Genomic DNA, 57,671 nt, shown 5'->3' on the forward strand with positions numbered 1-57,671 from the left:
GCCCCGCGCCTGGTACGCCGCCTCCGACGCGAAGGCGCTGTCGCTCAACGGCAGTTGGCGCCTGCGTGTCTCGGCGACCGTCGACGCCGAGGACGACTCGTTCGCCGAGGAGGGCTACGACGCCGGGGACTGGGCCGAGGTCCAGGTCCCCGGGCACTGGGTCCTCCAGGGGCACGGTTCGCCCATCTACACGAACCATCTGTACCCGTTCCCGGTGGACCCGCCGCACGTCCCGACCGAGAACCCGACCGGCGACCATCTGCGCGTCTTCGACCTTCCCGAGGGCTGGCCCGCGGACGGCGGCGCGGTGGTCCGCTTCGACGGCGTCGAGTCCTGCGCGCGGGTCTGGCTGAACGGCACGGACATCGGTGAGTTCAAGGGGTCGCGGCTGCCCCATGAGTTCGCGGTGGGGCATCTGCTGAAGCCGAAGGGCAACGTCCTCGCGGTCCGGGTCCACCAGTGGTCGGCCGGCTCCTACTTGGAGGACCAGGACCAGTGGTGGCTGCCCGGCATCTTCCGTGACGTCACGCTGCTGCACCGCCCGGCGGGCGGCGTCCTGGACTTCTTCGTGCACGCCGACTACGACCACGTCACAGGCGAGGGCACCCTGCGCGTCGACTCCGACGTCGACGGGCGGGTGACCGTGCCCGCCCTGGACATCGATGTCGCGACCGGCGAGTCGGTGACGGTCGCCGTGGAGCCGTGGAACGCCGAGACACCCCGGCTGTACGACGGCGAGCTGGTCACCGAGGGCGAGCGGGTCCCGCTGCGCATCGGCTTCCGCACGATCGTCCTGGAGGACGGTCTGCTCAAGGTCAACGGCGTGGCGATCCTCTTCAAGGGCGTCAACCGGCACGAGTGGCACCCCGCGAAGGGGCGCGCGCTCGACCTGGAGACCATGCGCGAGGACGTGCTGCTGATGAAGCGGCACAACCTCAACGCGGTGCGCACCTCCCACTACCCGCCGCACCCGGCCTTCCTGGACCTGTGCGACGAGTACGGCCTGTGGGTCATCGACGAGTGCGACCTGGAGACCCACGGCTTCACCGAGCAGGACTGGCGGGACAACCCGGTCGACGACGACCGCTGGACCCCGGCCCTTCTCGACCGCGCGGCCCGCATGGTCGAGCGCGACAAGAACCACCCCTCGATCGTCTTCTGGTCGCTGGGCAACGAGGCCGGCACCGGACGCGGCCTCACCGCGATGGCCGAGTGGATCCACGGCCGGGACTCCTCACGCCTCGTGCACTACGAGGGCGACTGGAACTGCCGCGACACGGACGTCTATTCGCGGATGTACGCCAACCACGCCGAGGTCGAGAGAATCGGCAAGGAGCTCGACGGCGGCACCCACAGGCGCCGTGAACTCCCCTTCATCCAGTGCGAGTACGCACACGCCATGGGTAACGGCCCCGGCGGACTCGCCGACTACCAGGAGCTGTTCGAGAAGCACGACCGGCTCCAGGGCGGCTTCATCTGGGAGTGGATCGACCACGGCATCGAGCACCCCGCGCTGGGCTACGCCTACGGCGGCGACTTCGGCGAGGAGCTGCACGACGGCAACTTCGTCTGCGACGGCCTGATCTTCCCCGACCGCACGCCCTCCCCCGGCCTGGTCGAGTACAAGAAGGTCATCGAGCCGGTCCGGATCGAGGGCGACGGCGCCGACGGCACCGTGCGGGTGACCAACAAGTACGACTTCGCCGACCTGTCGGCGCTGGCCTTCGAGTGGTCGTACCAGGTCGAGGGCGAGACGGTGGAGTCCGGCTCGCTGTCGGTGCCCGCGCTGAAGCCCGGTGAGACGGCCGACGTGAAGCTGCCGGAGCCGCCCGCGGACCACCGGGGCGCGGAGACGCGGTGGACCGTGCGGGCGCTGCTGGCGCAGGACACGTCCTGGGGGCCGGCGGGCCATGTGGTGGCGTGGGGCCAGTTCCCGGTCGCCGCCCGCCCGTCGCCGTCCGTCGCGCCCACCGAAGCGCCCGTGCGCGACGAGCGGCGGATCACGCTCGGCCCGGCCGTCTTCGACGCCCGTACCGGTGCGCTGCGGTCGGTCGGCGGGGTGCCGGTCGAGGGACTGCGCCTGGACGTGTGGCGGGCGACGACGGACAACGACGACGGCGCCGAGTGGGAGACGGACACCCGGTACGGGGTGCTGTGGCGGGGGCTCGGCCTGCACCGGATGCAGCACCGGCTGGACGCGGTGGAGCTGTCCGACGACGCGCTGACCGTGCGGACCCGGGTGTCCCCGGCCGCCCGCGAGGTGGGTCTGGCCACGGTGTACCGCTGGACCTCCGACGGCGACCGGCTGAAGCTGACGGTGTCCGTGGCGCCCGAGGGCGACTGGACGGTGCCGCTGCCCCGCCTGGGCATCCGGCTCGGGCTCGCCGAGGCGGACGCGGTGCGGTGGTTCGGCGGCGGTCCCGGAGAGGCGTATCCGGACAGCCGTCTGGCGTCGACCGTCGGCCGTTGGCAGTCGACGGTGGACGGTCTTCAGACGCCGTACGTGCGCCCGCAGGAGAACGGCGCCCGTGCCGACGTCCGCTGGGCGGAGATCGGCGGGCTGCGGATCGAGGGCGACCCGGAGTTCTGGTTCACCGCCCGCCGCTGGACGACCGAGCAGCTGGACGCGGCCACCCACCTCACCGACCTCACCCCCGGCAAGACGGTCTGGGTCAACCTCGACCACGGCCTGCACGGCCTCGGCTCGCAGTCCTGCGGACCGGGCCCGCTGCCGCGGTACCACCTGAAGGCGGAGCCGGCGCAGTTCTCGTTCGTGTTCTCGACCGCCAAGTAAGAGATCCGTTAATCGATTGACTGATTGATCGACATTCCGACACTGTCGGAACGTCGCCAGCGGCCGGTCGGCATCCTTGCCGACCGGCCGCGCTTCTGTTTGCGCACAGAGGAGTTGATGCCACTTGGTCGGCAGCATCGAGGTCCGCGGACTGTCCCGCACCTTCCACACCACCGTCCGCCGACCGGGCTTCACCGGCGCGGTCCGTTCCCTGGTCAACCCGGAGCGGGTCGCCAAACACGCCGTCACCGACATCACCTTCGACGTGTCCCCGGGCGAACTCCTCGCCCTGCTGGGTCCGAACGGTGCCGGCAAGTCCACCACCATCAAGATGCTCACCGGCATCCTCACCCCCACCGCCGGCCATGCCCGGGTCGCGGGTGTGGTGCCCTACGAGGAACGCGAGCGCAACGCCCGCAACATCGGCGCGGTGTTCGGGCAGCGCACCCAGCTGTGGTGGGACCTTCCCGTGCGGGAGTCGTTCGCGATCCTGCGGGACATCTACGAGGTGCCGAAGGCCGAACACGCCGCCCGCCTCAAGGAGTTCGACGACCTCCTGGACCTGTCGTCGTTCTGGGACACCCGGGTGCGCCACCTCTCGCTCGGCCAGCGCGTCCGCAGCGACCTCGCCGCCGCCCTGCTCCACGATCCGCCGGTCGTCTTCCTCGACGAGCCCACCATCGGCATGGACGTGGTCGTCAAGGAGCAGGTCCGGGAGTTCCTCAGGCACCAGGTCGAGGAGCGCGGCCGCACGGTCCTGCTCACCACCCACGACATGACGGAGGTCGAGCGGCTCGCCGAGCGGGTCGTCCTCGTCAACCACGGCCGGCTGGTCCTCGACGGCTCCCTCGACGAGATCCGCCGCAAGTTCGGCTCGACCTGGCAGGTGCGGGCCACCCTCGCCGACCCGCACGCCGAGATCGTCCCGCTGCCGGGCATCACGCTGCTCCAGCAGACGGGCCCGCGCCTGGTGTTCGGCCCGGACGGCGTCGACGCGCCGACCGTGCACCAGGCACTGAAGGCCGTCATCGAGCGGTACGAGGTGACGGACATCGCGCTCGACGAGGCGGACCTCGAGGACGTGATGCGGGCCGCCTACGTCCATGCGGAAGGGGTCTGACATGGCGGCGATCCACGCCTGGCGGGCCGCCCGCGTCACTCCCCTCGGCGAACTGCACACCCCGCCCCGTATGACGGCCGCCCTGCTCCGTCTGACCGTGCAGATCGTGCTGGTGGCGTCCCTGTGGCACGGCCTGTACCAGAACACCGGCACCACGGCCGGACTCGACCGCGACCAGGCGGTGACCTACGCGGTCCTGGCCGTACTGGCCTCCCGGCTGCGGGAGCTGGACCAGTACGCGGGCCGCGACACCGTCCTGCAGCACATGCACTTCGGCACGATCATCTACTGGTACCTGCGCCCGCTGAAGCCCCAGCGGTACTACGCCCTGCGCGCGTTCGGCGAGCAGCTCTACGGCCTTGCCTGGGCGCTGGGCGGATACGCGGTCTGTCTGGCGCTCGGGGTCGTCGAGCCGCCCGGATCCGTGGCCGTGGCGGGGGTGTTCGCGCTCAGCCTGCTGCTGGGCCAGTGGGTCCTGTACTACGTCATGCTCGTCATCGACCAGCTGTGCTTCTGGACCCTGCGCAACGGCGCCGCGATGCTCATCCTGATCTTCGCGCAGAACCTCCTGGCGGGTGTGTACGCGCCGCTGTGGTTCTTCCCCGACTGGTTCATCACGTTGAGCACGTTCCTGCCGTTCCAGGCGACGCTGAGCGTGCCCCTGTCGATCTACATCGGCCGGATCGAACTGTCCGACGCCGCGCTCCAGTTGGCGATCCAGGCCGCCTGGGTCCTCGCGCTGGCCCTGTTCACCCGTCTGCTGTGGCGGCGGGCCGCCCGCCGTGTCGTCTCCCAGGGAGGCTGATGCCTGTGAACGCCGTCCGGATCGCGTGGCGCATCACGCGTCTCAACTTCCGTGCCCAGCTGGAGTACCGCTCCGAGTTCCTGATGATGATCGCGATCGGCGCGGTCTGGCAGGTGTCGGTGATCGTGTTCGCGACGGTGCTGCTGACCCGGTTCACCGGGATGGGCGGCTGGGACAGCTCGGACGTGCTGCTGATCCCGGCGACCCGGATGCTGGCGCACGGCCTGTTCGTGCTGTTCCTCGGCCGGGTGCACGGTCTGGGCCGGCACATCCAGGAGGGAGTCATCGACACCTATCTGGTCCGCCCGATGCCGGTCTACCGCCAGCTCCAGCTCTCCTACTTCCCGACCAACGCGATCGGCGACCTGACGGTGGCCGCGGGCCTGATGGCGGGCGCGCTCAGCCGCAGCGACCTGGACTGGACGGCGGGCCGGATCTCGTACCTGGTCGTGGCCGTGCTCGGCGGACTGCTCCTGGAGGCGGCCCTGTTCACGGTGGTGGCCTGCGCGTCGCTGCGTTTCCCGGCCGCCGACTACTGGGGGCGCTGGCTGGAGGAGCTCCTCGGCACCTTCGGCAGCTACCCGCTCAACGTGCTGCCGAGGGCGGTGGGCGGACTCCTGACGTACGGCCTCCCGCTCGCGTTCGTCGCCTACTTCCCGACCGCCGTGCTCACCGGCCACGACACCGGCGTCCCGTACTGGCTGGCCGCGGCCTCGCCGCTGCTGGGGGCGCTGGCCTACCTCGGGTCGCGCCGGCTGTGGCACGTCAGCCTCAAGCACTACACCGGGGTCAACGGATGACGGGGCCGCAGGTGGTCCTGGCCGGAAGCTAGGCTCGGGCGCGATGGACGAGCGAGAGGAACGGGTGCGGGCGTACGCCGCCGAGGGGGTCGTCTGGTCCCGGCTCGCCGGGCTGCTGCCGGGCGCCGAGGACGTGGATCTGATCCAGGGGTGCTGGGACATCGGCGAGCAGGAGGGGGGCCTCTTCCAGCTGGTGGACCGGCTGTTCGAGCTCGAGCTGTCCGTGGACGACTCGGCACGGGCCGAGCTCGCGGCGATGGCCTCGCAGTGGGCGGTGTGGGACCAGCTCGCCACGGACATCGTCGACCTGCCCGGTTCTCGGGGGCAGTTGCGGGTGCTCGAGGGCTTGGAGCCGGTCGACAAGGACGGCATGGCGCTGGTGCCGTGGATGCGGTGCGAGGGCTGCGGCCGCGTCCTCGCCATGGAGCATCGGTACGAGTCGTGGGGCGCCCTGTCGTTCCAGCCCGTGTCGTACGTCGTGTCCGTGCCCGACGGCACGCTCCTGGGGTTCGACAACGAGAAGGAGGGTGCCGTGTGGCGCGCGTTGGACGCGTTGACGGCACCCTGCCGGGTGGCGGCCGCGGGCGGGTGACTTCCCGGTGGCGGCGGGGACACGGCGAGGCCGGCCTACACGGGCTCGTCCAGGGGGCTCAACCCGCCGCTCCGAACGGGCTGTTCGGCCGGGAGGTCCGCCAGGGAGCGGATCCCTGGTATCGGCGACGGCAGCAGCCACAGCACCGACAGCACCCCGCCGACGGCGACCGTGACGAGGGTCGCGCGCAGCCCGAAGGTCGTGGCGAGCGCCCCTCCGGTCAGTGCGCCGAGGGGACGTACTCCGTAGTTGACGGTGCCGAACGCCCCGGTCACGCGACTGCGCAGAGCGTCCGGAGTCACCGCGGTCTGCAGGGAGTTGAGGTTGACGTCGAACCACATCACCCCGAGGCCCACCAGGAAGTAGGCGCCGCCCAGGCACCCCGCGGCGGCCCACGCCGGTCCGCCGGCGACCGCGGCGAGGGCGTAGGGCGCCGGGAACAGTACGGCCCCCACGGCGACCGCGCGCCCGACTCCGATACGGCGGGACAGCCGGGGCGCGGTCAGGGCGCCGACGAGAGAGCCGGTCGCCCCGACGCCGAGGGTCAGTCCGATGGCTCCCGGCGAGAGGTGGAGGACCCGGTCCGCGAACAGCACCACGAGGCCGGTGCCCGCCAGGAACGTGAAGAAGTTGACGGTCGTGCAGCAGCCGAGGCTCGCCCGCAGCACCGGGTGCCGGACGACGAACGCCAGACCCTCGCGGGCGTCGCGCAGCAGCGCGGGCACGGCGGCGCCGGTGCGGGTCGCGGGCGCCGGTTCGTCGACCCTGATCCGGCCGAGCAGCAGGGCGGAGGCGAGGAAGGACAGGGCGTCCACGACGACGGTGACCGGTGCGCCGATCGCCTGCACGAGACCGCCGCCGACCGCGCGGCCGGCGACGAACGAGGCGGAACGGGCGGCGCTGAACTTGCTGTTGGCGTCGACGTACGAGGAAGGCGGCACCAGCCGCGCGAACAGCGGCTGCCACGCACAGCCGGCCACCACGCCCGCGAGGCCGGTCAACAACGCCACCGCGTACAACTGGCCGAGCGTGACCGTGCCCCACAGGTAGGCGGCGGGCAGCGACAGCAGCACGCCCGCCCGCACGAGGTCGGTGACGATCAGCAGCCGCCGTTTGCGCCTGCGGCCGTCGACCCAGGCGCCCAGCACGATCCCGAGCAGGTTGGGCGCCCAGGCGAGTGCGGTCAGCAAGGCGACCTGCGCGGCCGAGGCGTCCAGAAGGCTGACGGCGATCAGCGGGACCGCCACCTCGGAGACCCGGTCGCCGAACTGGGAGACGGCCCCGCTGGTCCACGTGAGCCGGAAGCGACGGTCGCGCCACAGGGAGGTCTCGGAGACCGATATCCGCGGGCGCCTCACTCCGGCGCCCCGGACTCCTCGTCCGCCGCCTCCGGCAGGGCGTACAGAAGCATCCGCACGGCCCGGCCGTCCGGCGGCTGCTGTGCGGGCTCGCGGGTGACGTAGGGGGCGAGGAGCTCCTCCATCGCGTCCTTGAGCGCGGCCAGTTCCCCGGCGGTGACGACGATGCCGGTGTTGTTGGACATCGCGGCGCCCATCCACTCCGGCTCCAGGCGCGGCGCGGTCTCGGTCAGCCAGCGCATCGGCAGCTCCGCGCGGCTCGCGAACATCTCGCCGGCGAGCACCTGGGCGGCCGCCCGGCCCTCCTCGTCCGGCGGCACCTCGAACCGGTACCCGCGCGCCACGGCCTCCCAGCGCCGCTCGCGCCGGTCCGCTCCAGACTCAGCGTCCCGGACCAGTCCGAAGCCCGCGAGATGGCGCAGATGCCAGCTGGTGACGGACGGGGTGGCCCCCACGTGCGGGGACAGCTGGGTGGCCGTGGCGGGCCCGTACCGCTGCAACCGCTCCAGGGCCGCGAGCCGTACGGGGTGGGCCAGCGCGCGCATGGCCTTCGGGTCGGTGATCTCCAAGTCGCCGAAGCGATTGCCGGAATCCATGACGTGAGAGTGTCCTCTCACAAAGTATGAGAGTCAACTCTCATGACTCTCACTGTTTCCCCAACTGCCCTTGCCCGCCACACTGGTTGCCGTCGAACCTGAGCACCGTTCACCTTCTGCCCCACCTTTCGACCGGAGCCCCCCATGAGAAGACTCCTCGGCACCCTCGCGGCCGCCGCGCTGGCCGTCACCGGCCTCGCGGGCACCGGCGCCACGCCCGCGGCCGCGGCGACCAGCGGCTCGTTCAACGTGCTGACGTACAACGTCGCCGGCCTCCCGGAGGGCCTGAGTTCCGGCAACCCGGAGACCAACACCCCGCTGATCTCAACTCGGTTGGGGGCGTACGACATCGTCAACGTCCAGGAGGACTTCAATTACCACGCGGCCCTGTACGCAGGCGACAACCACCCGTACCGCACCGCGACCAGCGGCGGCGTGCCGTTCGGTGACGGTCTCAACACCCTCTCGGACCATGCATTCGAGGACTTCGAGCGGGTGAAGTGGAACAACTGCACCGGCACCAACTGCCTGACGCCGAAGGGCTTCTCGCTCGCCCGGGTCCGGCTCGCCGAGGGGGTCTTCGTCGACCTCTACAACGTCCACACCAACGCGGACGACACCGCCGACGCGCTCGCCGCCCGGCGTGCCAACATCACGCAGCTGTCGGACTTCATCCGGGCGAACTCCTCGGGCAACGCGGTGATCGTCATGGGCGACACGAACACGCGTTACACCCGCAGCGGTGACAACATCCGCACCCTCGCCGACGAGAACGGCCTCACGGACGCGTGGGTGCAGCTGGCGAAGGGCGGCGTCCGGCCCACCCAGGGAGCGGACGCGCTGGTCTGCCCCACGACGGCGCCGCCGAACGGCTGCGAGGTGGTGGACAAGGTGCTCTACCGCGGCAGTGACCTGCTGTCCCTGAACGCCACCCGCTACCAGAACGCGTGGGCCTCGTTCCTCGACCCGGCGGGCGCCAACCTCTCCGACCACTTCCCGCACACGGTCGACTTCTCGTACACCCTCGACTCCTCCCTGCGGGCGAGCGACTTCTTCGGCGGCCCGCACGGCACGGCGTACAACGACGCCGACGACCTGCCCTCCACGGTGTCCCCCCGCACGCTGACCCTCCGCGGCGGCACCCGCCTCGACGCGGTGTCCCTGACCCACGACGGCGGTACGACGCTGAGCCACGGCGGCACGGGCGGCACCGCGTCGTCACTGACCCTGGCGTCCGGTGAGCATCTCAGGTCCGTGAAGCTGACACAAGGTCAGAAGGACGGCCGTACCCGGATCTTCTCGGCCGCCTTCACCACCGACAAGGGCCGCACCCTCTCCTCCGGTACGGCGACGTCCGACACGAAGACCTTCACGGCACCCTCCGGCTGGCAGATCGCCGGGTTCACCGGACGGTCGGGCACCGAGATCGACAAGCTGGGCGTGCTGTACGCACCGATCAGCTAGGCGCGGCCGTTCCGCAGGGTGCGCCCGGCCGTCGGGATCCACGCCGACCGGGCGCACCGGCGTCGGGCCGTACTACCGGCGCGTCAGCACGCAGAACTCGTTGCCGTCGGGGTCGAGCATCTCGACCCGGCCCGTCTCGCCCGGGTCGGTGTCGGCGAGTTCGGCGCCGAGGGCGAGGAGCCGCTCGACCTCTGTCCGCTGGTCACCGCCGACGGGTGGCGCGAGGTCGAAGTGCAGTCGGTTGCGGCCCGCCTTCGGGGCGACCGGCGGGCCGCCCCAGGTGATCTTCGTACCGCCGTGCGGCGACTGGATCGCGGTCTCCTCGTCCTGGTCCCAGACCAGCGGCCAGCCCAGCGCCTCGCTCCAGAAGTACCCGACGGCCTGCGAACCGTCGCAGGCCAGCGCTCCGATGAACCCGGTGTCGGCGAGGAACTTGTTGCCCGCCGGGATCACACAGAACTCGTTGCCCTCGGGGTCGGCGAGCACCACGTGCCCCTCCTCCGGGAGTTGGCCGACATCGATGTGCCGCGCGCCGAGACGCAGCGCCCGGTCCACCGTCTCCCGCTGTTGCTCCGGGAAGGCGCTCGTCAGGTCGAAGTGCATCTGGTTCTGGCCGACCTTCTTCTCCTGGGCCGGAAGGAAGCGGAGCCGGAACCCGTACCCCTCGGAGGGCAGCAGCGCGATTCCGTCGCGCGGGTCGTCGATCAGCTCCCGCCCCAGGACACCGGACCAGAATCCCGCGAGACTCCGTGGCTCACTCGCACCGAAACACATCGCGAACAGTTGACAAGTCATAGCCCCGCGCATCCCCGATCCGCTGCCCGGCCACTGCCGACAGGACGCCTCGCCGACTCCCCGGGGCGGAAGCCTAGGGGCGAGCCGGCATCACGCGCAGCCCAATATTCGACGGACCTTGATGTACTAGCATGAGACCTAGACACCCTAGGTTTTGACATAGCCCAGGTTTCCCTTCGGCACCCCGGAGCCCCATGGCCCGCGCAGGAATCACCCCCGACCGTCTCACCGCGGCCGCCGCCGACCTCGCCGACGAGGTCGGGTTCGAGAGCGTCACCCTCTCCGCGCTGGCGCGGCGCTTCGGGGTGAAGGACGCGAGTCTGTACTCGCACGTCAGGAATCTTCAGGAGCTGCGGACCCGTGTCGCGCTGCTCGCCGGGGGCGAGATGATCGACCGGATCGCCGTCGCCGTGGCGGGGCGGGCCGGGAAGGACGCGCTGGCCGCGTTCGCCGGGGCCTACCGGGAGTACGCGCTGGAGTGCCCGGGGCGGTACGCCGCCACCCAGATCCGTATCGACCAGGCCCTCGTCGCCGACTCCCCCGGCCTCCGCCGCACCGCCGAGATCACCTACGGCATGCTCCGCGCCTACGGCCTCGAGGAACCCGACCTCACCGACGCCGTACGCCTGCTGCGCAGCACCTTCCACGGCTACTGCGCGCTGGAGGCGAGCGGCAGTTTCGGCGCCCCCCGAGACGTACAGAAGTCCTGGAAACGCACCATCGACGCCCTGCACGTCCTGCTGCAGAACTGGCCCCGCGAGGAGAGCGAAGAAGAGTGACCGACCTCTACTACGACGTCCACGGCACCGGTCCCGTGCTGCTGATCATCCCCGGCGGAGCGGGCCATCCCATGGGGCTCGGTCCGCTGACCGAGGCACTCGCCGACCGGTTCACCGTCGTCGTCCTCGACCCGCTCGGCCTGGCCCACGGCCGGCTCGGCTCGCCCGTCGACGACCAGCGCGTCGAGGACTGGAGCGACAGCGCCCGGCGGGTCCTCGACAGCGTCCTTCCCGACGGCGACACCGCCTACGCCCTCGGCACCAGCGCCGGCGCCGTCGTCGCCCTCGACCTGCTCGCCCGCCACCCTGAGCGGTTGCGGCACGTCGTCGCGCACGAGCCGCCGTGTGTGGGCGTACTCCCGGACGGGCACCGGCACCGGGCCATGTTCCGGGAGGTGGTCGACACCTACCGCACGGCCGGGCTGCGAGCTGCCGCCGCGCGGATGACCGCCGGGCTCACCGACCAGCCCACCCCGGCTACAGAGACGCCCCTGGTGGGTCAACCCCTCACCCGTGAGGAGGAGTTGGGCAACCCCATGGCACTTTCCCTCGCACACGTCCTCGCCCCGTTCACCTCCTACGACCCCGATCTCACCGCCCTGGCCTCCGCCCCCCTCACCCTCGCCGCCGGCACCGACTCGCGCGGCCAACTCCTGTACCGCACCGCTGAGTTCACCGCCCGGCAGACCGGGGCCGCCTTCGCCGAATTTCCCGGCGGACACCTCGGCGTCGCCCAGCATCCCGACGCCTTCGCCGAACATCTCGTCGGAGTGGTGGGGTTCGGCGAACGCGGTCACGACAGGTCGCCCACCGCGTCCGCGTAGTACGTCGATTCCTTGAGGTGGAGGGCGAGTTCACGGAAGTTCCAGCCCTCGCCCGGGGAGTCGTCGAGTTCGGCCTCGGTGAGCGCGTCGAGGCGGGCGGACCAGATCCGGGCCAGTCGGTCCAGGCGGCTTCGGGCCTCGTCCAGGTCCTCCTGGGTGAAGGGCGCCAGGTCCGCCCCGGTCGTGATCGCCGAGGCGTGCCAGTGGTCCGGCCGGGGGTCCGTGCCCGCCAGCCGGGCCTCCATTTCCGCGAGATGGTCGACGAGGTGATCGGCGACCCGGCGGATCACCTTGTGCGGGGTGTAGACACGGCCGTCGGTCTCGTACAGCCTGCCGTCCCAGGTGGTCCAGGTCGCGGCCAGGGCGAGGACGTGGTCGACCATCCCGGTGACGGCCCGGGCGGGGGTTTCCCGCGGGTTCTCGGTCATACCGGCACGCTAGAAGCGTGTCGGTTCGGTGCCCGCCGAAGTGTCCCCGAGGGGCCCGCTACGCTCCGCGCTCCCCCGCACTGCGCTCCACACAGAACTCGTTCCCCTCCGGATCGGCCAGCACCGCCCATCCCGTACCGTCCGGCTTGCGCTGGTCGTCGAAGAGCTTGGCGCCCAGCCCGAGCAGCCGCTCGACCTCCTCGTCGCGCGTACGGTCCTGCGGCTGGATGTCGAAGTGGATCCGGTTCTTGGCCGTCTTGGGCTCCGGCACGGTCACGAAGAGCAGACCCGCGGCCTCGATCAGCGCCTCCTCGTCGCCGGGGTGGTCGTCCTCGTGCAGCGGCAGGCCGAGGACCTGGGACCAGAAGCCGCCGAGGGCGTAGGCGTCGGCGCAGTCGATCGTCGTATGACGGATGGCGGAAGTCATACGGCGGATTCTTGTCCAGTGCCTTCGCGGAGATCAATGCGCTTTTCGAAGAGATCGACGCGCGCGGCAACCAATCCTTCACCCGCGGCCACCTCAGGGCATGACTTCAGCACCACGCACCACGCGCCACCGCCGCATCCGGGGCGCCCGCAAGCCACTGATCGCGGGGCTCGCCGCCACGGCCGCGCTCGTCGGCGCCTGGTACGCGACCGCCGGGGCGAGCACGGCCACCGGGCTCACCGTGTCCACGACCACGGTGTCCCTGTCCGCCAAGTTCCCCTATCTGTCGGCGGGTTACAACAACAGCCGCGAGTGGACTCGCACGGCGACGGCGGCCGCCCCGAACGGCACCCTGCGGGTGGCCTGGCCCGCCTCCGACGGCATCCACGTCACACCGCTGACGGCGACCGGCAAGCGTTCGGGTGCGGACACGATCGTCAAGGGCGCCAAGGAGGTCGGCGGGCTGGTCGCGCACAACAACGGGTTCGCGCTGCTCACCCGGGTCGCCGACACCAACAAGTGGAAGGAGACGGCGGCCGCGATCGTCCGCTACACGAACGGCACGAAGACCTTCCAGACCAAGCTCACCGGCACCGCCACCCACGACACGTCCCCCACCCTTGACGGACAACTCACCTGGAACGGCACCAAGTACGGTGCCTACTTCGTGGTCCACGGCGCGGGCGGCTTCGCCGACGGGCACTTCGGCGACAAACTGTCGTACCTCAGCAGCAAGGGCAAGAAGCTGAGCGGCGGCTGGAGTTGGGGCTGCAGCCACAACGAGGGCATCGCCCTGCACCCCGAGACGTCCGGCGCCTTCACCTCCCTCTGCTTCGACGACTGGCGCTCGGGCCTGTTCGTGTCCACCGGTATCGGCGCCCCCGATGTCGCCCCGGTCGTACAGCGCGAGCAGTGCTGGGCGGGTTACTGCGGCGGTACGTTCGCCGGCCGTACGGGCGACCTGGTGAAGTCCGCCACCGGCCGCTACGCCACCGCGTTCGCCTCCCGCGGTGCCGCGTCGGCCAAGAAGAACCCCGACGACTCCAGCGGGCGCGGCTGGAGCGTCACGCCGAAGACCGGCACCCACCAGGTCGCCGTCGCGTTCATGAAGAACCGCGACTCCGGTCCCGGCAAGGCGGTCTACCTCTCCACCACCAAGGGCACGGACCACGTCAACGTCCGCCTCGCCCCGTACGGCAAGGACCGGCTCCTGCTCTCCTGGGAGTCCGTCAAGAACGCCAAGTGCACGGCCGGCACCTGCACCGGCACCTTCGCGGGCACCCATCTGCGTCTCATCGACTGGAACGGCAAGTTCCAGGGCGCGGACAAGATCGTGAACACGCGGATCACCGGTGACATCGCGGTCCAGAAGGACTCCACGCTGGCCTGGGCGTCCGTTCCCGTCACCCCGTCGTACGCGTCCGCCCTCACCGGGGCGTCCCCGACGACCAAGACGCTGAAGATCAGCCGCCTGACTCCCTGAACGCGTACAACCACCTCCCCGTCCGGCGTGTCTCCCAGGTGCGATGCACGCGGACGGGGGAGGTCGGTGCGATGTCCGACGAACAGTTCAAGCGGGATGTGCAGCGTTTCTTCTGGCTTCCACCGGATGTGCCGCGCCCGCCCGCCCGGGTGTGGGCCACCCTGCGGGTCTGGCTGCTCTGCCTGGCCTTCGGGGCGCTGGGTACGGCTGTCGGCTGGGACGAGGAGGGTCTCTTCGCGATGATGATGGTGGCGCTGCTGAACCTGCTGGACGACGTGTCCGAGGGGGTACGCCACCGCTGGCCCGCCTTCGTGGCCGCCCTGGCGTCCGGCTGGGGCGTGAACCGGTTCGCCCACGCCTCGGTGCCTTCCTCCGACTCGCTGTGGGACGAGTACGGCATCTATGCCCTGTGGACGCTGGCGGCCATGGCGACCTTCGTCGCGGTCAGTCGGCTGCCCCGGCGGTGAGTACGCCGACCATCCGGCGTACGACCTCGGCGGGCAGCGCCGGATTCCGGGCCGCCGTCTCCGCGTTGCCGGTGCCCGTCCGCAGCAGCATGACCAGGAGCCGGACCGGCAGCCGAGGGTGGAGCGCGGCGGCATGCCGGATGTGCTCGTGCGGATCCTCCAGCAGCCGCGCGGCGCCCGCCGCCGACAGCCGGGGGTCGGTGGCGGCGCGGTAGCGCACCTCCTCGTCGGGGTCCCTGCTGAGCCGTTCCACCAGCTCGGGCGTGGACCGCGGGTCGTCCAGGGCCAGTTGGCGCATGCGGGGGCTGGGATCGTCCGCGTACCGCAGGAGTCCGTGACGGGGGAAATTGGGGTGGCCGCGCGGCCGGTCGGGGCTGGTGAGGCTGCCGGTCCACCACTGCCACACCTCCAGGAGCATGTCGGCGGGCGCGTCGTCGCAGGACTCGGCCAGAAAGAGCTGGACCACACGGTCCTCGTCCCGGGCCAGACGTGCGACGACGTCCGGCGGCAGCCGGCGGGCGCGGGCGACGCTTCTGCGGATGAGCGGGTGGCAGGAGGCGGCCAGGCGGCGCATGGTGTCCTCGTCCTCGTGGAGGGCGACGACCCAGTCGAGAGCCCACGAGTGCTGGCTCGGGTCGAACTCGAAGTCGATGCGCGCGCGTTGCTCCTCGGTGAGGTCGGCCCGCTGCGCCACGACGTAGCGGACGCCGGGGTCGGGGTCCTCGGCGAGGAGGGCCACGAGGTCCGGGTCCAGACGCGGGTTGAGTGCCAGCGAGCGGCGCTCGTCCGACTCTCCGTGCCGTGCCAGGTGTTCAGCGAGGCCCCGCTCCAGGCGGCACGTCTCGAGTGCCTGGCGCCGGATGTCCTGGACCTCCTGGATCTCCTGGGCCTCGAACACCGCACGGGGCATGGGGTGTTGCCGGTGGTGCAGCAGCCGGGCCCGGACGCGCACGGTGCCGTGCGGATCCGCCAGGAGCGCTTCCTGTGCGGCGGCGTCGAGATGGGGCCAGGCCGCCAGGCAGGCCACGGCCCGCACGCCGCCGTCGGGATCGGCGGCCAACGCGACCGACACCTCGGGCGGCAAGGTCTTGAGGCGGGCCGTCTCGGAGCGCACGCGCGGGGACGGGTCGGCGGCGAGTCTGCGGCAGGTGCCTTCGTCGAGTTCGGCCCAGCGCTCGGCGGCGATCATGGTGAGCAGCCACCGCTGGCGCTCGTCCTGCTCGGCGAGGATCACCCGGTCCCACTGCTCGGGAGTGATGTTCTGGTGCTCGGCCGCCCGCATCCGCCGTTCCCAGTCCGGATGGGCCAGGGCGGCGTCCAGGGCTTCTGTCGACAGTGCGGTGTACATCGCATACGAAGACCTGTCCACCAGCTCGGACCGCAGCTCCTTCGGGGTGGCCGCGTTGAGCGAGAGCCCGCTCGCCCAGGCGTCGATCACCTTCTCCGGGGGCCTCGGCCCCTGGAACAGCGACTCCCAGGCGGCCGCCCGGTCCTCCGCCGTCTCCCGGCCCGCAAGCTGCGCGGCCTCCTCCTGCCGCTCCCTGATCCGGTCGACCGCGACGAGCCGGACGGCGCACTCCTCGGTCGTGACGCCCAGCAGGGTGTCCCCGTCCGGCGCCATGGTGAGGAACTCCGGCTGCCCGGGCCGCTCCCCGAGCACCCCGGCGAGATCCCAGTCGGCGGCGAGCCGGACCCGTATCCACCGCCGGGACGCGCACCCGGCGTGGACGAGGAACACCCCGTCCTCGCCGAGGATCCCCGTCTCGGACGCCAGCCGGAACCACTGAGCGTTGATCTCGGCGACCGCATCGGCCCGGTCGGAGCCCACCGCCCCGGCCGGCTCCGCCTCCCACCGGGCGACATGGCGCCACGCGAACGGAGGCGGCAGCACCTCCTCGACCCGCCGCTCCCCCACGGCCTCCAGCCCGGCCCGTCCCAGCAGTTCTACGAGTTCATCCGTCCCACCCATGATCCCCATACTGCCCGAGGCGGCTCAGCCCTCGGCCCCGACCGACACCCCGGAGCCGTCCAGCCGGACCCGCACCTCGGCTCCCGCACGCCAGCGGACCGTCAACTCGCCCGCGCCGTCGGTCCGTACGGTCACGGCCTCGTCCAGCGGCACGGGATCCGCCTCGCCGGTGAGCCGGACGAGCGCGACGAAGAGCGTCCCGCCCTCGCCGGTGACACCGGTCAGCGCGCTGTCGAGACCGACCGCGGGCAGCGCCTGCGCCAGCACACCGCCCCGAGGCGCCCACCCGGTGACCCTCACCGGCGTCCCGGGCTCGGCTCCGGACACCAGATGGGCCCGCACCTCCACGGCCCCGCGCGCCAGCACCACGCTGGTCACCCGCGCTCCCCCGCCGGCCGCATGCCGCGAGGCCACCCATCCGTCCCCCAGCCCGAGCGGCTCGATGTCGGTACGGCCCGGATCGTCGCCGACGATCACGCTGTTGTCGTACGACGGTGAGGGCGCCGTCACCGTGGAGTACGCGAGGCGCGTGTAGTACGGGTCGTAGCGCACGTCCTCGCTGCCGTGGTTGTGGAGGCGGACCAGACCGTCCGAACTGGTCGACTGGATCAGCCAGTTCGGGGCGGCAACCGGTCGGACCTCGTCCCCGCGCTCCACCGGGGACGGCTCCTCCTCGGCCGTCCACACCTCGTGGTCCGGCGGAAGGAGCAGGCCGAGGAAGGCCTTGCTCGCCCAGTACGGGGAGGCGGGGCCCGAATAGCCCTGGAGGACGGCGGAGTCGGGGCCGTGCCAGCCGAGGGTCAGCAGACCGTCGGAGTTCACCGCGCCCCGGTCGAGGAAGTACTTCAGCGCCCCGGACGCCAGCCGCCGCGTCTGCCCCGGCGTGAGCGGGGTACGGCCGGTCAGAGCGCCGAGCCACAGGGGAGCCGTCGTGGCGAAACGATAAGTCAGCGAGCGGCCCTGGTGCATGGGGGCGCCGTCGCCGCCGAACAGGCGGGCGTAGTCGGCGAGGTGGGCCTCCAACCGCTCACCGTATACAGTCGACAGCCGACTGTCGTCGGCGAACCAGGCGTGCAGCACCGGATACAGGTGCATCGCCCAGCCGTTGTAGTAGTCGAACTTGCGCCCCTCCCCGTCGGTGTACCAGCCGCCGCCGACGTACCACTCCTCGATCCGTTCGAGGCCGCGGTCGATCGCTTTGCGCGAGGCCTCGGGCTCGTGGCCGATCTCCTGGAGGAAACCGCCGACGGTGACGGGGAACAACTCCCAGTTGCAGGGCCAGGCCTCCGCGGTCAGCGCGTCGCCGAGCCAGGCCGCGGCCCGCTGGCGCACCCCCTCGTCCAGCCGGTCCCACAGCAGCGGGCGCGTCAGCCGCAGCGCCACGGCGATGGACGCCGCCTCCACCAGCGGCTGGCTCCGGTCCTCGATGCGCGGCCAGACGCCGGACACACCGGCCGCGAGGCCCTCGGCGTAGCGCTGGAGAGCGGTCTCGTCCTGACGGAAGGCGGCCAGCAGGATCGTGCGGGCGTACCCCTCCAGGCCGTCGGAGAGGCGCCCCGACCAGCTGGTGCGGTCGCCGGGGAAGTAGTAGAGGGCGCCCCCCTCGGCGGCGTACGGCTCCGCAGCGGCGAGCAGGGCGTCGGCCGCGGCCTCCCAGTGGGCGCGGGTGTATCCGGTGTACGGGCTACGGATGCGGTCGTCGGGAGGGAGGTGCATGGAGCTCTCTTTCAGATCTTGACGACGTCCGGTGCGATACCCGCGCCCTCAAGGGGCGCGGGGCCGTGTCGATATGCGGCTCCGCCGCGCGGGCGCGACCAGCCCCCACCGGCCCGCGGCGTGTCACGGCTCAGCAAGCGCGGCGTACAGGCCTGGGGCGCCCCGGTTCCGGTCGAGGCGCCCCAGGGGCTCATCCCGCCCGCACCAGGCCTTTCGGCACCAGGTGCTGGGCGAGGAGTTCGTCGCGGACGAGGCCGGCGTACACCGTGGCCCCGTGCACGGAGGTGTGCGTGTTGTCCCGCTTCTCGTTGTAGAGGTAAATCGCCTTGGAACCCTCGACTCCCAAGGACTCCACGAGCGACTTCGTCCTCGCCGTCAAGTCGATCAGCGGGACGTCCTGCGCGGCGGCGACCGAGCGGATGACTGCGGGGTGGTCGACGCCGAGTCCGTTGACCAGGAGTGCGGTGTTGTTGTTCAGGGTGCCGTCGGAGTTGAACCAGCGTCGCACGATAGGCGTCACGAGGACAGGCTCACCGCCCTTTTCCCGGATACCGGCGACCAGTGTCTCCAGGTTCGTCCGGTAGGTCACCTCGTCGGTGGTCTTGTCGTTGTGGGCGAGCTGGACCAGGACGAGGTCGCCGCGGCGGATCAACGGCTGGACGGTGGCGAACAGTTGAGGATTGGACAGGTAGGTCACCGTGCTCTCGCCGGAGTCGGCGTAGTTGGCGACGGAGACGCCCTTGCGGAGGTACTGGGGCAACTGCTGGCCCCAGCCGGAGTACGGGTCGCCGGGCTGGTCGCAGACCGTGGAGTCGCCGACGAGGAAGATCTGGCGGGCGTGCCGGGCGGGGGTGACCTTGATGTCGGCGAGCGCGGGGGCCGAGCCGCCGAGCACGAGGTCCAGGCCGGGGGTGCCCTCGGCGCCGGTGGGTTCGCCCTCGGGGGTGCGGACGTTCACGGTGAAGCTGCGGGCGGTCCGCTCGCCGGCCGCGACGGCGGTCTCGGGGAGCAGGGAACGCCGGGTCTCACCGCTGACGCTCGTGCTCGACCCGGCGTCGCCGCCCAGGAGGACCTTCACGTCGTACGTACCCGCCGGGACGTCGAAGTGACACCCGGTGGCGGTGCAGTTCTCGATACCGAGGGGCCGGTGCCCCTCGGCTGCGGCATGGGCCGGGACGGCGGTCAGTGCGGTGCTCAGTGCGACCGTCGCCAGCAGGGCAAGGTTGAAACGTCTCATTCGAGGCTCCTACGACACACGACAAGGCCTGGCGGCTGGACCGTACCCCCATCGGCAAGCGCTTTCTAGACCTCGGGTCGATTTCACAAGATTGCCAACCTCCAGCAAGCGAAAGCCCTTTCGCGAAATCGATTCAACTGTCACCCTCGCTCTCACCCGCACCACCCCCACATGTCCTCGAAGGAGGCACCCCCCATGTCCGGATCCGCTGCGAACAGACCGGTCCGCCGCCGCACCTTCGTCCTCGGCACCGCTGCCACCGCCGGCACGGCCGCCCTGGCCGGCCCACTCGCCCAGACCGCCTCCGCCGCGACCTTCGGCTGGAGCGACGACGGCTCCAACTACGTCGTCGACACCGGCGCGAACCTGGTCTTCAAGGTCAGCAAGACCAACGGCGACCTGACCTCGCTGGTCTACAAGGGCACCCAGTACCAGGGCTACGGCGGCAAGAACTCGCACATCGAGTCCGGCCTCGGCACCTCCACCGTGAGCATCAAGCAGTCCGGTACGACGATCCTGATCTCGGTCGCGTACGGCACGCTGAAGCACTACTACGCGGCCCGCAGCGGCGAGAACAACATCTACCTGTGGACCAACAAGGCCGACACCTCGGTCAGCGCGACCCGCTACATCCTGCGCGTGAACGCGGGCAAGTTCCTCAACGACGAGTCCGACTCCTACACCTACGCGCCCACCACCATCGAGGCCCAGGACGTCTTCGCGAAGTCCGACGGCCAGACCCGCTCGAAGCACTACACGAAGTCCCGGGTCATCGACTACAACTACGTCGGCTGGACCACCGGCAGCGTCGGCCTGTACATCGTGCGCTCCAACCACGAGAAGGCCTCCGGCGGCCCGTTCTACCGCTCCCTCCTGCGCCACCAGAGCGCGGACGGCGGCGGCCTGTACGAGATCCTGTACTACGGCGAGAACCAGACGGAGGCCCAGCGCTTCGGCCTCCAGGGCCCCTACGTCATCGCCTTCACGGACGGCGGCGCCCCCTCCTCCGCGCTGTACCCGGGGACCCTCACCACCTCGTGGGCCGACTCGCTCGGCATCTCCGGCTACGTCCCCGCGAGCGGCCGGGGCAAGGTCGCCGGCGTCGGCATCACCGGCCGGAACACGGCGTACGCCTACACGGTCGGGCTCGCCAACTCCGCCGCCCAGTACTGGGGTGCGGCGCGGGCGTCGGACGGCTACTTCTCCATCGCGGGTGTCCTTCCGGGGACGTACACGCTGACCGTCTTCAAGGGCGAACTCGCCGTCCACACCACCTCGGTGAGCGTCAGCGCGGGCGGCACGACCACCCTCAACTCCCTCGCGATCCCGTCCTCGAACGACCCGAGCAACGCGGGCACGATCTGGCGCATCAACGACTGGAACGGCACGCCCGGCGGCTTCAAGAACGCCGACCTGATGACGTACGCCCATCCGTCCGACGTCCGCGCCGCCTCCTGGACCGGGAACGTCGTCATCGGCAGCGGTACCGAGACCTCGGCGTTCCCCTGCTATCTGTGGAAGGACGTCAACAGCGGGATCATCGTCTACTTCAAGCTGACGGCCGCCCAGGCCGCCGCCGCGCACACCCTGCGCATCGGTGTGACGACGGCGTACGCCAACGGCCGTCCGCAGGTCGTCGTCAACGACTCCTGGACGTCCGCCGTCCCCTCGCCGCCCACCCAGCCGAGCACCCGGTCTCTGACCGTGGGCTCCTACCGGGGCAACAACCACACGTTCACCTACAGCGTGCCGGCGTCCGCCTGGCTGACGGACACCAGCGCCTACAACACACTGAAGATCTACGTGGCGAGCGGTTCGGGGTCGACGTCCTTCCTCAGTGCCGGTACGTCGATCGACGCGATCGATCTGCTGGCCTGACGTCAGGTCCCGCGCGTCCACTGCTGGTTGGTCGCTCCGTTGCACGTGTAGGTGATGATCGCGGCGGAGTTGGCGGTGGACGCGCCGTTGACGTCCAGGCATTCGCCGGAGGCGCGGGCCTTGATGTTGACGTACGAGCCCGAAGTGACCACCGACCACTGCTGGGTGGTCCCGCTGCCGCAGTTCTCCTGGGTGACGGTGGACGCGTTCTCCTGGAGGCACAGGGAGCTGCCGCGGCCGACGAGCTGGTAGTAGCCGGTGCCGAGGTCCTTGAACCAGAACTTCTGGTTGCCGCCGCCGTTGCAGGTGTACTGGGCGAGGGCGATGCCCTGCCACAGGGACTGGTTCGGTACGTCGACGCACTTGGAACTGTTGCGGGCGATCAGGGTGTTGTACGTCGCGCTTCTCCCGGAGATCGTCCCGGCGGCCGCGTCGACGGTGACCTCGGGGTACCAGGACATCGACATCGTGGTGGAACTCGGGAAGGTCAACGGCAGCCACACATAACGGGAGTCGTTGACGGTGCCGCCGAAGGAGTTGCCCCAGCGGTCGCCCATGTAGAGGTACGAGGTGCCCGAAGTGCCCTGCACGGGAAGGACGTACGCGGTCTGCGAGTTGTACGTCGTGGAGTCGCCGACGTTGGCCATCGACGTCCACGGTCCGGCAAGCGAGGTCGCGGTGGCGTACTGCTGCTGGTTGGCGCTCCAGCCGGTCGCGCCCGACGTCAGCATGAAGTAGACGCCGCCCCGCTTGAAGAGGGCCGGGGCCTCGCGGTGGCCGCCCGCCCAGGGGTTGGCGACCAGGCTGTCGATGGCGGTGTAGGCGGAGTTGAGCTTGTAGATGTGCAGGTCGTAGTTCTCGTTGGCGGCGGACACCATGTAGCCGGTGCCGTCCGTGTCGACGAACGTCGTGATGTCACGGGACATGTGGGTGCCCAGCGGACGGAAGCTGCCCTGGTAGGTGTAGTTCCCGTCGACGGTGTCGGAGACGGCGACGGCGGCGCGGGCCTCGCTGTAGTCGGTGCCGTTCTCCTTGTGCATCCACATCACGAACTTGCCGGTGGACGCGTTGTACATGACCTTGGGCCGCTCGATGTAGGCGGTGCCCAGCTCGGCGGCGGAGGACTGGGTCAGGACGTTGTTCCTGAACTCCCAGTTCTTCAGGTCGGTGGAGCGGTAGGCGGACACGTACCGGAAGGTGTTGTCGGCGTTGCGGTTCTCTCCGAACCAGTAGTAGTACGACCCCACCTTGATGACCCCGCCGCCGTGGGCGTGCAGGGCGCTTCCGGAACTGTCCGTGAACTGGACGCCGTTGGGGATCGTCAGGGCGGCGGCCTGGGCCGGTCCCGCGGTGACCAGGGCGCCTGCCAGGGCCAGACAGAGGGCGAGCAGTACCGCGTACGCACGTCTCATCTCACGCACTCTCCTTCACCGAGTCGATGGCGGTGTCCGCCACCGGTATGCCGAAGTCCGGTGTGCCGTCCGCGTTCCAGCCCAGCTTCTGGACACGGGTGTGCCGGTTGGGGTCGTTCAGCGGGTCGCCGACGATCTCCTTGTACTGGCGGGCGTGGTAGACGAGGACGTCGCTGCGGCCGTCCTCGGCGACGGTGAAGCTGTTGTGGCCGGGGCCGTACTGCTTCGTGGTGTCGTTGCTGGTGAAGACCGGGGTGGGCGACTTGGACCAGTTGGCGGGGTCCATGAGGTCGGCGTCCGCGTCGACGGTCAGCAGGCCCATGCAGTAGTTGAAGTCCGTGGCGCTGGCCGAGTAGGACATGAACAGGCGGCCGTTGCGGGCGATGACCGAGGGGCCCTCGTTGACCTTGTAGCCGATGCACTCCCAGTCGTACTCGGGTGTGGACAGGCGTACCTGAGGGCCCGTCAGGGTCCAGGGGTTCGCCATCCTCGACAGCCACAGCGCGGTGTTGTTGCCCATGTCGGGCTCGTGCTGGGCCCAGGCGAGGTAGCGGCTGCCGCGGTGGGTGAAGGTGGTGGCGTCGAGGGAGAAGGTCTCCCAGGCCGTCTTCAGCTGGCCGCGCTCGACCCACGTCCCCTTGAACGGGTTGGGACTGGCGTTCTCCAGGACCCAGATACGGATGTCCCAGACGCTCTCGGCGGGTGCGGAGGCGAAGTAGATGTACCACTTGCCGCCGATGCGATGGATCTCCGGCGCCCAGATGTGGGCGCCCATGGGACCGGTCGCGTGCTTGGTCCAGATGACCGACTCGGGTGCGGTCGCCAGCCCGTTCAGGGTGCGGGAGCGGCGCAGGATGATCCGGTCGTACTCGGGAGCGGTGGCGGTGAAGTAGTAGTGGCCGTCGGAGTGCCGGTGGATGTGGGGGTCGGCGCGGTTGCGGACGAGCGGGTTCACGAACGGGGGTGTCTTCTTCGGGCTCGGAGCGGCTGCGGCGACGGTGGGGGTCACGGCCAGGGCGCCCGCGGCCAGGGCGCCTTTCAGCAGCAGTCGCCTGTCGGGGACGTCGGGGGTGCGGCTCATACGGATTGCCTCTCGGATGGGGGTGTCCTGAGAGTGATGTTCGATATTGAGAACATCTGTTGTTATTGCGAACAGCCGAAAGGTAAGGCTGGGGAACGAGGAGGTCAACGGGTCGGACGCGACTAAAGAAGGCGCTTTCTACCGGGCGGGCTCTTCGCGGGAACTTTTCTGTTATCGACGGCCGGTCCGGCCCGTCTCCATAAGCGTGCGCAGCCATACCCACAAGACAGCAGCCGCAGCCGGCGCCCTCGCGACGGTCGCCTTCCTGATCGCCGCTCCCCCGGCGCGGGCGGCCGGCACCCGCGACATCACCGCCGACGTGCTCGCGGGCCGGAACGTGACGCTCGCCGGCGACACGGTCGTCACCGTCCCCTCCGGCACGACGACGTACGACGGCGTCCTCCGCGGCGAGGGCACACTCACCGTGCGCGGCACCGGAACGCTGATCCTGACCAGGAACAGCGACTTCACGCTGCCGAAGTCCCGGCAGCGGCAGAAGGTGTCGGTGCAGGGCGGCAGCCATCCCTACGTCACCACGACCGCCCCCGACCCGCCGGCGATCACGGTCGCACGCGGGGCGACCCTTCAGTACGGCAACAGCGGCTCGACCGGCCTCATCGGCCATTTCCCTTACGGCACCCCGCAGTTCGCGCTCAACCAGGACAACATCCGCGTCGACGGCACCCTGCGACTGTCCCTCAAGGACGCCGCCTACAACCTGGGCACCATCAGCGGCTCCGGGCTGATCACCCAGCCGCGCTTCCTCTGGGGCACGTGGGACCTGTCGGGCACCCACCCCTTCTCCGGAGTGATCGACAACGGCACGCAGGTCAACGCCGGGCGACCGGAGTTCGCGACCTCGCTGCCGCACGTCCGCAAGGTCCTCAACCAGGGCACCTGGACGGTGGACACCCCGCTGGGGCAGACCGTCACCGAGGGCATGGACTTCTACCAGCGCGAGTACGGCAGCGACATCAACGTCCAGTCCCGGCCCGGCAGCAAGGTCGTCCTGACCGGCCAGTACAGCTGGTCGGACCAGGGCGGCGACACCGACCCCTCCCTCAGCGACCCGTCCCTGAACTGGACGCCCGCCCGCAAGAACGTCAACAAGCGCGGCACCAACATCAAGGGCGCGAACGTCCAGTGGGGCGACGGCACGACGCACGGCATCTTCATGCCGGGGACGGCGGAGACGGTCTACATCAACCTGCTGGCTGCGCGCTCCCGCTCGCTGCTCACGTTCGACTACAACGGGCCGGTGACGCTGGGCGCCCCCATCGGCGGCGGCAGGTTCCACGACACCCTGGCCGCACCCGGCGCCGGCGACATCGTCATCGCCGGGACCCGCGGGAACGACGTCACTTTCGCCGCCGTGCAGTACTACGACGGCTCCACGACCGTCGAGAAGGGTGCGGTGCTGCGGCTGGGCAGCGGTCGGTCGGGCGGCGACGGTGGACTGTATACCGCAGGCAGTCTGTACAAGGTCGTGAACAACGGCTCGCTCGTGCTGAACAACGTCGGCAAGGCCCTCACCCTGTCCCGGATCACCGGCAGCGGGTCGGTCACCCAGTCGGGCGCCGCGACGACGACCCTGACGGGGAGCGGGGTGGCGTACACGGGGACGACCACGGTGAAGAAGGGCACGCTGGCGCTGCGGCAGGGGGCCACGCTGCGGCGGAGCAAGGCGATCCGGCTGACCTCCGCCGGCTCCCGGCTGGACGCGGGCACGACGGGGCTGCGGGTGGCGACCACGCTCAGCGGCAAGGGCACGGTGAAGGGCTCGGTGACCAACGACGGTGTCGTCGCCGGCGGGCTCACGGTCTCCGGGAACTACACGCAGAGCGCGAAGGGTGAACTCGTCCTGCGCGACAAGCCGTTGAAGGTGACCGGCGCGGTGCGCCTGGCCGGGGCCCTGGATCTCGCGGCCGCCGGGACCGACCCCGCGCGTGTCATCACCGTGCTGAACCATACGGGCGGCTCGAAGACAGGGGGCACGTTCGCCGGGCTGAAAGAGGGGACGAAGGTCAAGCTCGCCGACACCACCTACCGGATCAGCTACCGGGGCGGCGACGGCAACGACGTCGTGCTCACCGCCACCGCCGCGAGCAAGTCCCCTTCCCCTCCCGCGACTTCGTCTTCCGCCGCCGTGGCGACCCGCACCGTGGGCGCCGCGGAGGACGACCGCCTCGGCTGGTGGCCGTACGCGCTGGGACTCGGGCTGCTGGGCGGACTCGCGGTCCCGGCGACCAGGCTCCGGCGCGGGAACCGACGAGAGGGCGGCCGGCACGCGGCGAACGGCTGAGGCCTCTCGCACCCCCGGAGCGACCCCGGCGCCCGCCCGGCGCTCCCCGAACCCCGGCTCCGGCAGCCGTGCCTCCAGAAGAGGACGAGGACGTCGCCGGGCCCGGCGACACGACATCGGTCTCAGCGGGCATCCGCCGAGGCCGGACCGGGCGGAGGCGACACGATCACGTTCCGCCGTTGCGAGCCTGTTCGCGGGGTGGACAAGCACGGCCCGAGACCGGTCCCCGGAGTACCGTCGACGGCATGACCAGCAACTCCTCCCTCGCCGAGGCCCTCGCCGCCGGGACCGTCGTGCTCGACGGCGGCATGTCCAACCAGCTCGAGTCCGCCGGGCACGACCTCAGCGACGAGCTGTGGTCGGCGCGGCTGCTCGCCGAGCGGCCCGAGGCGATCACCGAGGCGCACCTCGCCTACTTCGAGGCGGGCGCGGACGTGGCGATCACCTCCAGCTACCAGGCCACCTTCGAGGGCTTCGCCAAGCGCGGCATCTCGCACGAGCGGGCGGCCGAACTGCTCACGACGAGCGTCGAGCTGGCCCGCGAGGCGGCAGCGCAGGCCGAGGCGAAGGGCGTCACGCGACCCTTGTGGGTGGCGGCGTCGGTCGGCCCGTACGGGGCGATGCTGGCGGACGGCTCCGAGTACCGGGGGCGCTACGGCCTGAGCGTCGACGAGCTCGAACGTTTCCACCGGCCCCGTATGGAGGTGCTCGCCGCCGCCGGACCCGACGTACTGGCTCTGGAGACGGTGCCGGACGCGGACGAGGCGGAGGCATTGGTGCGGGCGGTCCGCGGACTGCATACACCCGCCTGGCTTTCGTATTCGATCGACGGTCGGCACACACGCGCCGGCCAGCCGCTGGAGGAGGCCTTCGCCCTGGCCGCCGACGCGGACGAGGTGATCGCGGTCGGCGTGAACTGCTGCGCGCCCGAGGACGTGGACGCCGCCGTCGAGATCGCCGCGCGCGTCACCGGCAAGCCGGTCGTCGTCTATCCCAACAGCGGCGAGGCCTGGGACGCCGAGGCCCGCGCCTGGAACGGCCGCTCCTCCTTCGCCCCCGGCCAGGTGCGCGCCTGGCGCGAGTCCGGGGCCCGGCTGATCGGCGGGTGCTGCCGGGTGGGGCCGCGGGCGATCACGTCGATCGCGGGGACGCTGGCGGAGGCGTAGGGCGGCTCCGGGCGACAAGAGGAAAGGCAAGGAGTCAGCTACTCCTTGCCACTATCAACCTATAGCGCACCGGGGGCCTTGCGGCAAGACCCCCTTCGTACCGCAGAATCTCCGGTCGAAGCCAGAAGCGGCTGAAATCAGCGATTCGCGAAATACATGCGCTTATGGGAGCCTCATGATCGACGTGATCATCGCCGGTGGCGGACCGACCGGCTCGATGCTGGCCGGCGAGCTGCGACTGCACGGCGTGCGGGTGCTCGTACTGGAGAAGGACGCCGAGCCCGCCGCGTACGTCCGCTCGCTCGGCCTCCACGTACGCAGCATCGAAGTGATGGACCAGCGCGGTCTGCTGGAGCGGTTCCTCGCCAACGGCCGGCAATACCCCGTCGGCGGCGGCTACTTCGCCGCCATCGACAAGCCGGTGCCCGAGCTGGACACCGCGCACGGCTACATCCTCGGCATCCCGCAGCCCGTCACCGATCGTCTGCTGTCCGAGCACGCCATCGAGCTCGGCGCCGAGATCCGGCGCGGGTGCGAGGTGGTGGGGGTGAGCCAGGACGAGGACGGGGTGAGCGTCGAACTCGCCGACGGCTCACGGCTGCGCTCGCGCTATCTCGTCGGCTGCGACGGCGGGCGCAGCACGGTGCGCAAACTGCTCGGGATCGGATTTCCCGGTCAACCCTCCCAGGCCGAGACGCTGTTGGGCGAGATGGAGGTCACCGAGACCCAGGAGACGATCGCCGCCGTCGTGACGGAGATCCGGCAGACCGAGAAGCGGTTCGGCCTCGGACCCGTCGGGGAGGGGCGGTACCGCGTCGTCGTGCCCGCCGAGGGGGTGGCCGAGGACCGCTCGGTCGCGCCGACCCTGGAGGAGTTCAAACGGCAGTTGCGGGCCTGTTCGGGCACCGACTTCGGGGTGCACTCGCCGCGTTGGCTCTCCCGGTTCGGCGACGCCACCCGGCTGGCCGAGCGCTACCGGGTCGGCCGGGTGCTGCTGGCCGGCGACGCGGCGCACGTCCACCCGCCGCTCGGCGGACAGGGGCTCAACCTCGGTATCCAGGACGCGTTCAACCTCGGCTGGAAGCTGGCCGCCGAGGTCACGGGGCGGGCTCCCGAGGGACTGCTGGACAGTTACGAGAGCGAACGGCGCCCGGTGGCCGCCGCCGTACTGGACAACACCCGTGTGCAGACCCTGCTGATCTCCACCGACCCGACCGCCCAGGCGATGCGGCGGCTGATGGCGGAGCTGATGGACTTCGAGGGCGTCACCCGGCACCTGATCGAGAAGGTCACCGCGCTCGACATCCGCTACGACGTCGGCGAGGGCCACGAGCTGCTCGGCCGGCGGCTGCGCGACGTGAAGCTGAAGCAGGGGCGCCTCTACGAGCTGATGCACGGCGGCCGTGGGCTGCTGCTGGACCAGACCGGCGGCCGGCTCTCGCTCGCGGGCTGGGCGGACCGGGTCGACCACGTCGTCGACGGCAGCGAGGAACTGGACGTGCCCGCCGTGCTGTTGCGGCCGGACGGCCATGTGGCGTGGGTCGGTGAGGACCAGGAGGAGCTGCTCGACCGGCTGCCCCGCTGGTTCGGCGCCGCGACCGGCTGAACGACGGGCCGCCGCGGTTCCTGCCGCATCCCCCTCGTCCCGGCCCTCCCCCGCTGCTAGCCTCCGGGTCGGGAACCGGTTTCCATCCATGTTGCCGCAGTTCCCGAGGGGTGGGCCGACAAGCCCGGGGAGAGGGACGAGGCAGGGATGACCAGAAAGAGCGAGGACGCGAGCCGCAGCACCATCAGGGACGTGGCGGCGCGCGCGGGGGTGTCCGCGTCGACCGTGTCGCGGGTGCTGGGCGGGGTCTATCCGGTGAGCGCGGCGACCCGCACCCGCGTGATGCGGGCGGTCCGCGAGATGGACTACGTCGCCGACGCGCGCGCCAAGGCGATCGCGGGCGTCGGCACGCCCACCCTGGCGTTCGTGCTCGAGGACATCACCGGCCCCTCGTTCGCGCTGATGGCGCACGGCGTGGAGCGTGAGGCGACGCGGCTGGGCCATCTGTGCCTGGTGTGCAGCACGGAGGGCGACGCGCGGCACGAGCTGGAGTTCGTGGAGATGATGCGGGCGCAGCGGGCGGCCGCCGTGATCCTGGTCGGTGGCGGCGCCGACACCGCCGAGTACCGCGAACGCACCCGCCGCATGGCCGACTCGCTCGCCTCGGCCGGCTCCCGCCTCGTGCTGTGCGGGCGCCCGCCGCTGGGGCCCGGGGCACCGGTCACGGTCATCGAGTACGACAACGAGGGCGGCGCCTACGCCCTGGTCGCGCACGTCCTCGCCCAGGGCCACCAGCGGGTGCTGTTCCTCGGCGGCAAGTCCGACCACAGCACGGCGCAGGGTCGCGAGCGCGGCTATCTCGCCGCCCACCGGGCGCGCGGTGTCGAGCCCGCCGAGGAGCTGGTGCTGCACGGCGACTTCACCCGCGACTCGGGCCACCGGCTGATGCGCGAGGCGCTGGAGCGGAAGCTGGACTTCACGGCCGTGGTCGCCGCCACCGACATGGTCGCGGCGGGCGCGCTCACGGCGCTGCACGAGGCGGGCCTCAGTGTGCCGGGCGATGTGTCGCTGGCCGGGTACGACGACATCCCGTTCGCCCGGGATCTGCATCCGGCGCTGACGACCGTGCATGTTCCCTACGAGGAGCTGGGCAGGCTCGCCGTGCGGACCGCGCTGGGGCGCGAACCGAACACCCCGGACGAGCATCTGCTGCTGGGCACGCATGTGGTGGTACGGGACTCGGTGGCGCCGCTCGAGAAATAGGCGGCGCGGCCACGGGCGTCGTGGGCCTCTTGTCGCGGAACCGGTTGCTTCCTATGCTCACGATCTTGGCAACGCTCTCTATCCTGGAGCCTCGCGCATGAGCACCGGCCCCATCCGTCTCACCCCGGGCGCGCACACCGCCCTCCGTCCCGCGACAGCCGCCCGCATCACCGACGGATTCTGGGCCGGCCGCCGCACCACCAACGCCGACGTCAGCATTCCGCAGGGCCCCGCCCGGCTGGAGGCGGCCGGAAACCTCGGCAACCTCCGCGCCGCCGCCGACGGCAAGGGCGCCTTCACCGGCGACTTCCCGTTCCAGGACTCGGACGTGCACAAGTGGCTGGAGGCGGCGTCCTGGCAGCTCGCGGACCGCCCCGGTGATCCCGAACTGGCCGCTCACGTGGACGAGTTGACGGCTCTCCTGGCCGCCGCGCAGGACACCGACGGCTATCTGCAGACGTACTACCAGGTCGCCCGCCCGAACCGACGCTGGCAAGAACTTGGCTGGGGCCACGAGTTGTACTGCGCGGGCCATCTGCTCCAGGCCGCGGTGGCTCATCACCGTGCGACGGGACGCCGTGAACTCCTCGACATCGCCGAGAGGTTCGCCGCACACATCGACTCGGTCCTCGGCCCGGGCGGGCAAATCGACAGCGTGTGCGGCCACCCCGAGATCGAGACCGCGCTGGTGGAGCTGTACCGGGAGACCGGGGAGCGACGCTGGCTGGAGCTGGCCGGTCACTTCGTGGACCGGCGCGGACACGGGCTCCTCGACGCCGACATCAACCCCCATCTGGGCCGAACCTATTGGCAGGACCACATACCGGTGCGCGAGGCCACGACGGTCTCCGGTCACGCCGTACGGCAGCTGTATCTGCTCGCGGGTGTGGCGGACCTCGCCGCGGAGACGGGCGATCGTGAACTGTATGCGGTCGCCGAGCGACTGTGGGACGTGATGGTGGCGACGAAGACCTACCTGACGGGCGGTGTCGGCGCCCGTCACGAGGGCGAGTCCTTCGGAGAGCCGTACGAACTGCCGCCGGACCGGGCCTACGCGGAGACCTGCGCGGCCATCGCGTCGATCCAGTGGTCGTGGCGCATGGCGCTGCTGACCGGTGACGCGAAGTACTCCGACCTCGTCGAACGCACCCTCTACAACGGCTTCCTGGCCGGTGTCGGCCTCGGCGGCGACAGCTGGCTGTACGTCAACCCGCTCCAGGTGCGCGAGGGCTACGAGGGCGCATACGAACCGGACAAGGCGGCCCGCCGCACTCCCTGGTTCCGCTGCGCCTGCTGCCCGCCGAACGTGATGCGGCTGCTCGCCTCACTCCCCCACTACATGGCGAGCGGCGACGCCGAGGGTCTCCGGCTCCATCAGTACGCGACGGGCGTGTACGAGGCCGGCGGCGGCCGGGTCCGGGTGGAGACCGGCTATCCCTGGGACGGACGGATCGCGGTGACCGTCGAGGAGGCGCCGGACGCCGACTGGACGCTGTCGCTGCGGCTCCCGTCCTGGTGCACGGACTTCACGGCGACGGCCCCCGACGGCGAACCGCCCGCCGAGACCCTCCCCGGCTGGCTGCGGGTGCGTCGTCACTGGTCGCCCGGCGACACCTTCACCCTCGACCTCGCACTGGACGCCCGGCTCACCCGCCCCGACCCGTACGTGGACGCCATACGCGGCTGTGTGGCCATCGAACGCGGCCCCCTGGTCCACTGCCTGGAGGGCGTGGACCAGCGTCCCGGCATTCCCTTCGAGGACCTGACCCTGCCCTACGGCTCCCCTCTCACGGTCCGGCACGACCCCGAGCTGCTGGGCGGGATCGGTGTCGTCACTGCCGACGGACTACGCCGGGGAGGCGGAGACGCCGTACCACTGACCGCAGTTCCGTACTACGCGTGGGCGAACCGTCAGGAGGGGCCGATGCGGGTGTGGATTCCGGAGGCGTGACGTCGGCGGTCCAGAGGGCGAAACCGGTGTCGCGGGGGCCGTGTGCCGTGTACGGCGGACTGTATGCGAAATCCGGGCGACCGTCGGCAGTCGGCGCCGGGCGGCCGTCGATCGCGTAGTCCGGCCGACCCTCGCCGTCGGCGCCGACATCGCCGAAGATCCGCACCGGGTGCGTCTCGTCCCACGCCTCCCACCCCGGATCCCCGTCCACCACGAACCGCACCCACGCCCCGTGCATCGCCTCGGCCAGCTCGTGCGGTGCCCCCTGCCCGGCGAGCTTGGCCGACTCGGGGCTGTCGCCCGTGTCGAAGACGAAGCCCAGTTCCAGGGCGTGGCAGGAGCCGAGGCCGGGGAGGTTGGAGGGCCAGGCGAACTCGTAGACGTACGTGGCGTCGGGCCGGGCCTCGGCCAGGCGGTGCAGGGGGAGGCGCAGCAGGTGGTCGGTGACCATCTGGCCGACGATCTCGGCGGTGCCGGCGTCGGGGTGCAGGACGCGGTAGCCGCGCGGCACCTCGTGGCCGGCGTGGCAGCGGGCCATGGCGCCGGCCAGGGCGACGGCGCCGAGGCGGTCGACGCGCTCCAGGAGGCCGCCGGGGACCAGCCAGAGCCGGTACTCGTCGCGGGTCCAGCCGACCATCAGGTCGACGTCACGGGCCGCGTCGCCCTCGATCAGTGCCTCCAGGGGGTCGCGCGGGACGAGGTCGCCGTCGACGACGATGCCGAAGGCGGGACCGCCGAGCACCGGGCTGCTGAGCCGGCCGACCTCGCCCTGGGTGCGCAGCAGCAGTTCGCGGTCGACCTCGGCGAAGGCGGCCGCGGTGGCGGGGATCTTCAGCCGGGCGGCCATCCGGCGCACCATCCGCCGTACTTTGTCGCGGTCGGCGGCCTCGGGCGGCCCGCTCTGCAGGATCGCGCGCCGCACCAGGCCCTGTGCCTGCGGTGCGGCGAGCAGGGCGCCGGTGCTGATGGCGCCCGCGGACTGGCCCGCGAGGGTGATGCGGGCGGGGTCGCCGCCGAAGGCCTCGATCGACCGGTGCACCCACTCCAGTGCGGCGAGCTGGTCGCGCAGGCCCGGGTTGGCGGGCGCGTCCGGGAACAGGCCGTAGCCCTCGACTCCCAGCCGGTAGTTGACGGAGACGAAGACGACGCCGTCACGGGCGAAGCCATACCCGTCATACACCGGCACGGCGGAAGATCCCCTGGTCAGGGCGCCGCCGTGCAGCCAGACCAGGACGGGGAGCCGGGCCCCGCGGCCCGGCTCCGGTGTCCATACGTTGAGGTTGAGACAGTCGTCGCCGGGCACGACCGGGTCGGACAGGTACTGCGCGAAGGCTTCGGAGTACGGCGGTTTGGGGGCTGTGGGCCCGAAGGCCCCCGCGTCCCGCGCGCCCTCCCACGGCTCGGGCGGGAGGGGCGGCCGGAACCTTCGGGGGCCGAAGGGGGGTGCCGCGTAGGGGATGCCCCGGAACACCGCGATCCCGTTCTCATGACGGCCGCGTACGGCTCCGTACGGCGTGCTCACCACGGGGTCCTTCTGGACTGCTGCCGTCATTCGCCCACCAGCCTCCTCGCCGCACTCGTGCACCGGTATCAACAGAGCACCACATCACGGCGCGCTATTCCGGCGCACGAGGGCGTCTGGAGGCTGTTCGGGGTACATCGCATACAGTCCGCTACCGTCCGTACACGGTGTGCCGTGTGGTGCGTACGGACGGTGGCGCGTGCTACTTCGCGTACATCAGCGTGCCGAAGCCGAGCTGGTCGAAGCCGCCGCTGGTGGAGCCGTAGTCTCCGCCGCCGCCCTCGGGGGCGTTGGCGTAGTAGAAGGCCGAGATGTACTTGTCGTCGAGGCTCAGGCGCCGGTTGTAGTGGAAGTGGAGCATCGCCCAGACGGGGCGGATCTGGCCGCGGGAGGCGGCGGAGATCGCTGTCTGGGAGGATGGGGAGCAGTTCTGGCCGGTGCCCCAGGTGTAGGTGGTGAAGGGGACGTCGTTGCCGAGGTTGTACTTCGCGACGTACTGGGCGCCCTTCATGAAGCGGCGCCCGTCGTACGAGTAGAGGTCGTCGCCCTGGTTCCAGGCCATCTCGCAGATGGCGCCCATCTGGCCCATGCCCATGACGGTGTGCCCCTGGTCGCGGCCGGACTCCTGCCACTGGCCCAGCGCATAGCCGTCGGAGTCGGTGTACAGGTACGGCACCGCGTGCGCGAGGGAGCCGTTGCCGGCACCGGACTTGAAGTAGGTGACGGCCTGGTCGTACTTGGCGCTGTCCTGGTTGAGGATGCCGATGGCCAGGATCGAGGCCGTGTTGCACAGGTCCCAGTTGGCCCAGTAGTTGGTGATGCAGGCGTCGTTGTGGTTGGTCAGGAAGCTGTTGTTCATCGGGTAGAAGACGCGCGCCATCATCTCCTGGGCGGCGGCGAGGTCGAACCCGCCGTAGTCCCGCATGAGTTCGCAGGCGTTGGCGAACTGCCAGCCGTAGAGACCGGCCGCCAGGAACCGGTCGGCGTTGCCGCCGATCGAGGTGAGCGTGGTGGACCACGCGTTGAGGATCTTCGCGGCGCAGACCGCGTTGGCCTCGGAGCCACCGACTTTCCAGCGCAAGGCGTTCTGATAGGCGGCGGCGATGTCGTTGTAGAGGAGGCCGTAGTTCTCGCCGGTGCCGCCGCGGATGACGGTGGCGGTGGCCCGGTTGGTCCAGGTGGACTGGGAATGGGAGTTGGCGACCAGCTTGTTCCAGCCGGACAGCCAGGGGTCGTCGCCCGCGGCGACCCTGACCTTGGCGCGGTTGATGTCGCCGGCGTTGTGCAGCATGCCCGGGTGGGTCCAGGTGGACGGGGCGGCGTCCGCGCTGGTGGCGGCGAAGGCGCCGCCCCCGAGGCCGAGCGCGGCGCCGAGTCCGCCGGCGGTCCTGAGCAGACCGCGACGGCTCAACTCGCTTTCCTGGACGCGCCGGTGGGGGGATGTGCGGCTCATGTGCGTCTCCAATCCGTGGGGGGATCTAGAGAGAGGTGACACTCACCTCTTCGAACTGGGTGGTGCAGCGGACCAGCGGACTGCGGGAGCAGACCACGAGGCCGACGTGGTAGGAGGCGTCGCCGAAACCGGGGATCTCGCCGGAGGCGAGGTCGGTCCAGGTAGTGCCGTCGTCGGTGGAGACCGCTGCGGTGAAGGAGGTCCCGGTGCGCTTCAGCCGTAGCAGCAGGGGAAGTGGGACGGTGGCGGTGCCGGAGAAGGCGGAGGCTCCGGCGACGGTCCTGCGCAGCATGAGCTGTGCGGTGGTGCCGCCGGTGACGACGAGTCCGGCCGCCTGGTCGAACGGTGACAGGGACTTGGCCATCAGCAGGCCGACCCGGTCGGCGGTGGTGCCGTCGCGGGAGACCAGACGGGCGGTGACCTGACAGTCTCCGGTGACCGGGCGACGTGCGAACTGCCCCGTCATTCCCTGGTTGTTGACGGTCAGATCGGTGCCCGCGCCACGGACGGTGAAGGTGCCGTCGGCGTACGAGGTGCTGCCGGGTGTCGCGACCGCCACGACGCCGAGGGTGCCGAAGGCTCGGTCGTCCAGGACCGGGTCGCCGAGGTCTCCGTACGTCCAGGGGGCGGGCGGGGGTGTGCCGACCGTGAGGGCGAGCGTGCCGGTGGCGTCACCGGACGCGTTGCCCGCGGTCGTCGTGACCGTGAACTCGCCTGTTCTGGCGGGGGTTCCGCAGATCAGACCGGTGCGCTTGTTGAGGCGCAGGCCGTCGGGGAGCCCGTCGGCGGTGAACCTCACGGGCTCGTGGGAGCCGCGCAGCAGGTGCCGGAAGGTGTCGCCGCGATTCGCGAACACGGCAGACGAGGAGATGAGTTGCGGCACGGTGGGCGTGGGCATCCGCGCGACGGCGGGTTCCGAGAGGGGGCCGGGGCCGGCGCTGTTCGTCTTCGCCACGACGTAGTGGTACGCCGTGCCGGGGGTGCCGGTGGCGTCCGCGTACCGGATGCGGGTGCCGAAGCCGACGGGGCCGACGCGGGTCGCGATCGTCTCGTAGGGGCCGTCCGCGGTGGTGGCGCGAAGGACCTTGTACCGGGCGGAGAGGTCCGGGTCGGTCCAGGCCAGTTCGACCGCGTCGGCGGCGGAGGTCGCCCGCAGGTCGAGGGCGGTGCGCCTGGGGCGGGGCACGGACCAGACCTCACCGGCCGTGGCGGAGACCACGCTGACATGGTCGAAGGCGCCGGTGCCGGTCTCGGCGTAGTCCTCGTCGACACCGAGACAGGAGGTGAGGACGAGACCGGCGTATGCAATGTTCCGGAGACCGTCGACCTCGGTACGGCCGACTTCCGTCCACCGTATGCCGTCCGGCGAGATCGCCCCGACGCACCAACGGCCCTTGCGGGTCACCCGCACCCAGTACGGGGCCCGCAGCCGGTAGCCGTCGCCGGCGCCCTCGACGTACGGGGCCTCCAGCGGGGTCGCCGATTCCGGCAGGGTGCCGAGGCTGGAGATCGGGAAGGACGCGTTGACGGTGATCGCGTCCTGCTGGGAGGGCGGCACCGGGGTGCTGCCGGTGGCGGAGATGTCGGCCCCGGCCTTGGGCCGCACGGTCCACACGCCGCTCCAGGTGTGCAGCGGCAGCCCCTGGATCAGCATCGAGGCATGGGCGGCGTCCGCGTCGAGGCCCGCCCGGACGGTGACGCCGATCTTGGAGTACTGCGAGCTGAGCGGCCACACGATGCGGGCGGTGACGGTGCCGTCGCCGCGCAGCGGGAGGTGGACGAGGCGGTGGGTGTCGGCGGTGCCGCTCGCCTCCAGGACGAAACGTTCGCCGTCGAAGGCGGCGGAGCCGGGGATCTTCACGTCGCCGACGTCCCGGGTGGACCAGGGCTCGGGGAGGCCTGCGGTGGCGGCGGTGGGGCTGGACGCGCCGCTGCTGCCGAGGGGGTTGGCGGCGGTGACGGTGTAGTAGTAGGTCCGCCCGGACCGCACGCCGTCGTCTGTATGCGATGTGCCGTCGACCGCCGACGCGATCTCTGCGTACGGTCCCTCGGGTGCCGTCGCCCGGCGCACGGCGTACGTCGACGCCCCCACGGACGGCAGCCAGGCCACGGTGACCGACGTACCGTCGCCGACCGCGGTGACGCCGGCCGGTGCCGTCGGCACTGTCTCGGCCGGCGCCTTCGTACCCGCGTACGCGAACGTCCCCCAGCCGGGCAGGTCGTCGTTGCCGCCCTCGACGACGCGGGCGCCGCCGGTGCCGCGGAAGACGGCCGCCTCGGTGTACGGGGTGTCGAGGCCGCGGACGCCGGCGTAGTGGGCGTAGTACATCTCGTAGATCGGCGGCAGGGTGCCACGGACCTTGTCGGAGACGGTCGTCTTGAGGTATTTGCCGGTGCGGTCGAGGTCGGGGGTGAAGGGGACGTCGCCGCCGAGGTTGTAGCGGGCGGCGTACTCGGCGTTGGCGAGGATGCGGTGGTCGTCGAAGGCCCACAGATCGACACCCTGGTTCCAGGCGACCTGCGCGGCGTCGCCCATCAGGCCGACAGCCAGCTGTTCGTGGGCCTGGTCGCGGCCGGACTCCTGGCCCTGACCGCCGTCCGTGACCACCCGGCCCAGGACGCTGCCGTTGCCGACGCCGGCCGCGGCGAACCGCAGCGCGTCCTCGAAGAGGGTGCGCTGCTCGCAGAACACGCCGATGGCCAGCACGGACTGAAGGGCCGTCAGGTCCCAGTTGCCGTTGGCGTAGAGCATGTAGCCGGAGATCGCCGGATACCAGACGTCCAGGAAGGACTGCTCGCAGCGCGCGATGTCGGCGTCGCTCCAGCCGTCGTAGTCCGAATACCGCAGCAGTTCGGCCGCGTTGGCGAACTTGAAGACCTGCAGACCCGCGCCCAGCGGACCGTCGGCTCCGGTGACCATGGTGAGCGATGCCGACCAGGCGTTGAGGATGTCCCGGGCCTTGTCGGCGTGGGCGCGGGTGCCGGTGACGGCCCACATCAGGGCGTTCTGGTAGGCGGCGGCCGAGTCGGCGACGGCCTGGTTCTGGAAGTTGGTGGGGCCTCTGCCCCAGCTGGTGATCTGGCCCGTGTTCTGGACGGTGTACGTGGACTTCGAGCGGGCGTGGGCCGCGAAGGCGAGGTAGCCGTCATGGACCGGTGACTCCTTGACGGCCACCGCGACCTTCATACGTGCGATGTCGTCGGCTGTATGCAGTAGCCCGGGGTGGGTGAACTGTCGGCCGTCGCCAGTCGTACCGGCGCCGGAGTCCGCCGCTCTCGCCGTGCCGGGCACGAGCAGTCCGCTCGTGCCCGCCGCCAGCAGCAGGGCCGCGGTGCCGCCGAGGAAGCCCCGGCGGCTCGTCGCCGGAGTGCCGGCAGTGCGGGGAGTACGGAAAGTGGTCACGACGACGCGGCCGCCTCGGCCTCGGCGGTGGTGAGGAACTTCAGGTTCGTGACGTGCTCGTTGGCGTACCACTGGATCGTGTCGGTGGTGTAGTACCAGGTCGGCTTCTTCATCGAGTCGGCGATGACCTGGCCGTTGATCACGAGGTTCTCGAACGTGACGTTGTCGATGGCGTGGTCGGCGTCGTAGCCGAGGAGCAGCGACGGGTTGGCTTTCGTGCCCGTGTAGGTGAGGTTCTTGACGTAGACGTCCTGGATGCCGCGGCCGACCGAGGTGTTGTACTTCGTGTTGTACATGACCTTGAGATAGATGACCTGGCCCCAGCGGATGTCCTCGATGCGGACGTCCTCGACGCGGACGTTCTTCAGGAGGTTGGAGTCGCCGACGTTGAGGGCGATGCACCCCTGGTAGTTCATCTGGGGTTCGCGCTGGTCGCAGATGTCGAGGTTCTGGAAGACGAGGTTCTCGAGCGTCTCGGGGTTCTCGGTGTTGCCGTGTGTGCCGACGTTGATGGGGTGGGCGACGTCGGCCCAGAGGGTGGAGTTCTTGACGGTGATGTTCCTGGTGTCGCCGTAGTACTCCCAGCGGTGGGTGTAGAGGGCGATGCAGTCGTCGGAGTTGCGCATGAAGACGCCGTCGATGGTGATGTCGGTGCTGGAGAAGACGTCGATGCCGTCGCCCCAGCCCTTGGAACTGAAGGCGCACAGGCCCTTGATGGAGACGTCGGTGGACTCGCCGATCTGGACCGCGTAGCCGTTGGGGTTGAGGACGGTGACGGCGTCCATACGGATGTCCGTCGAGCCTTCGACGAGGATGCCGCCCGCCTTCGTGCCGGCGAGCACACCGCGGCCGGTGATCCGGGCGTCCCGCACGTCCCTGAAGACGACGGTCGCCTTGAGCAGGGCGCCGCCGTCGAGGTGGACGGTCTTGCCCGAGGGGACGTTGAGGTATCCGTCGGCGGTGGTGTGGACGCCGGGGCCGTAGTAGAGGACGTCGGGGTCGTCCGCCTTCGGCTTGCGCTTCTCGATCGGGCGGGCGAACAGGTGCAGGGAGTCGAAGAGGTCGTCGTTGATCTGGACGACGATGTTGCGCGGTCTGTCGAGGGTGAACCGGAGGGTGTCGGCGAGGACTTCGGGCGTGATGCCGTACGAGTCGGGCCGCACCCGCACCTTCTGCACCCCGCCCTTGATGAAGGTCACCTCGACCTCGACCTCACCGCAGAAGTCGAAGTAGGCGAGGGAGGAGTTGAACTGCTTCTTGCTGCCCGTGGCGGCGTTGATCTCGGCGAGGGTGGGCCGGTAGACGCCGAGGGTCTCCCAACTTCCGCCGGGGACACGGACCTTGACGGTGTAGCTGCCGGTGTTGACGGGGGCGCCGGTCGGCACGGGGTACGTCACCAGGTGCGGTTCCACCGTGTCGCCGTCCGCGTGGGCCGCCGTGGCCGTCAGGTGGGTGAGGCCGGCCGCGAGCACGGTGGCACCTGCCGCCTGGAGGGCGGTGCGGCGTGACAGGGGCGTGTTCATCTCAGGACTCCTTGCAACAGGTCGGAAGGCTGGGCTACTTGAGGCCCGACGTGGACATCCCGGCGACGAATCCGCGCTGGGCGATGAGGAAGATCAGCAGGATCGGGACGACGTACATCACCGAGGCCGCGGCCTGGAGTTCGGGGACAGGTGTGCCGCCCTCGTTGACGTAGGCGGTCATCACGGCGACGGCGAGCGTGGTGCGGTCGGTGGACAGCAGCAGCTGCGGGGCGATGTAGTCGCCCCAGGTCCAGGTGAAGGCGATGATGAAGCTCGCGGACAGCACGGGCCAGGACTGCGGCAGGAAGATCCGCCAGAAGATCGAGGCGTAGCCGCAGCCGTCGACGATCGCGGCCTCCTCCAGTTCCCGGGGCATGCCCGCGAAGAACTGCCGGAAGAGGAACACCAGATACGGCGCCGCGGACAGGCCCCACAGCACCCACGGCCAGTAGGTGTCGACCATGCCGAGCTTGGCGAAGATCAGGTAGGTGGGCAGCAGGGTGACCATCTGCGGCAGCATCATCGAGCCGAGCAGCACACCGAACAGCACCTTCTTGCCGGGCGCGTCGAGCCGGGCGAAGCCGAATCCGACCCAGGCCGAGCTGAGGGTGACCAGCGTGGCGTAGAGGAAGGCGATGATCAGGGAGTTGCGGGCGTAGCCGAGGAAGTCGATCTGGTCGAAGGCGTCGGCGAAGTTGTGCCACTGGAAGACGTCGGGCAGCCAGTGCACGGGTGAGGCGGCCAACTCCCCTTGCGTCTTGAGGCCGGAGAGGATCAGCCAGCCGAACGGGCCGAGGAACAGTCCGGTGACGGAGACGAGCACGGTGTAGAGGGCGAGGCGTCTGGCGCGCACGCGTACGCGCGCGTCGGCGATCGGGGACTTGGGCGGCAGACTGGTCGCGGTCACTTCTTCGCCTCCGGGTCGACGGTGTAGAACACGGCGCCGGACGTGAACTTGAAGATGAGTCCGGTCACCGCGAGGATCAGGACGAAGAGCACCCAGAGCAGTGCGGAGGCGTAGCCGTAGCGGCCGAGCGCGAAGTACTGCGCGAACACATGCATCATGTAGAGGTAGTTCGACTGCGGGACCGTGGTGATGCCGCTCGTGTCACCGAGCGGCGCCAACAGCAGCGGCATGATGGTCTGCACTGAGGCGATCATCCCGGTGACCGTCTGGAAGAGCAGCACGGGCGACAGCAGCGGCACGGTGATGCTGCGGAAGGTGCGCCAGGCGCTCGCCCCGTCGATCCGAGCCGCCTCGTGGAGTTCCCGGGGGACGTCCTGGAGACCGGCCAGCGAGATGATCATGACGTTGCCGGCGCCCCAGAGCACGGTCATCAGCAGGACGTAGCGGGCGTACGGGTCGGCGAGCCAGGCCAGGGCGTCGATACCGAAGAAGGTCAGAACACCGTTGGTGGCACCGGAGTTCTGGTCGAAGAGGAGCTTGAAGGCGAGGCCCGCGCCCACCGGCGGCACCACGGCGGGCAGATAGAGCAGCGTGCGGAACAGTCCGCGCGCCTTCAGCGGCCGGTTGACCAGTACGGCGAGGCCGAGTCCCGCGATGATCGACAGCGGTACCGAGGTCACCGCGAACAGGCCCGCGCGGCCCAGCGAGTCCCAGGTGACCGGATCGTTCAGCAGCTCGCGGTAGTTGCCGAGTCCGACGTACTTCCAGTGGGGCGAGATGCCGTCGAAGGTGGTGAAGCTGAGCCACAGCGCGTACGCCATCGGCACGATGGTCAGCAGCAGGAACCCGATGATCCAGGGCGAGGTGAACAGGTAGAACGCCCGGTGTCTGCGCGCGGTCATGGTGATCCGTGGCCGCCCGGCGGCGCTCGCCCGTCCGGTGCTCGCGGCGGCGTCGGGCCGGTCCGCGACGGGGGAAATCTGATCGACCGTCATCCCACCTGCTCCTTACCGCGCTTCAGCTGGTCGTTGATGGCCGAGTTCAGACGTCCGGCGAGGGTGTCGACGGAGATCTGGCCGTTCATCGCGGCGGGGGCTATCTGGTTGAAGAGGGCGTCGAGCGCGTCCGCCCTGGTGTACGGGGTGAAGGAGACCACCGAGAAATGCTTCAGTTCGTTCTCCTGGACCCTCAACACCCGTTCTTCGTAGTCCTCCTGACCTGGCATCAGTGAGCGCAGTGACTTGAGCGTGGGGATGCCCCAGCCGCCGGCGGCACGTGCTTTGGCCGGCTCCTCGCCGAAGAACCACTCGAAGACCCGCCAGGCGGCGTCCTTGTTCTGCGCACCGCGTGGCATCCACAGTCCGGTGCCGCCCTGGCAGGCGCTGATCCGGGGACCGCCCGCGAACATCGGGGCCGGCGCCAGCCGGGACACCTTCGCCAGCTTCTTGTCCGGGTAGATCATGCCGCCCATCCAGTAGCCGGCGTTCGACATGGCCAGCCGCCCGGCCTGGTAGGTGGGGCCGTCCCAGCCGTTGGGGTCGGGCTGGACGAGACTCGGCCCCACCTTGGTCCGGCAGTAGTCGATGTACCAGGTCAGGGCCTTGCGGGCCTCGGGGGTGGTGAAGTCGACGCGGGAGAAGTCGTCGTTGAAGAGGCTTCCTCCGGCGGACGCGGTCATGGTCGTCAGGAGCGTGGCCCGGGTGAGGCCGGCGTAGCTGCCTCCGAAGACGGTGGTCTGACCCTTCTTGCGCTGCACGAGGCGCTGGGCGGTGTCCTGCCACTCCTCGTAGGTGACCGGCTCGGTCTCCGACGGTTGGTCGACACCGGCCTTGTCGAAGGCCGCGGAGTTGTACCAGTACATGGAGTCCTGGGAGAAGTCCTTGGCCATGCCGTAGCGGGGGCCCTTGCCCTGGGTGCGGCCGTCGTACCGCCACAGGTCGTTGACGGGGTCCAGGTCGTCCAGCTTGAGGACGCCGCTCCGCGCGAAGTAGGGGTCCAGTTCCTCGGCCACGTCCCGTGCCGCGAAGAACGGCGCGTCCACGGCACCGACGCCACGCACCAGGTCGGGCGGGTTGCCGCTGGTCAGCATCGCGATCAGCTTGGTGATGTCGTACTTCACCAGGACGATCTTGATGCCGAGGGCCTTCTTCGCCTGCCGCACCTGCTCCGGGAGGATGTCTCCGGAGTTGACCATCACGGTGACGGTCTCACCCGAGCCGCTGACCCCGGTGGACACCCGCATCGCGCAGCCGCTCAGCGCGGCAGCACCGGCCGCGGCGCCTCCCGCCGACAGGGCGAGGAACCGGCGGCGGCCCATCGGGGCACCGACACGAGGGTGCATGAACGCACCACCTCCCGCTTCACCTAGTTGGCTCGATTGTTTGGCAACCGGTTGTTGGGCAATGGGGCAGAGCTTCTTCCTGTCCGGAAACCGCGTCAAGAGCCATGACGAGTTTTCGAAAAGTCTGCGTAACCCGGGCGCCATGCGCCGGACGGCCGACAAGGCCACGTCGGTCGAAGAAAGTGCAGCTCAAGGCCATCCCATATGGCGATGTCGACCACCACCGTCCGCACGTGCGCACCGGCCGGGAGCGCCCCGCGCACGATCTCGCCGACCAATCACAGAGGCCCGGAGCGCACCCCGATCGCCGTCGGCAAGCAGTGATCAGCAGGCGCTATGGACGTCCTGCTCAGAAACCGGTTGTCAGACTGTGAGACGTGACCCGGCGACGCGGGCCAACAGCACCGCACGGCGGGACGACCGACGTCCGAGCCGCTGAGACCACTGAAACCGTTGAGGTCGCTGGGTGAGAAAACGGGGAAACCGATTTCCCTACAGAGCGGGATCAAGGCACTTGGCCACGCCACGACACCGACGAGCCTCCTCCGACCCCAACTCCCGCCCCCGACCCTCCACCCCGCCGCGACGTGGGCATACGTGGTGGAAACGAGCCGGGGGAAATCCACCCCTCCCCGATCCATCAGACCGATTGACCCACCGTTCCCGGCAGATCTACGGTAGAAGGCGCTTTCAGAAAATGTTTCTACTCAGTGCCTCAGGAGCCTCATGCCCAGCCCCCAGCTGCCGCGGGCCGTGTTCGCGATGGACCCGGTGCACCTGCCCCTGCTGTTCCCCCCGGCGCTCATGGCCCGGTTGCGGCAGGCGGCCGACCTCGATCCCGGCCTCGTGCTGCGGGACTTCACCGATCCCGCGGCGGCCGAGGTCCTCGCCGCGACCGAGGTGCTCATCACCGGCTGGGGCTGCCCGAGCCTCGACGCGGACGTCCTCACCGCCGCACCCCGGCTGCGCACCGTGCTGCACGCGGCGGGCTCCGTCCGCTCGCTCGTCGGCGAGAAACTGTGGGAACGCGGCATCAGTGTGTCCAGCGCGGTCACCGGAAACGCGCTGCCGGTCGCGGAGTACACCCTCGCGATGATCCTGCTCGCCGGAAAGGACGCCTTCACCCAGCGCGAACGGTTCCGCACCACCCACGCCTACCCGCCCCCCACCGAGACCGCGCACATCGGCAACGTCGGCCGCCGCATCGGCGTCATCGGAGCCTCGCGTGTGGGACGCCGCCTGCTGGAGCTGCTGCGCCCCTTCGACTTCACGGTCCTGCTCCACGACCCCTATGTCAGCCCCGCCGAGGCCACCGCTCTCGGCGCCCAACTCGTCTCACTGGACGAACTGTTGAGCCAGTGCGACATCGTCAGCCTGCACGCCCCGGACATCCCCGAGACCTATCGCATGCTCGACGCCGGACGGCTCGCGCTCATCCGGGACGGCGGCGTCCTCATCAACACGTCCCGGGGCGCGCTCGTCGACCCCGACGCACTGGCCGACGAGCTGGTCGCCGGTCGACTGTATGCGGTACTCGATGTCACGGAACCCGAGCCGCTGCCGGCGGGGTCGCCGTTGTACCGGCTGCCGAACGTGTTCCTCACACCTCATATCGCCGGGTCGCTCGGGAACGAGCTGGAGAGACTCGGGCGGATCGTGGTGGAGGAACTGGAGCGGGTGGCCTCCGGCGGGCCATTGGCACACGAGGTGCGGCATGCGGATCTGACCCGTGTCGCCTGAGGGAACCGGCACCTCACTGCCGCCGGAAACCATGGGATACGGTTTTCCGCACCGGCTCCGGGCCGGGCCCCCGACCGGTGTCCTCCCGGCCCGCGGTGGGGCGATCACGATGGTGAAGGAGCCCCCAGGGTGAGTCAGCGCAAGGCTTCGGGCGACGCCGGACGGGCCACCATCCGGGACGTCGCGGAGCAGGCGGGCGTCTCCGTCGCCAGCGTCTCCCGCGTCCTGTCGGGCAACTACCCGGTCTCGGAGGAGCTGCGCCGCCGGGTGATGAAGGTGGTCGGGGACCTGGACTACGTCACCAACGCCCACGCCCGCTCCCTGGCAGGCGGCGGCACACCCACGGTGGCGATCCTCATCAACGACATCACCGGCGCCGCGTTCGCCCATGTCGCGAGGGGTGTCGAGGGAGCCGCCACCCTGCGGGGCTGGCTCTCGCTGGTCGGCACGACGGGTGACGACCCCGAGCGTGAGCTCGCACTGGTCAACATGATGCGCCAGCAGGGCGTCGCCGCCGTGGTGCTGCTCGGCGGCGCCTACGACTACGACGAGTACCAGCTGCGCATGGCCCGGTTCGCCCGGTCCCTGGACGCGGCCGGCTCCCAACTCGTACTGGTCGGCAGGCCGCCGCTGGAGGGCGACGTACCGGCGACGACGGTCGACTACGACAACGAGGGCGGCGCGTACGCGATGGCCAGCCATCTGCTGTCCGCCGGGCACCGCAAGGTCCTGGTGCTGCCGGGACATGCCGAACTCACCACCGCACAGGGCCGGTTGAAGGGGGCGCGGCGCGCCTTCGAAGCGTACGGCGTGCCTTTCGAGCCCAGCATGGTGAGGCACGGCTTCTACGACTACGAGCACGGCTACGACGCCGTCCAGGAGAGCCTGCGCGACGGGCTCGACTTCACCGCGGTGCTGGCCGGGACCGATGTGGTCGCCGCGGGAGCCATGCAGGCGCTGCGTGCGGCGGGGCTGCGGGTGCCGGAGGACGTGTCGATCGTCGGGTACGACGACATTCCTCTCGCGTCCCAGCTCACGCCCCAACTGACCACCGTGCATGTGCCGTACGAGGAGATGGGCCGGGTCGCGCTGCGCGCGGTCGCCGATCGGCGCGAGGGGGGCCCGGGCCGTCGTAAGGGCGACGGCGACCACCTCGTGCTGGGCACCCATGTCGTCGTACGCAACTCCGTCCGCCCGCCCGCGCCTCGCGTGTGATCCATGCGAGTGGGCGGTCCAGAAGCGCTGTGAAAGCGATCGTTTCGTAAGCGTTTTCCAAAGGTTTTTTCGTGATCCTCCGAGGTCGGGCCAGTGGCCGCCCGGCCTCTGCGCAGGCTGCGATCCACATGCCCTGACCAGTACATACAGGCGAAGAACGGCCGTCGCACACGGGACACTTCGGCATCACGCGACGGACAATCCGGCGTAACAAATTTCCGCGCACCTCTTGCTATGGACTGATCCGTCGTCCTACCGTCCCAGCAACCGCTTACTACAGCTTCCGCTTGGCCGACCCCCCTCAACCGCGAGCCGCGGATTCCGGCCGCCGTTCCCGGCCTGCGCCCCCGAGCCGCCGTCCTCGTTCCGAGACGCCCAACTTCCGAAGGAACACGGTCAGATGAACTTCACCAGCCGCCGGAGAAGGTTCGCCCAAACCGCTGTCGCGGGTATCGCGCTGACAGGCCTGCTCGCCGCCTGCGGCGGGTCGGAGTCCGGAGACGACACCGACTCCTCCGGCCCGGTCACCCTCGACTTCTGGGGCTGGGCCAACGGCCAGGAGGCCGTCGTGAAGGCGTTCAACGCCTCTCACCAGGACGTCCAGCTGAAGTACACGAAGATCACCGACCAGCTGACCATGCAGAAGCAGCTGAGCAACGCCGTCAAGGCCGAGAACGCTCCCTGTCTGCTGCAGAACACCGGTGAGTACGTGACCAGTTGGGTCGCGCAGGGCGCGCTGGCCGACATCTCGAAGTACGTGGAGCCGAGCAAGGGCAAGTTCAACTCCGGTTCGTGGGCGACCGGTCAGGTGCAGGGCAAGACCTACGGTGTGCCCACGGCCTCGGCGCCCGCGTTCACGATCTACCGCACCGACATCTTCACGAAGTACGGCCTGAAGGCCCCGGCGACCTGGGACGACTTCATCGCCGCGGGCAAGGTCCTCAAGAAGCACGACATCAGGATCACCAACTACGCCGGTGAGGACCCCAGCACCCTGGAGGTGCTCGCCATGCAGGCGGGCGCCCACTGGTACGCCATCGACGGCAACGCCTGGAAGGTGAACTTCCAGGACGAGGGCAGTCTGAAGGCCGCGAAGGTGATCCAGGAGATCATCGACAACGACCTCAACGCCAAGCTGTCCTTCGCCGACTACGCGGCCGTGCAGCGCAGCTTCGACAACGGCGACACCGCGACCCGGCAGATCTCCACCTGGCAGATGTCGGGCATGGTGCAGAACTTCACCAAGTCCTTCGGCGACTGGGCACTGTCCCCCTGGCCGACGTTCGCCGGTGAGGCGGCCAAGACCCCGGCGGGCACCAACCAGAGCGGCAACCTGACGCTGGTGTCCGAGCAGTGCGAGCACCAGGAGCAGGCCGCCGAGGCGGCGCTGTGGATGTCCACCGACACCGGCGCGGTCAAGACCATGGCCAGCCCGGAGACCGGCAGCGGCGTGATGCCGGCGCTGGCCGACAGTGACTCCTACGTGCCCGAGGCGATCTCCGAGAAGCTGCTCGGCAAGAACTACGAGCCGGCGCAGCAGATCGTGAAGGACAGTCTCGGCACCGTCACCACCGACTGGACCTTCGGTCCCAACTGGACAGCGATGTTCACCGAGTTGCAGAGCCAGTGGGGCAAGGTCGTCAGCAAGAAGCAGACGGTCACCGACCTCCTCGCCCATATGCAGGAGTGGACGGTCAAGGACCTGAAGTCCCGCGGCATCAACGTCAAGGGCTGAGGCACATCCCGATGATTCGCTCACTGCGCTGGAAGGGTGCCGCCTTCACGGTGCCCTTCCAGCTCGGCTTCGTGTTCCTGTATCTGCTGCCGATCGGCTACGCCGTCTACCAGTCGCTGTACCGCTCGCAGTCCTCCGGACTGGGCCTGGGCGGCACCACCGACGAGTTCTCCGGCTTCGACAACTACCAACAGGGCCTGACGGACTCGAAGTTCATGGGCTCCGTGCTGCGGGTGGTGGTCTTCGCCCTGGTGCAGATCCCGGTGATGCTGCTGATCAGCCTGGCGCTGGCACTGCTCCTGGACGCGGTGACGGCCAAGGCGGCCGGCAAGTTCCGGATCATGCTGCTGGTGCCGTACATGATCCCCGGGGTGGTCGCGGCGATCGTGTGGATCAACGTGTACAGCCCGGACGTCGGTCCGCTCACCCCGCTCGGCGACTTCTTCGGCTTCCACTGGAACTTCTTCTCGCCGTCGATGGTGTGGCCGTCCATCGGCAACCTGCTGACCTGGCACGGCATCGGCTACAACATGGTGATCATCTACGCGGCGCTGCAAGGCGTGCCGCGTGAGCTGTTCGAGGCCGCGCGTCTCGACGGCGCCTCCGAGTGGCGGATCGCGCTCAGCATCAAGATCCCGTTCGTGCGGGGGGCGTTGGTGCTGACCGGCATGCTCTCGATCATCCAGATGCTGCAGATCTTCAACGAGCCGGCGCTGTTCCGGAACATCACCCCGGAGACGGTCGACGACAGCTTCACCCCGATCATGATCATCTACAACCAGGCGTTCAACGCCGGGAACTACCACTACGCCGCGACGCTGTCGGTCCTGCTCGCACTGATCCTCGGTGTCGCCTCCTTCCTCTTCTACCGGCTCACTTCGAGGGAGGCCGACTGATGACCCTCACCGAAGAGCGCGCGGGCACCCGCACCGTCCGCCGTCTCAACCGCCCTGACCCGGCGGCCCGTTCACGCGGCGGCCAGCGATTCCTGCTCGTCGGCTTGACCCTGGCGAGCGTCTACAGCCTGTTCCCGGTGTGGTGGCTGATCGTCGCCGCCACCAAGGACCGCACGGGCCTGTACCAGTCCAACGGCCTGTGGTTCTCCGGCTGGCACCTGTGGGACAACCTGCAGCAGGTGTTCACCTACGACGACGGCATCTTCCTGCGCTGGACGTTCAACTCGTTCCTGTACGCCGGTGTCGGCTCCCTCGGCGGCACACTGATCGCCCTCGCGACGGGCTACGGCCTGGCCCGCTTCGACTTCCCGGGCCGCAACCTGGTCTTCGCGAGCGTGGTCGGCTCGTTCCTGATCCCGCTCGCCCTGCTGACCCTGCCGCTGTATCTGCTGTTCTCGGAGATCGGCCTGGTCGACACACCCTGGGCGATGCTGATCCCCTGTCTGATCAACCCGTTCAGCGTGTACCTCGCCAAGGTGTATACAGAAGCCACCATTCCGTACGAGCTTCTGGAGGCCGCTCGTATCGACGGCGCCGGCGAGCTGCGGATCTTCTTCAGCATCGCGCTGCGGATGATGACGACGGGCGGCGCGACGGTCTTCCTGCTCGCCTTCGTGAACACCTGGAACGCCTTCTTCCTCCCCCTCACCGTGCTGCGCGGCCAGGAGAACTGGACCCTCAACCTGGGCCTGTACAACTGGTCCGGCAAGCGCGCGGAGTCCGGCGTCGACCTCACCGGCCTGGTGCTGACCGGCGCCCTGCTGTCCATCATCCCGATGGCGATCATGATGGTCGCGATGCGTCGCTACTGGCGGTCGGGCGTGACGATGGGGGCGCTCAAGTGACCGTCGCACCAGGAGCGTCGACGTGACGTTGCTGCACAACCCGGTCCTCCGCGGCTTCGCCCCCGACCCCTCACTTGTCCGGGTCGGCGACTGGTACTACCTGGCGACCTCTTCCTTCGAGTGGTTCCCCACCATCCCGATCCACCGCTCCCGCGACCTCGCCCACTGGGAGTACGCGGGCCACGTCCACGGCGCCGTCCCCGGCGACTCACTGGCCGGCGTCCCCGACTCGGGCGGCGTCTGGGCACCGTCGCTGAGCTGGGACGGCGAACGGTTCTGGGTCGTGTACTCGATCGTCCGCTCGGTCGGCACGCCCTACTTCGACGTGGACACCTACATCAGTACGGCGACGGACCCGGCCGGCGAGTGGACGGTCCCGCGCCGCGTCGCGAGCCACGGCTTCGACCCGGCGCTGTACCACGCCGAGGACGGCCGACTGTGGCTCCTCAACCTCCAGAACGACTGCCGTCCCGGCGGACAGCGCTTCGCCGGCATCGTGGCGACCGAGTTGTACCGCAGGACCCTGACCACGGTCGGCGACACCCACCTCCTACTCCAGCACGGACGGCTCGTCGAGGGGCCCAAGCTGCTGCGGCGGGAGGGCTGGTACTACCTGGTGCTGGCGGAGGGTGGCACCGGTTTCGAGCACGGGGTGCTCGTCGCGCGCAGCCGTGCACTGACCGGCCCGTACGAGGTCGACGAGCGGCCGCTGCTGACGACCCGGGACGACCCGACGGTGCCCTTGCAGAAGGCGGGGCACGGGGAGTTGGTCCAGACGCCGGTCGGGGACTGGGTGTTGAGCCATCTCGCCGCCAGGCCATTGCATACCGTCGACGGGCGACGGTGTCCGCTCGGGCGGGAGACCGCGATCCAGGCGGTGGTGTGGGACGGGGAGGGGTGGCCGAGACTGCGGGACGGTGGGCATCATCCGGCGGTGGAGGTCGACGTACGACTGCATACAGTCGACGTCTTGCCGAATACCGTCGACTCGACGCATACAGTCGACGAGTCCTCGTATACCGGTGACGATCCCGCGCCTACGGTCGACCGTCCATTGCATACACCGACCTCGGACCCCACGACCACAGCCCCCGACTCCGACCCCGGCCCCGCGACCGCCATCACCGCCCCCGACTCCGACCCCCACCTCGCCTGGCCCTGGAGCACCCTGCGCGCCTACGCCGACCCGTCCTGGGCCGACCCCACGATCCGCCCCGGCTGGATCCGCCTGCGCGGTCGGCACGGCCCGGAGTCCTGGCGGGCGCACAGCCTGCTCGCCCAACGCATCACCGAGCACCGCGCGGAGGCCGAGGTCACCGTCGAGGCGCGGCCCGGCACGTTCACGCAGGCCGCCGGTCTCGTGCTCTGGTACAACACCGAGGCCTATCTGAGCGTCTCTAATCAGCTTAGTGATCCCATGTCAGACGTGGTGTCTGGCAGCGGGATTTCCCATCGTGGAGGGGTGGCGTGGGCGTGCAGGTGGAAGCCTGCGCCCAGTGCTGCTCCTCGTGGCCGGTGTCGGCTGTTGGCGGGTGTGCTGATCGTTGTCACGCCCTGGTGCCGGTGGGCTGCGCGGGGCAGCCGGGTCCGGTCCGTGTGAGCGTGTCCCTCCGGACGCTGGCCCGCCGGACCCGAAGGTCTGACAGGGGAGGGTGTCCGGCGTCGCCTGGGCGTCGGACGGGTGGCTCGGTGCCGGGTGGGGCCGGCCTTGGACCGGTCGTTCCGGCTGGTCTTGTCAGTACTCGGCGTGACGACCGCGCCCGGTTCGAGCGTGTCCACCACCGTGCGGATCACCATCGCGCCGCTGGCGCGGTCGGTGACGGTCTTGGTCTGGTGGGTGAGGCCGCGGGCGGCGATGCGCTGCCACGCCCCGGTGTCGCGGTCGCCCTGCCACCGGCAGGAGGGGCACAGGGCCCATTTCCATCCCGGTGTGGTGGGCCGGTCGGGGGCTTTGCGGTGCCGCAGTGGGGTGAGGCATTGGGGGCAGCGCCGGGAGGTGTTGCGCGCCGGGACGGTGACGACGGCGATCCCTACTTCGGCGGCGAGGTGGCGCATCCGGTCCACGATCTGTCCGCGCACCTGCTGGGAGAGGCGGGTGTTCATGGTACGGCCCATACCCTTGGCTTCCATCGACCGCAGGTCCTCGACGTAGATCACCGTGGCCCCGGCGGTGACGGCCTGGTCCACGGTCCAGCGGGCGGCAGCCCACGCGAGGGCGTCGTTGAGGCGGGAACGCCGGTCGCAGACGTGCCGGATCTCATCGGACAGCACCGCGTGTCTGGCGGTCAGTGCATGCTGCTCGTTGCCGCCGGTGAGCCGCTGGTAGTGGTCCGCCTTGGCGTGCAAGTGCTCGGACAGGCGGCGCAGCCGGTGTTGTTTGGCGAGGACCCCGGCGGCGCGGAACTGTCCGCCGGAGCCGAGGGCGGTGATCTGGCCGTTGGTGTGCAGACGGGCGGCTCCGGCGGACAGCAGGGTGTTCAGGCCCCAGTCCACACCGAGAGCGATCGTGTGCCCGTTCCGTTGCGGCTTGGGGACGGGGTGGGTGTAGGCGAGATCGGCCCGGATGCGGCCCTGGTGGAGGCGCAGGGTGGGCAGGTGCAGCACCGCGTTGACGGGGATCGTCGGCGGCAGGGTGATGGGGCAGGCCACCCAGGTCCAGTCCGTGTAGGAGTGCGGGTCGGGGCGGGTGGGCAGTTGTAGCCGCAGCAGGGCGCGGCCGCCTTCGTCGGCGCGTTCCAAGGTGGCCTGCTGCCCGTCACACGCCGAGAGCAGCAGCATGGGTGCGACGCGCGGCGCGGCCTCCAGTTCGAACACGTCGACCGGCATCCGGCCATGCTGCTTCACGAACGCGGTGATCTGCCGGGTCCGGCCCTTGATGACACTGGACGGCAGGAACTGGCCGCCGGGCACCGCCTCACGCACCGCGTCCCACTCACCCGCAGTCCGCTTCGCCGGATCGGCGGGCCACGATCTGAGCACACCTGCCGTCAGGTCGGCGCGCCACTTCGCCGACCGCAGCACGCGCCCGGCCTGCTCCTGCGCCATCCGCACGATGCGATCGTTGACTTTGGCACCCTCGGGCGGCCGGATGGCCCAGCCGAGGCGGCGCAGCGCCATCCACGCGTTCGACGGCAGTTTCCTGCCCCCCGCGTCCTCGCCGGATGCCAGGGTGTCCACTGCAGCGGTGTTCCAGTGTTCGAGAGTCAGCGCACGGGCCATGCCGGACACCAGACCGGCCGCCCAGCCCACCCGTTCCGCCAGCACAGCGGCGGATAGAACTTCGCCAGTCTTCTCATCCACCCCGGTACGCAACACGCCGCGGGCGCACGCGGTACGGGACGCCTCACCCTCGCCGAGCGGCAGCCTCCGGCCCACCAGCCCCCTCCCTCCTCATGTGCAGTGCTGTCATCACATCAACGACATCCCCACGGAAAGGTCACACATTCGATCCACGCACTCACGTACGACACCGCCGACGGACACGCCACACAGGAAAACTACAGATCGCTAATCCGACTGGTGAGCCTGCTCGAGCGGGAGGAGTCCGGGACCCGGCAGGTGGACGTCGACGCGGGCGCACCGCTCACTCTCGGCGTGACGGTCGACGGCGCGGAAGCACGGTTACTGGTACGTCGGGGACGGCGGCATGCGCATACGGGTCGGCGAGCCGCTCGACTTCGGCTTCACGGGGGCGATGGCCGGCATCCATGCCGTGGACCTCGTCGACGCGGCGTTCACGGCCGATTTCACGGCACTCCGGCTGATCTGCTGGTAGTCCTCAGCCTCTTCCCGACTCTCCGCGGCGAACCTAGGGTAGGAAGCGCTTACTATCCGCCTTGGTCGATTACTTTCCATGGCCCTCGGGCGGGCCGGAGAGGTGGTTCCCGATGGTCCGTACGGGGAGTGCGAGTGTGGCGGCCGGGCCGACGCTGGCAGTCGTGGCCCGGGAGGCGGGGGTGTCCGTGCCCACCGCCTCCAAGGTCGTCAACGGCCGGGAGGACGTCGCACCCGAGACCCGCCGCCGGGTCACGGAGGCACTGGACCGGCTCGGCTATGTCCGCAGACCCCGCTTCGACGCGGCGAAGCCACCGGCGCTGGTCGACCTCGTCGTGCACTCGCTCAACAGTTCGTGGTCGGGGGCGGTGCTGCACGGTGTGGAGGAGGCCGCTCACGACGCGGGCCTGGAGGTGGTGGTGTCGGCCGGGCTGACCCGCCAGCGGTGCGGGCGGCCGGAGCGGGGCTGGCTGGACAAACTCATCGCCCGTGGTTCGTCAGGGGTGTTGTTCAACCTGGCCGAGCTGACGCCCTCCCAGTACGCGTGGCTGGAGCAGCACCGCATCCCGTTCGTGATGATCGACCCCGTGGTGGAGCCGCCTGCGGGCGTGGTGTCGGTGGGCGCGGCGAACTGGCAGGGCGGGATGGCCGCGACCGAGCATCTGCTGGCGCTGGGCCATGAGCGGATCGCGGTGATCGCCGGGAGCCGGCGCAAGATGTGCAGCACCGCACGGGTGGCGGGCTACCGTTCGGCGCTCGCGTCGGCGGGGGTGCGGCAGCGTCCGGAGTACGTACGCCACGCCGGGTTCGACGAGTCCGTCGCCCGCGAACGCATGCGGGAACTCCTCGACCTCCCCGAGCCGCCCACCGCCGTCTTCGTCTGCTCCGACCGGATGGCACTCGGAGCCTACGAGGCCCTGGCGGAAAGGGGGTTGAGCATCCCGGACGACATCAGCGTGGTCGGCTTCGACGACCTCCCGGAGGCCCGCTGGGCCAGCCCCGCCCTCACCACCGTCCGCCAGCCGCTGTCGGAAATGGCGGCGACGGCTACGCGGCTGCTGGTGCGGATGATGGAGGGGACGCGGCCGGAGGGGACGCGGACGGAACTGTCCACGCGGTTGGTGGAGCGGGCGAGTACGGGGCGGCCGCGGGGGTAGGGCGGGTCGACGGGGTCCTTTCGGGGGCCTAGGTTGCCCGCCAGACCGTCACGTCCGCCATCAGGGAGCTCATTCCGGGTGTGTCCCACAGCGCGGTGTTCTTCACCTGGACCACGAGCAGCGCGATGTCCCCGGAGGGGTGCCTGACGCAGAACTCGCTGCCGGCGGAGGCGGCGGCCAGCGGGAAGTCGTGGTAGATCTTGCCGCCCTCGTCCTCGGCGCCACCGAGGAGCCAACGGCAGTCCCCCAAGGTGGCACCCGGTTCCTCGGAGATGTACTGGACGATCAAGCTGTCGTCGCTCGTCAGCGTACAACCGACGTCTTCGCAGGTGAAGCGGACGTCACCCTTGCGGTCCTCACGGGTCGCCGGGCGTTTGCCGTCGTGGAGGTACAGGGAGTTCTTCTCGTTCAGCATCTGGGGCACGTCCGCCGATATCGCGCGAGGCTGCCCGGCGGACGTCGGGGCCGAGGAGGAACTCGACGCCTCTTCCGCCGCATCCTCGACTTCCGTGTCCGCCCCAGCCGACGCCGACGCCCCCGCCGCCCGCCCCGACACCGTCGCATCCGGCGTCGAGGAAGACGCAGTCGGACCCCGCCCCTCGGCCCCGTCCGCCCCTCCCCCGACCTTCCACACCAGCCCCGTCACCAGCAACGCGCCCGCGGCCACAACCCCGCCGGCGATCAGCGCCGTACGACGTCGACGGCCCCGGCGCTGCTCCGGCGCCGCCGGTACCGTCGCCCGCGCCGGTGCGATCAGCGGCATCGTGTGCACCGGCGTGGGATCGGGGACAGGCGCCGGAACCGTCACCTCGGGCCCCGTGATCTCCTGCCACACCGCCGGTCCGCCGCCCGCGTCCGCGTCCCGGCCGAGCCGCTGCCGACACCACTCGACGACCTCGGCGAGGGTGGCCCGGTCCTGAGGGGCCTTGGCGAGGCACCGCTCGATCAGCGGCCGGAGCGGCTCGGGCAGGCGGGACAGGTCGGGTTCGGAGTGGACGATCCGGTAGAGGATGGTCGCCGAGGGACCGTCCCCGTACAGCGGCGAGCCCAGGGCCGCGAACGCCGCGGTCTGGCCCAGCGCGAAGACGTCCGTCGCCGGTGTGATGTCGCCGGCGACCGCCTGCTCGGGGGCCATGAACTGCGGCGTGCCGACGGCGGCGCCGGTGGCCGTGTACGCCGTGGTGTCGGCGGCGAGCGAGATGCCGAAGTCGATGACCCGGGGGCCGTCGGCGGCCAGGAGCACGTTGGAGGGCTTCAGGTCCCGGTGGACGATCCCCTCGCCGTGGATGGCCTGGAGCGCCTCGGCCACGCCCGCCATCAGCCACAGCACCGCCGGTACCGGGAGCGGGCCGCGCCGGTGGACGGCTTCCGCCAGGGAGGGTCCGGGGATGTAGAGCGTGGCCAGCCAGGGCGGACGGGCGTCCGCGTCGGCGTCGATGAGCTCGGCGGTGTAGGCGCCCCGAACGCGGCGGGCCGCCTTGATCTCCCGGCCGAAGCGCCGCCGGAAGTCCGGGTCGTCGGCCAGCTCCGGGCGTACCACCTTGATCGCCACCGGTCGGCCGCCCGCCGTGTGCGACAGATAGACCCGGCCCATGCCGCCCGCGCCGAGCCGGGCGGCGAGACGGTAACCGGCCACCACGGGCGGATCGTCCACCTGAAGTGGCTGGAACACGTCAGCCGCGTTGTTCACCTGTCCCCCTGCTCCCCTGGTCCCCTGTCGCGCCGATCCGATCATTCGTGCGACGGCAGCAGCCTAAAGGGTTTTCTGTGGCTGCTGCCCGGGGTCGGGACCGTCCAGCCGGGCCGCCCACCTGATCCCGCCCAGCAGATGCGCGCGGAAGTCGGGATCCTCGTACGCCTCGGCGGCGTGGCCGAGCGCCGTGTAGAAGACGCGCCCCGCGCCCTGCTCGCGGCACCAGACCAGTGGATGGTCGGCGCCCATGCCGCCGCCGTCGTACGACGACTCGTCGGCGCGGGCCAACACCCGTGCCGTGCCGCGTGGGTTGGTGCGGAAGTCGTACCACTCGTCGGTGAAGTCCCATACGGCGGGCAGGTGTCGGGTGGCCGGGTGTTCGCGGTCCTCGATGACGGCCTTGCCGGGCTGGTACGCGGGGTGCCGGTCGAAGCGGGCGCCCAGCAGTTCGCCGTAGTACGGCCAGCCGTACTCGGTGCAGGCCGCCGCGTGTACGCCGACGAAGCCGCCGCCCGACTCGACGTAGGAGGCGAGCCGTTCGCGGCCGGCCGGGGTGAGGATCTCGCCGCTGGTGGAGAGGAAGACGATGGCGGCGTACCGCTCCAGGGGTGACTCCAGTGCCGTCGGGTCCTCGCTCGCGTCGACCTCGAAGCCGCCGAGGGTGCGTACGGCGGCGATGCCGGCCGGGATGGAGTCGTGCCGGTAGTCGGCGGTGCGGGTGTGGACGAGGAGTCGGGGTGCCATGCCGGCGACCCTATGCCGCGGGCGGTTCAGGTCCCGCTGAAGTGATCGAGCCGAAGAGATCTCGCTCAGCCACTCGATGAACCGATCCCCCGGTGTGCGGCGACAGGCCGCCGCTCGGGTGTTCCATCCCGGAGGCGGCTCTGCGTAGCCTCGGCTGCACGATGAACACCATTCCCGCACGACTTGACCACCTCGTCCTCGCAACCCCCGATCTGGCGGCGACGGTCGCCGACTTCACCCGGCGTACGGGTGTGGCGCCCGCTCCGGGCGGGGTGCACATCGGGTTCGGCACCCGCAACTACCTGGTGTCGCTGGGCGGTACCGGATATCTGGAGATCATCGGCCCGGACCCGGAGCAGCCCGAGCCGCAGGGGCCGCGCCCCTTCGACGTCGACACACTGGCGGCGCCC

44 protein-coding genes and 1 pseudogene (2 of these 45 running past the window's edge) are annotated in these 57,671 nt (G+C 70.3%); 25 read left to right on the forward strand and 20 right to left on the reverse strand.

The annotated features are described in order from the left end of the window. The 5 genes from ACIOHP_RS28065 to ACIOHP_RS28085 all read left to right on the forward strand — a co-directional run. On the forward strand, positions 1-2,794 hold the 3' portion of the coding sequence (locus tag ACIOHP_RS28065; protein ID WP_401891799.1) for a glycoside hydrolase family 2 TIM barrel-domain containing protein. The gene continues 65 nt to the left of window position 1, outside the view; only the last 2,794 of its 2,859 coding nucleotides appear in the window; its start codon lies off the left edge, out of view; it ends in the stop codon at positions 2,792-2,794. Positions 2,795-2,918: 124 nt separating this feature from the next. Continuing rightward, the gene (locus tag ACIOHP_RS28070; protein WP_266886517.1) at positions 2,919-3,914 is read left to right on the forward strand and encodes an ATP-binding cassette domain-containing protein; all 996 of its coding nucleotides are present in this window, start codon (positions 2,919-2,921) and stop codon (positions 3,912-3,914) included. A gap of 1 nt (position 3,915) precedes the next feature. Beyond that, positions 3,916-4,719, forward strand: coding sequence for an ABC-2 family transporter protein (locus ACIOHP_RS28075; RefSeq protein ID WP_401891801.1), 804 nt, complete (start codon positions 3,916-3,918; stop codon positions 4,717-4,719). Beyond that, complete coding sequence (locus tag ACIOHP_RS28080) at positions 4,719-5,519, forward strand: ABC-2 family transporter protein (RefSeq protein ID WP_361541740.1); 801 nt, start codon at positions 4,719-4,721, stop codon at positions 5,517-5,519. The genes ACIOHP_RS28075 and ACIOHP_RS28080 overlap by 1 nt, the downstream gene beginning before the upstream one ends. Positions 5,520-5,562: 43 nt before the next feature. Beyond that, positions 5,563-6,111: a hypothetical protein gene (locus ACIOHP_RS28085; RefSeq protein WP_401891802.1), complete on the forward strand. Its 549-nt coding sequence runs from the start codon at positions 5,563-5,565 to the stop codon at positions 6,109-6,111. Between the two features lie 35 nt (positions 6,112-6,146). Here the strand turns inward: ACIOHP_RS28085 and ACIOHP_RS28090 are convergent, their stop codons facing one another. Both ACIOHP_RS28090 and ACIOHP_RS28095 read right to left on the reverse strand, forming a co-directional pair. Beyond that, a complete protein-coding gene (locus ACIOHP_RS28090) occupies positions 6,147-7,469 on the reverse strand; it encodes an MFS transporter (protein ID WP_401891804.1) in 1,323 nt (440 codons plus the stop codon). Beyond that, entirely contained in the window at positions 7,466-8,065 is a 600-nt protein-coding gene (locus ACIOHP_RS28095) for an ArsR/SmtB family transcription factor (RefSeq protein WP_401891805.1), read from the reverse strand. Before ACIOHP_RS28095 ends, ACIOHP_RS28090 begins: the two co-directional genes overlap by 4 nt. Positions 8,066-8,209: 144 nt before the next feature. Between ACIOHP_RS28095 and ACIOHP_RS28100 the strand changes: the two genes are divergently transcribed. Continuing rightward, positions 8,210-9,529, forward strand: coding sequence for a jacalin-like lectin (locus ACIOHP_RS28100; RefSeq protein WP_401891807.1), 1,320 nt, complete (start codon positions 8,210-8,212; stop codon positions 9,527-9,529). Positions 9,530-9,601: 72 nt separating this feature from the next. Here the strand turns inward: ACIOHP_RS28100 and ACIOHP_RS28105 are convergent, their stop codons facing one another. Continuing rightward, entirely contained in the window at positions 9,602-10,324 is a 723-nt protein-coding gene (locus ACIOHP_RS28105; RefSeq protein WP_401891808.1) for a VOC family protein, read from the reverse strand. Between the two features lie 194 nt (positions 10,325-10,518). Here ACIOHP_RS28105 and ACIOHP_RS28110 point away from each other — a divergent pair, with 194 nt between their 5' ends. Continuing rightward, on the forward strand, positions 10,519-11,103 hold the full coding sequence (locus tag ACIOHP_RS28110) for a TetR-like C-terminal domain-containing protein (protein ID WP_401891810.1): 585 nt from the start codon (positions 10,519-10,521) through the stop codon (positions 11,101-11,103). After that, positions 11,100-11,927, forward strand: coding sequence for an alpha/beta hydrolase (locus ACIOHP_RS28115; RefSeq protein ID WP_361541761.1), 828 nt, complete (start codon positions 11,100-11,102; stop codon positions 11,925-11,927). Before ACIOHP_RS28110 ends, ACIOHP_RS28115 begins: the two co-directional genes overlap by 4 nt. On the opposite strand, the gene ACIOHP_RS28120 is transcribed toward ACIOHP_RS28115, so the two are convergent. Together ACIOHP_RS28120 and ACIOHP_RS28125 are read right to left on the reverse strand one after the other, a co-directional pair. Beyond that, entirely contained in the window at positions 11,897-12,355 is a 459-nt protein-coding gene (locus tag ACIOHP_RS28120) for a hypothetical protein (protein ID WP_401891812.1), read from the reverse strand. The genes ACIOHP_RS28115 and ACIOHP_RS28120 overlap by 31 nt on opposite strands. A 58-nt stretch (positions 12,356-12,413) precedes the next feature. Beyond that, positions 12,414-12,782 carry a VOC family protein gene (locus ACIOHP_RS28125; RefSeq protein WP_401891814.1) on the reverse strand — a complete coding sequence of 123 codons (369 nt, stop codon included), beginning with the start codon at positions 12,780-12,782 and terminating at the stop codon, positions 12,414-12,416. 100 nt (positions 12,783-12,882) lie between these two features. Here ACIOHP_RS28125 and ACIOHP_RS28130 point away from each other — a divergent pair, with 100 nt between their 5' ends. Both ACIOHP_RS28130 and ACIOHP_RS28135 read left to right on the forward strand, forming a co-directional pair. Beyond that, positions 12,883-14,265, forward strand: coding sequence for a hypothetical protein (locus tag ACIOHP_RS28130; RefSeq protein ID WP_401891816.1), 1,383 nt, complete (start codon positions 12,883-12,885; stop codon positions 14,263-14,265). A gap of 71 nt (positions 14,266-14,336) precedes the next feature. Beyond that, complete coding sequence (locus tag ACIOHP_RS28135; protein ID WP_401891818.1) at positions 14,337-14,732, forward strand: hypothetical protein; 396 nt, start codon at positions 14,337-14,339, stop codon at positions 14,730-14,732. On the opposite strand, the gene ACIOHP_RS28140 is transcribed toward ACIOHP_RS28135, so the two are convergent. The 3 genes from ACIOHP_RS28140 to ACIOHP_RS28150 form a co-directional block, all read right to left on the reverse strand. Then, the gene (locus ACIOHP_RS28140) at positions 14,710-16,701 is read right to left on the reverse strand and encodes a PE-PGRS family protein (RefSeq protein WP_401891820.1); all 1,992 of its coding nucleotides are present in this window, start codon (positions 16,699-16,701) and stop codon (positions 14,710-14,712) included. The genes ACIOHP_RS28135 and ACIOHP_RS28140 overlap by 23 nt on opposite strands. 24 nt (positions 16,702-16,725) lie before the next feature. Then, positions 16,726-18,417, reverse strand: a complete 1,692-nt coding sequence (locus ACIOHP_RS28145; RefSeq protein WP_401891822.1) for a DUF2264 domain-containing protein — start codon at positions 18,415-18,417, stop codon at positions 16,726-16,728. 190 nt (positions 18,418-18,607) lie between these two features. Next, on the reverse strand, positions 18,608-19,654 hold the full coding sequence (locus tag ACIOHP_RS28150; RefSeq protein WP_401891824.1) for a rhamnogalacturonan acetylesterase: 1,047 nt from the start codon (positions 19,652-19,654) through the stop codon (positions 18,608-18,610). Positions 19,655-19,849: 195 nt separating this feature from the next. Here ACIOHP_RS28150 and ACIOHP_RS28155 point away from each other — a divergent pair, with 195 nt between their 5' ends. Next, positions 19,850-21,532: a rhamnogalacturonan lyase B N-terminal domain-containing protein gene (locus tag ACIOHP_RS28155; RefSeq protein WP_401891826.1), complete on the forward strand. Its 1,683-nt coding sequence runs from the start codon at positions 19,850-19,852 to the stop codon at positions 21,530-21,532. Between the two features lie 2 nt (positions 21,533-21,534). On the opposite strand, the gene ACIOHP_RS28160 is transcribed toward ACIOHP_RS28155, so the two are convergent. Both ACIOHP_RS28160 and ACIOHP_RS28165 read right to left on the reverse strand, forming a co-directional pair. Next, complete coding sequence (locus tag ACIOHP_RS28160; protein ID WP_401891827.1) at positions 21,535-22,944, reverse strand: RICIN domain-containing protein; 1,410 nt, start codon at positions 22,942-22,944, stop codon at positions 21,535-21,537. A 1-nt stretch (position 22,945) separates the two neighbouring features. Further along, entirely contained in the window at positions 22,946-24,025 is a 1,080-nt protein-coding gene (locus tag ACIOHP_RS28165; RefSeq protein WP_401891828.1) for a family 43 glycosylhydrolase, read from the reverse strand. Between the two features lie 205 nt (positions 24,026-24,230). Here ACIOHP_RS28165 and ACIOHP_RS28170 point away from each other — a divergent pair, with 205 nt between their 5' ends. The 5 genes from ACIOHP_RS28170 to ACIOHP_RS28190 all read left to right on the forward strand — a co-directional run bounded on the left by ACIOHP_RS28170 (position 24,231) and on the right by ACIOHP_RS28190 (position 32,253). Next, positions 24,231-26,327, forward strand: a complete 2,097-nt coding sequence (locus tag ACIOHP_RS28170; protein ID WP_401891830.1) for an autotransporter — start codon at positions 24,231-24,233, stop codon at positions 26,325-26,327. A gap of 245 nt (positions 26,328-26,572) precedes the next feature. Further along, positions 26,573-27,493 (forward strand): homocysteine S-methyltransferase, encoded by a 921-nt coding sequence (mmuM, locus tag ACIOHP_RS28175; RefSeq protein WP_401891831.1) that lies wholly within the window; start codon positions 26,573-26,575, stop codon positions 27,491-27,493. Between the two features lie 175 nt (positions 27,494-27,668). Next, entirely contained in the window at positions 27,669-29,099 is a 1,431-nt protein-coding gene (rox, locus tag ACIOHP_RS28180; RefSeq protein ID WP_401891832.1) for a rifampin monooxygenase, read from the forward strand. Positions 29,100-29,246: 147 nt separating this feature from the next. Further along, on the forward strand, positions 29,247-30,302 hold the full coding sequence (locus ACIOHP_RS28185; RefSeq protein ID WP_401891834.1) for a LacI family DNA-binding transcriptional regulator: 1,056 nt from the start codon (positions 29,247-29,249) through the stop codon (positions 30,300-30,302). 97 nt (positions 30,303-30,399) lie between these two features. Then, the gene (locus ACIOHP_RS28190) at positions 30,400-32,253 is read left to right on the forward strand and encodes a glycoside hydrolase family 127 protein (RefSeq protein ID WP_401891836.1); all 1,854 of its coding nucleotides are present in this window, start codon (positions 30,400-30,402) and stop codon (positions 32,251-32,253) included. On the opposite strand, the gene ACIOHP_RS28195 is transcribed toward ACIOHP_RS28190, so the two are convergent. From ACIOHP_RS28195 to ACIOHP_RS28225, 7 genes are all read right to left on the reverse strand, one after another. Continuing rightward, entirely contained in the window at positions 32,135-33,805 is a 1,671-nt protein-coding gene (locus ACIOHP_RS28195) for a carboxylesterase/lipase family protein (RefSeq protein ID WP_401891838.1), read from the reverse strand. The genes ACIOHP_RS28190 and ACIOHP_RS28195 overlap by 119 nt on opposite strands. 172 nt (positions 33,806-33,977) lie before the next feature. Then, a complete protein-coding gene (locus tag ACIOHP_RS28200; protein WP_401891840.1) occupies positions 33,978-35,228 on the reverse strand; it encodes an alginate lyase family protein in 1,251 nt (416 codons plus the stop codon). A gap of 25 nt (positions 35,229-35,253) precedes the next feature. Continuing rightward, complete coding sequence (locus ACIOHP_RS28205) at positions 35,254-38,631, reverse strand: alginate lyase family protein (protein ID WP_401891842.1); 3,378 nt, start codon at positions 38,629-38,631, stop codon at positions 35,254-35,256. Continuing rightward, positions 38,628-40,154: a glycosyl hydrolase family 28 protein gene (locus ACIOHP_RS28210; RefSeq protein ID WP_401891843.1), complete on the reverse strand. Its 1,527-nt coding sequence runs from the start codon at positions 40,152-40,154 to the stop codon at positions 38,628-38,630. Before ACIOHP_RS28210 ends, ACIOHP_RS28205 begins: the two co-directional genes overlap by 4 nt. Positions 40,155-40,188: 34 nt before the next feature. After that, positions 40,189-41,061 (reverse strand): carbohydrate ABC transporter permease, encoded by an 873-nt coding sequence (locus ACIOHP_RS28215; protein WP_361541817.1) that lies wholly within the window; start codon positions 41,059-41,061, stop codon positions 40,189-40,191. Then, positions 41,058-42,056 carry a carbohydrate ABC transporter permease gene (locus ACIOHP_RS28220; RefSeq protein ID WP_401891845.1) on the reverse strand — a complete coding sequence of 333 codons (999 nt, stop codon included), beginning with the start codon at positions 42,054-42,056 and terminating at the stop codon, positions 41,058-41,060. Before ACIOHP_RS28220 ends, ACIOHP_RS28215 begins: the two co-directional genes overlap by 4 nt. After that, positions 42,053-43,402 (reverse strand): extracellular solute-binding protein, encoded by a 1,350-nt coding sequence (locus ACIOHP_RS28225; protein WP_401891847.1) that lies wholly within the window; start codon positions 43,400-43,402, stop codon positions 42,053-42,055. Before ACIOHP_RS28225 ends, ACIOHP_RS28220 begins: the two co-directional genes overlap by 4 nt. 726 nt (positions 43,403-44,128) lie before the next feature. Between ACIOHP_RS28225 and ACIOHP_RS28230 the strand changes: the two genes are divergently transcribed. The 6 genes from ACIOHP_RS28230 to ACIOHP_RS28255 all read left to right on the forward strand — a co-directional run bounded on the left by ACIOHP_RS28230 (position 44,129) and on the right by ACIOHP_RS28255 (position 51,493). Then, positions 44,129-45,142 (forward strand): hydroxyacid dehydrogenase, encoded by a 1,014-nt coding sequence (locus ACIOHP_RS28230; protein WP_401891848.1) that lies wholly within the window; start codon positions 44,129-44,131, stop codon positions 45,140-45,142. Between the two features lie 129 nt (positions 45,143-45,271). Next, positions 45,272-46,357, forward strand: a complete 1,086-nt coding sequence (locus tag ACIOHP_RS28235) for a LacI family DNA-binding transcriptional regulator (protein WP_361541828.1) — start codon at positions 45,272-45,274, stop codon at positions 46,355-46,357. A gap of 400 nt (positions 46,358-46,757) precedes the next feature. Then, the gene (locus ACIOHP_RS28240) at positions 46,758-48,092 is read left to right on the forward strand and encodes an ABC transporter substrate-binding protein (RefSeq protein ID WP_401891849.1); all 1,335 of its coding nucleotides are present in this window, start codon (positions 46,758-46,760) and stop codon (positions 48,090-48,092) included. A gap of 11 nt (positions 48,093-48,103) precedes the next feature. Next, entirely contained in the window at positions 48,104-48,988 is an 885-nt protein-coding gene (locus ACIOHP_RS28245; protein WP_401891850.1) for a carbohydrate ABC transporter permease, read from the forward strand. Further along, a complete protein-coding gene (locus ACIOHP_RS28250; protein ID WP_401891851.1) occupies positions 48,988-49,893 on the forward strand; it encodes a carbohydrate ABC transporter permease in 906 nt (301 codons plus the stop codon). The genes ACIOHP_RS28245 and ACIOHP_RS28250 overlap by 1 nt, the downstream gene beginning before the upstream one ends. 22 nt (positions 49,894-49,915) lie before the next feature. Beyond that, positions 49,916-51,493: a family 43 glycosylhydrolase gene (locus ACIOHP_RS28255; RefSeq protein WP_401891852.1), complete on the forward strand. Its 1,578-nt coding sequence runs from the start codon at positions 49,916-49,918 to the stop codon at positions 51,491-51,493. A 314-nt stretch (positions 51,494-51,807) separates the two neighbouring features. Here the strand turns inward: ACIOHP_RS28255 and ACIOHP_RS28260 are convergent. Then, positions 51,808-53,112: pseudogene (locus tag ACIOHP_RS28260) on the reverse strand (transposase); the annotation flags it as partial. 427 nt (positions 53,113-53,539) lie between these two features. Between ACIOHP_RS28260 and ACIOHP_RS28265 the strand changes: the two are divergent. Next, positions 53,540-53,668 (forward strand): hypothetical protein, encoded by a 129-nt coding sequence (locus ACIOHP_RS28265; RefSeq protein WP_401891853.1) that lies wholly within the window; start codon positions 53,540-53,542, stop codon positions 53,666-53,668. A 112-nt stretch (positions 53,669-53,780) separates the two neighbouring features. Beyond that, positions 53,781-54,824, forward strand: a complete 1,044-nt coding sequence (locus tag ACIOHP_RS28270; protein WP_401891854.1) for a LacI family DNA-binding transcriptional regulator — start codon at positions 53,781-53,783, stop codon at positions 54,822-54,824. 28 nt (positions 54,825-54,852) lie between these two features. Here ACIOHP_RS28270 and ACIOHP_RS28275 read toward each other — a convergent pair whose 3' ends face one another. Together ACIOHP_RS28275 and ACIOHP_RS28280 are read right to left on the reverse strand one after the other, a co-directional pair. Beyond that, positions 54,853-56,514, reverse strand: coding sequence for a serine/threonine-protein kinase (locus ACIOHP_RS28275; protein ID WP_401891855.1), 1,662 nt, complete (start codon positions 56,512-56,514; stop codon positions 54,853-54,855). 63 nt (positions 56,515-56,577) lie between these two features. Beyond that, positions 56,578-57,261, reverse strand: coding sequence for a ThuA domain-containing protein (locus ACIOHP_RS28280; RefSeq protein WP_401891856.1), 684 nt, complete (start codon positions 57,259-57,261; stop codon positions 56,578-56,580). 161 nt (positions 57,262-57,422) lie between these two features. Here ACIOHP_RS28280 and ACIOHP_RS28285 point away from each other — a divergent pair, with 161 nt between their 5' ends. Further along, positions 57,423-57,671: the 5' portion of a VOC family protein gene (locus ACIOHP_RS28285; protein ID WP_401891858.1), read on the forward strand. It continues 384 nt past the right edge of the window; 249 of the gene's 633 nt are visible here — the first part of the coding sequence; its start codon is at positions 57,423-57,425; its stop codon lies off the right edge, out of view.

It is taken from the genome of Streptomyces sp. NPDC087859, assembly GCF_044742595.1.
GTDB lineage: Bacteria > Actinomycetota > Actinomycetes > Streptomycetales > Streptomycetaceae > Streptomyces > Streptomyces canus_F.

Bases quoted from the DNA above. Each gene is read 5' to 3' on its own strand.
- ACIOHP_RS28075 (WP_401891801.1), top strand. From the start codon at position 3,916: ATGGCGGCGATCCACGCCTGGCGGGCCGCCCGCGTCACTCCCCTCGGC.
- ACIOHP_RS28080 (WP_361541740.1), top strand. From the start codon at position 4,719: ATGCCTGTGAACGCCGTCCGGATCGCGTGGCGCATCACGCGTCTCAAC.
- ACIOHP_RS28085 (WP_401891802.1), top strand. From the start codon at position 5,563: ATGGACGAGCGAGAGGAACGGGTGCGGGCGTACGCCGCCGAGGGGGTC.
- ACIOHP_RS28095 (WP_401891805.1), bottom strand. From the start codon at position 8,065: ATGGATTCCGGCAATCGCTTCGGCGACTTGGAGATCACCGACCCGAAG.
- ACIOHP_RS28100 (WP_401891807.1), top strand. From the start codon at position 8,210: ATGAGAAGACTCCTCGGCACCCTCGCGGCCGCCGCGCTGGCCGTCACC.
- ACIOHP_RS28105 (WP_401891808.1), bottom strand. From the start codon at position 10,324: ATGACTTGTCAACTGTTCGCGATGTGTTTCGGTGCGAGTGAGCCACGG.
- ACIOHP_RS28110 (WP_401891810.1), top strand. From the start codon at position 10,519: ATGGCCCGCGCAGGAATCACCCCCGACCGTCTCACCGCGGCCGCCGCC.
- ACIOHP_RS28120 (WP_401891812.1), bottom strand. From the start codon at position 12,355: ATGACCGAGAACCCGCGGGAAACCCCCGCCCGGGCCGTCACCGGGATG.
- ACIOHP_RS28125 (WP_401891814.1), bottom strand. From the start codon at position 12,782: ATGACTTCCGCCATCCGTCATACGACGATCGACTGCGCCGACGCCTAC.
- ACIOHP_RS28130 (WP_401891816.1), top strand. From the start codon at position 12,883: ATGACTTCAGCACCACGCACCACGCGCCACCGCCGCATCCGGGGCGCC.
- ACIOHP_RS28135 (WP_401891818.1), top strand. From the start codon at position 14,337: ATGTCCGACGAACAGTTCAAGCGGGATGTGCAGCGTTTCTTCTGGCTT.
- ACIOHP_RS28140 (WP_401891820.1), bottom strand. From the start codon at position 16,701: ATGGGTGGGACGGATGAACTCGTAGAACTGCTGGGACGGGCCGGGCTG.
- ACIOHP_RS28145 (WP_401891822.1), bottom strand. From the start codon at position 18,417: ATGCACCTCCCTCCCGACGACCGCATCCGTAGCCCGTACACCGGATAC.
- ACIOHP_RS28150 (WP_401891824.1), bottom strand. From the start codon at position 19,654: ATGAGACGTTTCAACCTTGCCCTGCTGGCGACGGTCGCACTGAGCACC.
- ACIOHP_RS28155 (WP_401891826.1), top strand. From the start codon at position 19,850: ATGTCCGGATCCGCTGCGAACAGACCGGTCCGCCGCCGCACCTTCGTC.
- ACIOHP_RS28160 (WP_401891827.1), bottom strand. From the start codon at position 22,944: ATGAGACGTGCGTACGCGGTACTGCTCGCCCTCTGTCTGGCCCTGGCA.
- ACIOHP_RS28165 (WP_401891828.1), bottom strand. From the start codon at position 24,025: ATGAGCCGCACCCCCGACGTCCCCGACAGGCGACTGCTGCTGAAAGGC.
- mmuM (WP_401891831.1), top strand. From the start codon at position 26,573: ATGACCAGCAACTCCTCCCTCGCCGAGGCCCTCGCCGCCGGGACCGTC.
- rox (WP_401891832.1), top strand. From the start codon at position 27,669: ATGATCGACGTGATCATCGCCGGTGGCGGACCGACCGGCTCGATGCTG.
- ACIOHP_RS28185 (WP_401891834.1), top strand. From the start codon at position 29,247: ATGACCAGAAAGAGCGAGGACGCGAGCCGCAGCACCATCAGGGACGTG.
- ACIOHP_RS28190 (WP_401891836.1), top strand. From the start codon at position 30,400: ATGAGCACCGGCCCCATCCGTCTCACCCCGGGCGCGCACACCGCCCTC.
- ACIOHP_RS28195 (WP_401891838.1), bottom strand. From the start codon at position 33,805: ATGACGGCAGCAGTCCAGAAGGACCCCGTGGTGAGCACGCCGTACGGA.
- ACIOHP_RS28200 (WP_401891840.1), bottom strand. From the start codon at position 35,228: ATGAGCCGCACATCCCCCCACCGGCGCGTCCAGGAAAGCGAGTTGAGC.
- ACIOHP_RS28210 (WP_401891843.1), bottom strand. From the start codon at position 40,154: ATGAACACGCCCCTGTCACGCCGCACCGCCCTCCAGGCGGCAGGTGCC.
- ACIOHP_RS28220 (WP_401891845.1), bottom strand. From the start codon at position 42,056: ATGACGGTCGATCAGATTTCCCCCGTCGCGGACCGGCCCGACGCCGCC.
- ACIOHP_RS28225 (WP_401891847.1), bottom strand. From the start codon at position 43,402: ATGCACCCTCGTGTCGGTGCCCCGATGGGCCGCCGCCGGTTCCTCGCC.
- ACIOHP_RS28230 (WP_401891848.1), top strand. From the start codon at position 44,129: ATGCCCAGCCCCCAGCTGCCGCGGGCCGTGTTCGCGATGGACCCGGTG.
- ACIOHP_RS28240 (WP_401891849.1), top strand. From the start codon at position 46,758: ATGAACTTCACCAGCCGCCGGAGAAGGTTCGCCCAAACCGCTGTCGCG.
- ACIOHP_RS28245 (WP_401891850.1), top strand. From the start codon at position 48,104: ATGATTCGCTCACTGCGCTGGAAGGGTGCCGCCTTCACGGTGCCCTTC.
- ACIOHP_RS28250 (WP_401891851.1), top strand. From the start codon at position 48,988: ATGACCCTCACCGAAGAGCGCGCGGGCACCCGCACCGTCCGCCGTCTC.
- ACIOHP_RS28265 (WP_401891853.1), top strand. From the start codon at position 53,540: ATGCGCATACGGGTCGGCGAGCCGCTCGACTTCGGCTTCACGGGGGCG.
- ACIOHP_RS28270 (WP_401891854.1), top strand. From the start codon at position 53,781: ATGGTCCGTACGGGGAGTGCGAGTGTGGCGGCCGGGCCGACGCTGGCA.
- ACIOHP_RS28280 (WP_401891856.1), bottom strand. From the start codon at position 57,261: ATGGCACCCCGACTCCTCGTCCACACCCGCACCGCCGACTACCGGCAC.